This is a genomic window from Plantactinospora soyae (assembly GCF_014874095.1).
Lineage (GTDB): Bacteria > Actinomycetota > Actinomycetes > Mycobacteriales > Micromonosporaceae > Plantactinospora > Plantactinospora soyae.
Window position 1 is genome coordinate 7,802,448 of record NZ_JADBEB010000001.1, and the last position, 57,671, is coordinate 7,860,118.

Sequence of the window (57,671 nt, forward strand, 5' to 3'; positions counted from 1 at the left end):
GGTTCCGGATCCGCTCGGGCATCAGCTCGGGCAGCCGCCGGACGAGCGGGGCGAAGTCCGCCGGATCCAACGAGTCGACCAGGAAGCCGGTCTCCCCGTCGGTCACCGTCTCCAACAGGCCGCCCCGGCGCAGTCCCAGCACCGGGGTACCGCACGCCTGGGCCTCGACCGGGATGATGCCGAAGTCCTCGTGCACCGGAAACAGCAACGCCCGCGCCCCCCAGTAGAGCTGCCGCAACCTCTCCTTGCCGGGCATGACCTCGAACGTGACGGGTACGCCGACCCGGTCCGCCAGCCGCCGCAGGTTCGTCTCCTCCGGTCCGGAGCCGGCGAGCACGAGCGGCAGCCCGGCCGCTTCCGCGATCCCGATGACGAGGTCGAAGTTCTTGTACGGGATCCATCGGCCCACCCCGAGCAGATAGTCCCGGGACTGGCTCCGGTCGACCGCTGGCGCGGCGGCGAAGTAGTCCGTGTCGACCGGCGGATTGATCACCGTCGCGTCGCGTCGCCAGTAGCGCCGGATCCGGTTCTGCACCTCGCGCGAGTTCGCCGCGTAACTGTGCACATGCCGGCTGAGCCGTACGTCCGCGGCCCGCAAGACCCGTCGGGGTGGGGCCAGCAGCGGACTCGCGCCGCGGCCGTCGAACGTCGGGCTCCAGAGATAGCGCGCCGGGGCGTGTACGTAGCTGAGGTACCGGGTCTGCTCCGGTGAGCCCAGCCGGACCGTGTGCGCGAACGCGTGACTGGAGGAGATGACGACGTCGTAGCGTTCCCGGGTGAGCGTCCGCCAGACGAGCGGCATCAGCGGCAGCGCCAGCGCCTTGCTGCGGGTCAGTGGGGTCCGGGCCAGCCAGGACTCGCGGAGGCCGGGCTCGGTGACGTCGCGGTCCTTCCACAGCACGAAGCGCTCGGCGTGCGGCACCAGGTCGGCGATGCGCCGGAACACCTCCTCCGACCCGCCCGTCGCGCCGAACCACTCGTGGACCAGTGCGACCGAACGACCGCGGAGCGGACGAAACTCGCAGGACCTGCCGAGGTCCGACTGCCGCCCGGTCGGGATCACGTCGCCGGGAGTTTCGCCGGAGACCGACCAATGCGGGCGCGGTTCGCGGGCCGGACGCCATGACATGCCAACTTGGACTCTCCCGCAGGTACCGAACCAGCCAGTTCCAGGCCGGGATGATACAGCAGCACCAGGACCCCGACCATCAGCGGCGTCGGTTCGGGCCCGAGTGCCGATCGACGTGCTCGCCACCTATGGTTGCAGGATGACCGACGACGTCGCGTTGCTGCTGCGTCGGGCCGGCTTCGGTCCGACCGCCGCGGAACTGGCCGCGGCGCGGCAGGCCGGTTACGAGGCGACCGTGTCGACCCTCGTCGCCCCGTTCGGGCCCGACATCGGGGCGAGCAGCGCGCCGATGCCGGACCTCGGGCTGGACCCGTACGCCGAGAACCCGAACCCGACCAGCCGGCAACGCGCCGAGGCCGACCGGATCCGGAAGACGCAGACGGATCTGATCACCCGGTGGTGGCTGGAGCGGATGGTGGTGGCCAACCACCAGGCCGTCGAGAAGCTGCTGTTCTTCTGGCACGGGCACTGGGCAACCTCGGTGACGAAGGTCAAGAGCCCGCAGCTCATGCTGGCGCAGCACCGCAGCCTCCGGGAGTCACGCGACATCGCGGACACCGCACGGCGGATGATCGTCGACCCCGCCCTGGTCTACTGGCTGGACGGGCACCTCAACACCAAGCGGGCGCCGAACGAGAACCTCGGCCGTGAGCTGCTCGAACTGTTCCTGCTGGGGCACGGACAGTACACCGAACGGGACGTCAAGGAGGTGGGTCGGGCGCTCACCGGCTGGCGGATCAACCTGCGCGCCGCGACCTCGGTCCTCGACCCCCGGGAGCACGACAACGGACGGAAGACGATCCTCGGCTCGACCGAGAAGTTCACCGCCACCAGCGTGGTGAACCTGCTGTTGGGCCGGATCGAGTGCGTACGGTTCATCGCCTCCAGGTTGTGGTTCCGCTACGCCTCGTCGACAACGCCCGTTCCGGATCGGACCAGTGCCCGGATGGCCGGCGCGTTTCCGGCCCCGATGTCGATGCTCCGCGCCCTCTACACGGACGAGGCGTTCGCCACCACCCGGGACACGATGGTGAAGCAACCCATCGAGTGGCTGGTCGGCGCCATGCGGCAACTGGAGCTGCGTCCGACGAGGATCCCCGCCGAGACCCTGACCCAGCTCATCGACGGACTCGGTGGACTCGGACAACGACCGTTCGCACCGCCCAGCGTCGGCGGCTGGCCGGCCGGGGCCACCTGGTTGACCTCGGCCGGTGCGCAGGTGCGGCTGAGCCTGGCCGGCAAGCTCGCCAGCCAGCTCACGCCGGGTCGGCTGACTCCGGAGGACGTGGCGTACATTCTCTGCATCGACAAGTGGACCGACAGGACCTACGCCGTGCTGCGCGACGTACGAAACGCACGTCTGCTGCTGACGCTCGGACTCGTCAGCCCCGAATACCTGGTGACCTGAGATGGACGCGCTCACCCGACGTCGGTTTCTCGTCGCCTCCGGGGTGCTGAGCGGCGGCGCGGTGGCGGCCGGTGCCGGCGCGATCGGCCTGGCCCGGCTGTTGGGCACCTCGTCGAAGGCGGCTCCCCCGGACCCGACCCGGCAGACCAGCAAGGTGGTGCTGGTCACCCTCTACGGCGGCAACGACGGGCTGAACACCGTCATCCCGTACGCGGACCGGGCCTACCACTCGGCCCGGCCGGAGTTGGCGTACGCCTCCCGCGAGGTGCTGCGGCTGGACGACAAGCTCGGGCTCAACCCCAGGCTGCGTGGCCTGAAGGGACTCTGGGACGCCAAACGGCTCGGCATCGTGCTCGGGGTGGGGTACCCGAAACCGGACCGGAGCCACTTCCGGTCGATGGACATCTGGCAGACCGCGTCGCCGGGCAGCCCCGCGCCGACAGGTTGGGTGGGACGGTGGCTCGACGGCGTGAACGCACCCGTCGAGGCGGCCGTGAGCTTCGAGCCGGTGCTTCCGCCCCTGCTGGTGGGCAGGTCCCGGATCGGCGCCTGCGTCAGCTACCGAGGCCTCACCCTGCCCGACTGGATCAGTCCCGACCTGGTCGCGGCCCTGGGCCGCAGTCAGCCGAACGAGCCGGAGATGCAGGCCCGCGCCGCGGCCTCGTTCGCGGACCTGCTCACCATGGGCGACGTGGTCCGGGCGGCCGGGCAGCCGACCCAAACGCCGGATGCGGGCGACGAACCCGCCGTGCCGGCCACGAGCACCGGTGGGGAGAACGCCCTCACCGCCCAGCTCGCGCTCGTGGCCCGCTGCGTCGAGGTCGGTGTGCCGACCCAGGTCTACTCGGTGAGCCTGGGCGGATTCGACACCCACGCCGAGGAGCGGGCCGGACACGAGGTGTTGCTGAAGCAGCTCGACGAGGCCCTGACGAGCTTCGTGGCCAGGATGGCCGAGACCGATGCCGGACGGCAGGTGGTGGTGGTCGTCTACAGCGAGTTCGGCCGGCGGGTCCGGGCGAACGCCTCCGACGGCACCGACCACGGGACTGCCGGGCCCGTCTTCGTCCTGGGGCCCCGGGTGGTCGGCGGGTTCTACGGCGAGCAGCCCAGCCTGACCGATCTGGACGACGGCGACCTCAAGGCCACCGTGGACTTCCGGGACGTCTTCGGTACGGTCCTCGGCTCCGTGCTGGGCGCGGACCCGGCCCGCTACCTGGAGGGCTACCAGGGAAAACTGCTGCCCTTCGTACCCTCCGACTGACCGTTACCGGGGCGGATCGGCGGATCGCCCCGGGCCCGGCGCCCGCCCGGTCATCGGCCACCGCCCCGGAACACCTCGGCGACCGTCCGGAGCAGTACCTTCGTGTCCAGCCAGAGCGACCAGTTCTCGATGTAGTAGTTGTCGAACCGGGCCCGGTCGGAGATCGGGGTGTCGCCACGTAGTCCGCTCACCTGGGCCAGGCCGGTGAGCCCCACCGGGACCCGGTGCCGCATCGCGTAGTCCGGGTGCTCGGCGGAGAACTTCTCTACGAAGTACGGGCGCTCCGGCCGGGGGCCGACCACCGTCATGTCGCCCCGGAGGATGTTCCAGAGCTGCGGCAGCTCGTCCAGCGACGTACGGCGCATGAACCGGCCGATCGGCCCGACCCGTAGGTCGCCCGCTATCGACCATCTCGTCTGCGACTCGTGGTCGTCCCGGGGTCGCATCGTACGGAACTTGATGACGTCGAACGGCTCGCCGTACCTGCCGATGCGCTGCTGCCGGAAGAAGATGCCCCGGCCCCCTTCGCAGAGGGTCAGCAGCGCGCAGATCGCGATGACCGGGCTGAGCAGCACCAACGCGATCGACGCCAGCACGATGTCGGACGCCCGTTTGGCCATCCACCGCGGGCCGGACAGGGTGGTGTGGCGGATCTGCACGACGGGGATCGCACCGATGTGGTCGGGCAGTCCGCCGGGAGAGCGGGATCCCCACAGCCTCGGCACGGTCCACAGGTCGCAGCGGGCGTACGCCGGGTGGGCCAGGATCTCCATCAACCGGGGTTCCAGGCAGTGCGGGTCGGCGACGATGAGGACGTCACACTCGACCATCGCGACCCGTTGTTCGAGGTTGTCGAGGGTACCGATCAGCGGCGGGCGCCCCGGAGCCTGCTCGTCGTCGACGTCGACGCAGCCGACGAACCGGAGGCCGTACTGGGGATACCGGCGCAGTAGCCGGGCCAGTTCGGCGGCGATCGGACCGCTGCCGATGATGATGGCGTTGTGCTCCACCCAGCGTCGCCGTCGGGCCAGCAGGACCATGCTCCGGGTGATCGCCCGGCCCAGGATGACCAGGCCGGCGGAGAGGGCGACCCCCCGCATGAAGCCGGCGACGTACTCCACCGATCCGTGCCGCATCGCGGCGATGATCGCCACGATGGCCGCGGTGGCGAGCAGTCGGCCGCCGAGATTGGGCAGCTCGTCGAGGATGCTCATGTGCCGGCGTCCACGGTAGAGCCCGCCGGTCGCGAAGATGGCGACGGTGAGCCCGGCCGCGAACAGGGTGCCGCGCCAGTAGCGGTCGGAGAGCATCAGCGGTGCCAGCAGGGCGGCGAGGTCGACGGGAGCGGTCACCATCCAGGCGCGGAGCCGGCGGGTACGCCCCGACGCGACCGACCCGGCATAGGGCAGTACGGCGGTGGTGTCGAGTCCGGATCGGGTCCGGACCGGGGCGGCCGGCTCGATCGGCGTACGTGGGCGGGGAATGCTCCGCGCCTCGTCAGCCTCGTCCGCCGTCCCGACCTCCGTCCCGGAGCCCGGTGCCAGTCGGCCGGCCGGATCGCTGTCGGACAGGTCCGCCGCCGGACCATGGTGGACCGCCCCCCAGCTCGACATCTCCATGACCTCCCCCGTGCCCTCGGCGCAGCACCTCACGCCGCGAGCGGTCGCCAGCAGAATACGGCCGGCTCAGCCGCTCCACCAGACGGTAACCTGGCGGCTCACGACGGTCGCTGGTGCGGGTGGCGGAACGCGGCTACGGGCTACTTCGCGGCGCGAAGGATCTCCGGGACCGCGTCACGGCGGACGGCGTCGTAGAACTTCTTGGCCTCGTCGGTCCTGGCGAACACCACACTCTCGTCGCCGACCTGACCGGTTCCCTGGGTCGGGCTGGTGACGAAGGTCAGGTTGTTGCTACGCAGGTGGCGCAGCTCCATCGCCAGGTCGAGCATGGACATGGTCTTGTCCACCGAGACGGCATCGGCGGAGGCCTTGACGAACGAGTTCAGTCGCGCCGGGTTGGCGAGCGTGCCACCGGAGGCGGCCTTGTCCAGGATCGCCCTGATGACCTGCTGCTGGTGCCGGATCCGGGCGAAGTCCCCGTCCTTGAAGGCGAAGCGTTCCCGGGCGTAGTCCAGCGCCTTCGCACCGTCCATCGTCTGCCTGCCCTTGGTGAACTCCCGTCGTCCACCCGGCAGCAGGGAGTGGGTCGAGGTGAAGCTCTCCTCGACGGTGATCTGTACGCCGCCCAGCGCGTCCACGATCTCCTTGAAGCCGGCGAAGTCGACGATCGCGACGTGGTCGATCCGGACCCCGGTGAACTTCTCGACCGTCTGCACCATCAGCGGAAGACCGCCCCAGGCGTACCCGGCGTTGATTTTGGCGTTCCGGCCGCCGTGCTTGCCGTCCTTGCTCTTGGGCACGTTCACCCAGGTGTCCCGGGGAATCGACACCAGTTGGGCGCTCGACCGGTCCTTGGGCAGGTGGGCGAGGATGATGGTGTCGCTGCGTGAACCGGAGGTGTTCGCCGGGTCACGGGTGTCGCTGCCGAGGACGAGGATGTTCTTGGCATCCTGCGCCACCTTGACCGGGCGCGACTCCGCGGGCACCTCGTCGAACGCCTCCACGCGTTCGATGCCGCCCTCCACCGAACGCACGTAGAGGCCCGCCGCGACCGCGCCACCGGCGCCGAGCAGTGCCAACACCAACAGCGTGATCAGGACTATCCGCCTGGTACGGCGCCGCTTCGTGGGCGCGGGTGCCTCGGTCGGCTGCCCCTCGGGGGTCACCTCGGTGGCCTCGGTGGCCTCGGTGGAGTCGGACTCCGCGAGTTGGGGTTGGTGTGGCATGGCTCGATGCTACTGATGGCCGCAACCTGCCTGCTGCCCCGGTTCAGGTGGTATCCGCCACCGTGCGCCGCAAACGGGGGCGGGCCGGCCCGGCGGGCCGCGCTGACAGCACCATCCGTCGGCCCCTTGCCGGCCACCGACGCAGGTCAGGGCGCCTCCGAGCAGTGTCCACAAGGGTCGTTGGGCAACTCGGACCGAGAACCTGACGAGCATTGTCAGGTATAGCTGAGAAGATCGACGGCATGAACGACTTCGATTTCCTTATCGGCTCCTGGAACATAGTCAACCGCCAGCTCAAGACGCTGCTCGTCGGCAGCGACGACTGGGAGACCTACTCCTCCACCAGCACCTGCTACCGAATCTTCGAAGGCGGCGGCAACACCGAGGAGATCGTCTTCACCGGCCGGGGCAATCGCGGCCTGACCCTCCGACTGTTCGACCTCGAACGCAAGGAGTGGTCGCTCTACTGGGCGAGCAGCCGTACCGGGCTGCTCTACCCGCCCGTCGTCGGCACCTTCACCGACGGCTGCGGGGACTTCTACGGCGACGACACGCACGAGGGCACCCCGATCCGGGCGCACTTCAGGTGGTCCGACATCACCCCGACCTCCGCGCGCTGGGAGCAGCGGTTCTCCGTCGACGCTGGACAGACCTGGGAGACCAACTGGGTCATGGAGTACAACCGGGTGTAGGCGTACGCCGTCTGCGGCCGACCGGCCCCGGAGATCCGGGCGGGTCGGCCGCCGTCGTACCGGGTCCGGTCGCCGGCTCCGGACGTCCGGCTTCGCTATTGTTCTGCACCGTGGTCAGCGCCCCTCGACTCGCGATCGACTTCGGCACCTCACACACCGTCGCGGTGTGTCGGTGGCGCGACGACGAGGGCCGGCCGCTGCTCTTCGACACCTCTCCGCTGCTTCCCTCGGCGGTACTCGCCGACGCCACCGGCCGGCTGCTCGTCGGTCGGGACGCGGTACGCGCCGGCCGGACGGATCCGGGCAGCCTGGAGCCGTACCCGAAACGGCGGATCGACGAGGGCAGCATCCTGCTGGGCCGCACGGAGGTGGCCGTCGTCGACGTGGTCGCCGCCGTGTTGCGGCGCTGTGCGGACGAGGCGGTCCGGGTCGCGGGGCGCCCGATCGGCGAACTCGTGCTGACCCATCCGGCGGCCTGGGGACCCCGGCGCCGCGAGATCCTCGTCCACGCGGCCGGCCGGGCCGGGCTGCCCCGACCCGCGCTGCTGGCCGAACCGGTCGCCGCCGCCACCTACTTCACCACGGTCCTGGCCAGATCCGTCCGGACCGGCGCCGCCGTCGTCGTCTACGACTTCGGCGCCGGCACCTTCGACGTGGCGGTCCTGCGGCGCCGGCCCGACGGCGGCTGGGACGTCGCCGACAGTCAGGGCCTTGCCGACCTCGGCGGCATCGACCTGGACGGCATCGTCGTCGAGCGGGTACGCGCCGCAGCCGCCGCAACCGACGAGGAGCGCTGGCACCGGCTGACCCGACCCGGCACCGAGCCGGACCTACGGCATCGGCAGGCGCTCTGGGAGGAGGCCCGCGCGGCCAAGGAGCAACTGTCCCGACGCAGTACCGCCGGGGTGCACCTGCCGATCTTCGAGCGGGACGTGCACGTGACCCGGGAGGAGTTCGAGAGCGCCGCGAACGCCACGATCGAGCGGACCGTGGCGTTGACCGCCGCGACGATGTCCGCCAGCGGACTCGATCCGGCACAGGTGGCCGGGCTGTTCCTGGTCGGCGGCGCCAGCCGGGTCCCCCTGGTGGCCACCAGCCTGCACCGCCGGCTCGGTCTGGCACCCACCATCATCGAACAGCCCGAACTGGTCGTCGCCCAGGGTGCGCTGCTCGCGACCGTGCTCGGCACGGGCCAGCCCCCGCCCGCACCGCCGGACGCCGGACCGATCTCCGCACACCCCACTCCGACGGACGGCGCCCCGTCACCCGGGCGGCCGGTGGCCCCGGTCGGCCCGGTCGGCCCGGTCGGCACGCCCCGCACGCCACGCACGCCCGGCCCGCCCGCCGTCGCCTGGCAGCGGCGCCGGAGCACCTGGATCGGTGCCGCCGCCGTGCTCCTCGTACTCGTCGTCGCCGGGGTGGTGGCGGTGGTACAGGCGAACCGACAACCCCCGCTCGGCGCGACGGGACGGGCCAACGAGCAGGTGATCGAGTCCCCGGCGCTCCGCGCGTTCGCCCGTCCGTGGCTCGATCACGTCACCGACTGCCAGCAGCGCATTCCGGACACGTACGGCGGGCGGGCCACCGAGTACGTCGCGTGTGCCGGCGACGGCTGGGAGGTCCAGTTCCGGGCCCTGGCCGACCGGGAGGGGCGGAACCTGTCCCGGGACCAGCGCGCGACCGTGTACAACGGCACTCGCGAGGGGTTCTCCGGTGACCAGCCGCGTTCCGGCACCCGGGTCCGGTACAGCTACGGTGCCGGACAGCAGGTGATCTACTGGGACGACGACGACTCGGCGATGGTCGGCGACCTGACCACGGTCGCCGGCAGCACCCTCGACGTCACGGCCCTGCTCCGGATCTGGGAAGAGCACATCCAGTAGCCGGTCGTGGTCTCCTCGGCCCCGCGGTCGGGGTCCGGCCGGCGCCGACGCTCCTCCCCGGCCCGCTGCTCCGCCCTCCCCGGCCCGCTCCCCCGGCCTTTTCCGGCCGGAAATCGCCATTCGCGTGCCGCCGGTCGCCCGGATCGGTGACAGTGCGAGGCGGGAGAGGCCGAGGACGGGGCGGAGCATGGGCGCGGGGCGGCGGGAGCGGGACGGGGACGGTTCGACGCCGCCGGAGCACCCGACGATCACCTTCAGCCCGTCGGCCGAGTTTCCCCCGCTGAGCGAGACCGAACTGGGCGCACTGCACGACGTCGGCCAGCGGTGGCGGGCCGACCTGGGCGGGCATCGGCCCCGGGACGCCGTACTTCCGCTGGACCCCAGCCTCGAGCAGTACCGGCGTCCACCGGCTCCGGGCCGCTTCGGCCGGCTGGGCCGGATCGAGATGTTCCGGACCGAGCGGCGTGGCCAGTTGACCGCGACCGGGTCGGCGGACGCCTCCGGCACCCGGTTGCGCCGGACCCTGGCCCGGCTCCGGCGCGTCCTGCTCGGGCCACCGCTGGCCAGCGCCGCCGTGTTGCAGGAACGGATGCGCAAGCTGGTCGCCCTGCCGGTGCTCTCCTCGGACCTGCTCTCCTCGGTGGCCTACGGACCCGAGGCGATGCTGGCCATCCTGGTACTGGCCGGCAGTGGCGCGCTCGGGCTCTCCCTGCCGATCGCCGCCGGACTGGTGGTGCTGATGATCACGGTCGGTACGTCGTACCGACAGACCATCTACGCCTATCCGCACGGCGCCGGCTCCTACCTGGTGGCCAGCGACAGCCTCGGTCCCCGGTTCGGTCTGACCGCCGCGGCCGGCCTGATCCTCGACTACGTCCTGACCGTCTCGGTGTCGGTGGCGGCCGGGATCGGCGCGATCACCTCGGCGCTGCCCGGACTGACCCCGTTCACCGTGCCCCTCGGCCTGCTGGTGATCGCCGGACTGCTCGCCGGCAACCTGCGCGGCGTACGGGCGGCCGGCAAGATCTTCGCCGCGCCGACGTACCTCTTCATCGCCGCCGTACTGCTGCTCTTCGCCGCCGGCCTGGCCCAGGCGGCGGCGCGCGGGTTCACCCCGGTCCCACCGCCGCCGGTCGGCGCCGTCGAGGGTCTCGGCCTGCTGGTCGTACTCCGGGCCTTCGCCTCCGGCGCGTCCTCGATGACCGGCATCGAGGCGGTCGCGGACGCCGTGCCGGCCTTCCGCCCGGTCGAGTGGCGGCAGGCCCGTACGACGCTCACCTGGATGGTCGGCATCCTGGTGGTGCTCTTCGCCGGGCTGACCATCCTGATCGACTTCAACGGTCTGGTCCCCCGGGGCGACGAGACGCTGCTCTCCCAACTCGCCCGCCGGACGTTCCCCACCGGCCCGTGGTACGCCCTGATCCAGGCGGCGACCACGATGGTGCTGCTGCTGGCCGCGAACACGGCGTTCAACGATTTTCCCCGGCTGCTGTTCTTCATGGCCCGGGACAGCTACGCCCCCCGGCGCTTCCTGCACATGGGCGACCGGCTCGCGTTCAGCAACGGCATCGTCGCGCTGGCCGTCGCGGCGGCGCTCGTCTTCGTCGCGTTCGGCGGCTACACCCAGTCGCTGATCCCGCTCTACGCCGTCGGAGTCTTCCTCGCCTTCACCCTCTCCCAGGCCGGCATGGTGGCGCACTGGCGACGTCACCGGGGCCGCAACTGGCGTCGACGGGCGGCGCTGAACGCCACCGGCGCACTTCTCTGTGGGTTGGTCCTGGTCACCGCGGCGATCACCAAGTTCGTCGAGGGCGCCTGGGTGGTGGTGCTGGCCGTACCGCTGCTGGTGCTGCTCTGCCTGCACATCAGGTGGCACTACGACGCCATGCGACAGGCGCTCGCGTTGCCCCCGCCGGACACGCCCGACCCAGATCAGGGCGGCCGACCGGATCCGATGGGCCGGCCGAACCGGGTGGCGGAGTCGACCGGGCCGGATGACCTGCTGGTGGACCAGACACCACGGGAGGTACGACACCTGGTGGTCGTACCGGTCGCCCGGCTCAACCTGGCCGCAATGCGGGCGCTGGCGTACGCGACCTCACTCGGGCAGCCGGTCTTCGCCGTACACCTCAGTCCCGAGCAGGAGGAGGCCGACCGGTTCCGGCGGCAGTGGGAGACCTGGGGCGACCACCTCCGGCTGGAGACGATCATCTCGCCGTACCGGACCGTCATCGCGCCGCTGGCCCAGTACGTCGAGGCACTGCACACGGTACGGCCGGAGGTCACCCTCACCGTGGTGGTGCCGGAGATCGTGGTCCGCCACCTGTGGCACAAGCTCCTGCACACCAGGACCGAGCTGCGGCTCCGCCGGGCCCTGCGTGACCTGCCCGGCGTGGTGGTCACCAGTGTGCCGATCCACCTGCCCGAATAGGGGCCGACGGCACCGCGCCGGACGGCGGAATGCCACCTTTCGGCCCGGCGTGTGCGACGGCGCGTCGATGTCGTTCCGGAGGAAACTGTCAGGGTGGACTCCCAGCAGGTGCTCGGCGGTCGCTACCGGCTGGAGGACCAGCTCGGTCAGGGCGGCATGGCGGTGGTGTGGCGGGCCCGCGACGAGGTGCTGGGACGTTCCGTCGCGGTCAAGCTACTGGCCGGTCCGCACGCCCAGGACCCGTCGTCTAGGCGGCGGATCCGTCACGAGGCCCGGGCCGCCGCCCTGCTCTCGCACCCCAACATCGCCCAGGTGTACGACTACGGCGAGTCCGTCGACGGCCTGACCTGCGTCCCGTACGTCGTGATGGAACTCGTCTCGGGAAGCACCCTGGAGCAGCGTCTCGCCGCCGGGCCGCTGCCGCCGAAGGTCGCCTTCCGGATCTGTGCCGAGGTGGCCGCGGCGCTGGCCGCCGCCCACGACCAGGGCCTCGTGCACCGGGACATCAAGCCTGGCAACGTGATGGTGACCTCGGCCGGAGCGAAGGTCGTCGACTTCGGTATCGCCGCGGCGGTGGGCCGTAACGACGGGGACGAGTGGGGTGACGAGTTACTGGGCACTCCGGGCTATCTGGCTCCGGAGCGGATCAGCGGCGACGCGGTCGAACCGGCCTCCGACGTGTACGGCGTGGGCGTACTCCTCTACCGGCTGCTGGCCGGTGGTGCCCCGTGGAGCGCGGAGACCGTGACCGGGATGCTCAGGGCGCACGTGTACGTCGAGCCTGCACCGCTGCCGTCGCTGCCCGACGTTCCGGCCAAGGTCAGCGACCTGTGCCGGCGGTGTCTACGGAAGGATCCGGCGCAGCGACCGACCGCCCGGGAGGTGGCCGCCGTCCTCGCCCGGGCTGCCGGGGTGCGGATCGTCGACGACGAACTCTCCCACTCGGTGGCCCCGGCGGTGGTCGACGGCGAACCGTCGATCGTGCTGGTGTCCCGGCCGGCGAACGGGGCCGGTCGGCCGGCGCGGCGGCACTCGCTCACCCTGGCCGGCGCTGTGGCGACGGTAGCCGTGGTCGGCACGCTGGTCTGGCTCGCCGACCCGACCGGCTCGGGGCAGAATCGGTGGCCCGGAGCGGGGCGACCGGGTCAGAGCGGGCAGCCCGTTGTCGACGCCAGTACGCCCGGAACAGCCCCCGGTGCACCGACGGCTCCCGTCGGCGGCGGCACCCCGGTCGTCGGCGTACCGCCGGCCCGCTCGGGCTCGCCCGGTTCCGATGCCGGCACGGTGCAGTCCGGCCAACCCGATCCGACCTCGGACGGCGGCACACCGGCGCCGACGACCGGGACCCCACCGGCCTCTCCCGAGGAGCCTCCGGTGGACGAGCGGACCCTGTCGTCGGAAGGCGGCTCGGTCCGGGCGACCTGCACCCCGGACGGGGACGCGCGGCTGCTGTCCTGGGCGGCGACCCGGCCGTACAAGGTGGAGCAGGTCGACGCCGGCCCGGCGACAGCGGCCACCGCCGCGTTCCGGCACGGGAACCGGGTCGTGCAGATGACCATCACCTGCACCGACGGCGTGCCCTCGACGGAGAACACCGTCTCCGAATGAGTTTCGCGGGCCGTCCGCTATCTGAGGTGTCGTCCGACGTCCTTGCAGGCCGGCGCCACCGCCCCGGAGAACGTGAGCTCCCCCAGCCGGACGGTCCCACCCGGCCCGGCGGGTAGCTCGCGCATCGCGTCGGCGACCGCCGCCCCGGTATGAGGGAGGCGCCTCCCCCGCGCGAGGGAGGCGGCGCCGTTCCGGCAGGTGGATCATGCCAGGGGTGAGCCGCCCGAGATCGTGGACGGAGGTGCCAGGATGGCCGACGGTACGACCGGCGCAGCTGAGCTAGACCGGGGCATCGCCCTGGTGCCACCGGGGTCGACGGAGGCCCGCCACCTGCTCCGGTGTTACTTCGACGAGATAGTCAGCCGCTACGACGGGCGGCCGGTGTCACCGGAGCGAATCGACACGCTGCTGCGGGACAACCCGGCCGACGACCTGGCGCCGCCACACGGCTGGTTCCTGGTGGCCCGGCTGGATGCCGTGGCGGTCGGCTGCGCCGGTCTACGGCTGCTACCGGCGTACGGCGCCGAGGTGCACCGGGTCTTCGTCGCGCCCGCAGCACGCGGTCACGGGATCGCCTCCCGCCTGCTGCGCCGCCTGGAGGGGCTGGCCCGCGCGCACGGAGTCACCCGACTGCGGCTGACTACCCGGCACGACCTCGTCGAGGCCCGCCGGCTCTACGCCCGACACGGTTATCGGGAGACACCGGCGTACAACGAAGACCCCTATGTCGACCACTGGTTCGCCAAGGAGCTGCGCTGAGCACCTGTCGCCGCGACCTCAGTTCGCCGGCAGGGTGTCCATGAACGAGCTGACCGAGAAGACCGCGTTGCCGGCCCCGGGCGGGCCGTAGCCGGGCGGGCTGCTCAGCCCGTTGGCCTCCATCGTCGCCCGGTACGCCTCCAGCAGCCGGATGTGGTACTCCAGCGGTGCGCCGGCGGGATTCATCTTGCCGAGCGGGGTGGTCGGTTCCGGGCACCAGGTGGTGAAGCGTGGCGTGATCCCCCGGGACATGAAGTACTGCAGCCCCTCGGTGGTGGACTGGATCGCCTCGTCGACCGTGCGGAAGCCGTACGGCTCGGCCATCTCGATCCCGGCGACGAAGTTCGGGATGACGTTACGTGGACCGAAGACCTCGGCGGAGTCGAGGATCCGGCGGTGCCACTCCTCGCGACCGACGTACCGCTCCTTGCCCGGGCAGTGCAGCTCGAACAGCCGCTTGTCCCAGACCTCGTAGTTCGGGTGGTAGATCCGGATGCCGTAGTCGTGGAACCGCTGCACGTCGGCCTTGGGCAGCGCCTGCGCGACGACCTTGCCGATCCACCGGCCGGGGAAGCGCTCCTCGATCGCCTTGGCGTACCGGCCGTAGAAGTCGGCCTCGGCCAGCCCGTCGACCTTGGAGGTGATGCTGCCGCCGGTGAGGGTGTACGCGTGCGAGGCGCCGGCGGTGTCGTACCGGTCGATGATCTCCATCGCCTCCAGCACCTCGTCCACCGGCTTCACTCCGGTGTACGGCCGACCCGCCGCCTTGTGCTGCCGCCAGTTGTGGTTGATGTCGCAGTACTGGCACTCCTCCTTGGCGCCGAAGTACTGGCAGACCCGGAAGACCGTCAGGTAGATCAGGTAGCCCCACTGGATGGTGGGCGCGACCTCCATCACCGACTTGCCGTTGCCGAGGGTGTGCCGGTAGTACTCCGGCATCGGCGGCAGCCCGACGTCGGCGATCGGGCGGTCGTCCAGGTAGAGCCGGAGCACGCCGTCGCCGCCGTCCTTCACCCGGTACGGCGAGTCCGGGTTGACCCGGACCGAGACGACGGTACGGCGCAGCTCGTACGGGCCGCCGGTCAGGACGATCTCCTCGGGCGGCCGGCGCAGTGCCGCCGAACCCAGCTCCGGCAGGGTGCGGTGGTCGAACGAGAAGATGAAGTACGACTTCGGCTTGACCTCGCCGCCCTCGTTGTCGGTCAGCGCCGAGTCGTCGAATGCCATCCCGCCGCGCAGCAGGTCTTCCTTGATGACCGCCTCGCGGGGAATGTGCGGAAAGCGCCCCATGAGGTCCTCGATGAGATCAGTGCGGGTCTGCACGCGCGCTCCTCCGGTCCGCTGTGACGCTGTCGGGTCTCTCGACGAACTCGACGAGGCCTCCGTCACCATGGCATCTCGCGCCGGTGCGGTGGCGACCGCCGGTCGTCGGTGTGCCCCCGAACACGCTACCCGCGCCCCGGTCGGGACCGGCCGGGTGGATCAAGGATCGACGCCGAGCGTCGCCTTGCGTTCGGCCAGGATGACCACTGTCAGGACGCTGACCAGCGATCCGAGCAGTACCGTGCCGAATGTGCCGTACGCGTGGACGGCGAAGGTCTGTCCCTGTGGCGCCCACCGGTCACCGGACAGGATCGTCGGCATGGCGAGAAAGCCCGCACCGACCATGCCGCCGCCACCGAGCCAGACCGCAACCAGCGGTACGACGAACCGGCCCCGGGCCGGCCACCGGTGGACCATGCCGAGGAGTCCTGCCGCGGCGAGCGCCACCTGGAACGCCGTGACGGTGTCCCCGAAGCGGAGCCAGCCGGCCCGGGGCTCCACCACCAGTCCGGCGGTGCCGCCGAGGGCCCAGTACAGCCGCAAGATGACCAGGCCGGCCGCCAACACCCCGGCGAGCCAGGCCAGCGGCACCTGTACGCCGTGCGTGGCGCCGACCTCGCCCTCCGCCACGGTCCCGCGCACCAGTACGGCGAACCGGTCGCGGGCGTACAACGCCAGGGCGATGGCGAGTGCGACGCCGAGCACGAGGAAGCTGCCGTACACGATCAGGAAGATCCACGGCTGCAACAGCGGCTGTGTGCTGTCGGCGGCCGGCGACGTCGGCGCCCACCAGCCGAGCGCGAAGAAGATCCCGCTCGCCGGGAGGACGACGACGAACGGGGCCAGCAGGCCGGCGCCGACCCACATCGGCACGCCGAGCAGCCACACCGGCAGCCGGGTTCCCCACGGGCGCACCGTCGCCAGGCCGACGATCATGCCGATCACTCCGAGCGTTCCGGTGAGCGCGTTGTCCAGCACCCACCGGGTTCGGGAGATGTCACCGAGGTCATCGATCCCGATGCCGCTGCCGCAGATCCACAGCACCTTGAGGGCGACGTAGATCCCCGAGGCCGCTACCGCGGTCCAGCCGGCGACCTGTCGCGTCCGCCCGACGCCGGTCGTCCCGGACGCCCGCCCGGTGCCATCGGTCGCCGACGCGGCACCGGCCGGCGCCGGTCTGCTGGTCACCGGCCGGCGCCGGAGACCCGTCCTGTGCTCCACCGTCATTCCGTCACCCTCGCCGGACCGGTCCCCTCGGCGGCTCACGCCGTGGCGGGAGCCGGCTACCTCGCAGGTGGGAGCGGCCGGCCGGGGCGTTCGCGATCGCGATGCTGGTGTAGAGCAGCGCGCCGGCTGCCGGCGGCGTCGGTCACGGCAGCAGTTGCCGCTTCTGCACCTTTCCCATCGCGTTGCGCGGCAGCGCGTCGACCAGGTGCACCTGGCGTGGCCGTTTGTGCCAGGAAAGCCGGCCGGCGACGAAGTCGATCAGCGCCTGCGCCGCGACGCCGTCGCCGACCACGTACGCCACGATCTCCTGGCCGAGTTCCGGATGTGGCACCCCGACCACCGCCGCCTCCCGGACCCCGGGATGCGCCAGCAGCATGTTCTCCACCTCGCCGGCCCCGATCCGGTATCCCCCGCTCTTGATCAGGTCGATGCTGGCCCGGCCGACGATCCGGTGCTGCCCGTCGGGTCCCACCGTCGCCACGTCACCGGTGCGGAACCAGCCACCGGGGGCGTGGCTCGCCTCGGTGGCCTCCGGCATCCCGAGGTAGCCCGCGAAGAGGGTCGGTCCCCGGACCTGCAACTCACCGATGCTCTCGCCGTCCTCCGGCACCGGCTGGCCGGCGTCGTCGACCAGCCGGGTGGCGATCCCCCGCAACGGCAGCCCGACGTGTCCGGGCCGGCGCTCGCCGTCGACCCGGGTGCTGACCGTGATCAGGGTCTCGGTCATCCCGTACCGCTCGACGGGCCGGTGTCCGGTCAGTTCGCGCAGCCGGTCGAAGACCGGGACCGGCAGCGGCGCGCTGCCGGAGACCAACAGCCGCGCCGGGGCCAGCGCCCGCGCCGACACCGGGTCGGCGGCGATCCGTGACCAGACCGTCGGTACGCCGAACAGCAGGGTGCCGCCGGCCGTGGCGTACCGGTCGGGGTGGGGCCGGCCGGTGTGTACCAGTCGGCAGCCGACCCGCAGCGCGCCCAGCACACCGAGGACCAGCCCGTGCACGTGGTACAGGGGCAGGCCGTGCGCGAGCGTGTCGTCGGGCGTCCAGGCCCACGCCTCGGCGAGGGCGTCCAGGCCGTACCCGATCGCGTCGCGGGTGAGCAGGACGCCCTTGGGCGCGCCGGTGGTGCCACTGGTGTAGAGGATCAGCGCGGTCGCCGTACCCGGAGGTTCGGCGATGGGGGTGGACGGCCCCGGCCGCGCCCGGTCGACCGGCTCGACCGGAATCGGCAGCGGGACCGGCGGCGGTGTCTGCGCCAACAGCAGCGCGGCGCCGGAGTCGGTGAGGATGTGCGCCAGTTCGACCGGACCGGCGTCGGCCGGTACGGGCACCACCGGTACGCCCGCCATCAGCCCGCCGACGATCGCGACCACGGTGTCCAGCGAGGCGGTGGCGTGTACGGCGACCGCCGGCGCCCCGGCGATCCGGCCGGCGATCCCGGCGGCGGCGTCGCGGATCTGCTCCCAGGAGGCGGTCTGGTCCCCGACCCGGATCGCCTCCCGCTGGTCGGGCAGTGCTCCGCCCAGTGCCGGCAACAGCATCGGATCCTCCGTCCGTCGGATGACGTCGTACGATCCTGCCAGCTTCCGACCCGTTCCGGCCCGGCCGGTGACCCGGGCGTGCTCAGACGGGTGGATTCGGCTCTATCGCCAGCTCCCCCGGATTGCGCAGTACGTCGGCGACGACGATCCCGGCCAGCACGGCGGTGGCGAGAAACGGCGCCACCAGCAGGGGCAGGAAGGCGGCGACCGGCGTGAGGAGGGCGAGCGCGAGGATGCCGTACCACCGGGTCGAGGCGACCTTCGCGGACATCTCCTGCTCACACCAGGCCCGGCCGGCGAGGAAGAGCGCGGGGCCGCCGAAGATGATCGAGATCCAGGTCAGGTCGTGCGACGGGTACGGGTCGGCGATGAGCAGGCCGTACCCGACGGCGGTGGAGACGATCCCGCAGACCATGACCAGGTGGGTGTAGCCGGAGGAGCGGCTGAACCGCAGATGGTCGCGGGACGAGTCGAACGCCGAGGCCAGTGGATGACTGGCCTGGTAGAAGTAGACCCGCCAGAAGAAGACGGTGGTCAGGAAGGTCGCCACGAACGTCGCGGTTCGTTCGACGGCGAAGCCGACGGCGCTGAGCACGAATCCGCTGACCAGGATCGCCTCGCCGAGGGCGATGAGCAGGACCTGCTGGTACCGCTCGGCCAGGTGGGGCGCCCCGATCCGCCACTCGTCGCGGTCGGTCCGGCCGAGCCCGGGGGTGGGCCAGCGCAGGGCGGCGCCGATGAACTCCAGGGCCACCGCCGCGGTCCAGAGGATTCCGCGTCCGGCCCCGCCGTTCAGCGCCCCGGCGATCCAGCCGACCGAGGAGAACACCGACCAGAACAGGATCCGGGTCGAGGCCGGCTGGCGGGGATGGCCGCGTAACAGCAGTACCAGGAAGAGCGGGCGACCGATCTGGATCGCCACGAACGTGCTGGCGAAGATCACGCCGCGCTCGCCGAACGCCTGCGGCAACGACACCGCCATGATCAGGGCACCGAACATCGAGGCGATGACCAGGAGTTGGATCTCGATCCGGCGTGGGTCGAACCTGCTGGTCACCCAGGCGGTGAGCAGCCAGACCTGCCACAGGGCGAGCAGGACCAGCAGGGTCTGCCCCAGTTCGGAGAAGAGGGTCCGTCGGCTGACGGTGAAGTCGTCGGTCAGTCGCTGGGATAGCCGGGTGAGCGCGAAGACGTACACCAGATCGAGGAAGAGCTCCAGGTAGGTGGCCCGCCCTCGGCTGGTGGAGTCACCGATATGCCCGACCCGGTTATCCGCCGCCACGGACGGTCCGCCTTATCCCGATTTGCACCGTCACTCGGCAGTCATATCACGAGCGACGGGCCACGGAAGGAGGTTCACGGCCACCCCGGTCGGCCCGCTGCCGACCACGGGCGGGCGCGGCGGAACGGCCCCGTCGCCACGACGAAGCCCCGCGGGCGCCCGCCCGGTACGCCTCAGTCCAGCGCGGCCCGGGCCGCGACCGCGGTGTCCGGGTGATCGCTGAACACGCCGTCCAGGCCGAGGCCGAAGAAGAGCTCGTACTCCGCGATGATGTCGCCCCGGGCGTTCGGGTCGGCACCGATCCGGTAGTCGGTCGGCAGGAACTGGTTCTCCGCCCGGAAGGTCCAGGCGTGCACGACCAGGCCGGCCCGGTGCGCGTCCCGGACCACTGCGGTGGGCGGGAGCAGCTTGCCGGTCGCGTCCCGGGGAACGAGCAGGTTCTTGTTCGCCCCGATGCCGTCGGCGTAGGTGCTGATCCACTTCAGGTTCTCGGGCTTGACCAGGTCCGCGTACGTCCGCGCGTCCCCGGCCACCGTGAAGTCGTACGGCCGGCCGGCGGCGTCGAGCAGCTGGACCAGCCGTACGTCGGTCATCCTGCTCAACTTGCGCAGGTTGGCGGTCTCGAAGGACTGGATGATCACCCCGTCCCGCTTGCCGGTCAACCCGTTCTGCCGGAGTACCCGTACCAGCGGCTCCTCCAGCGGCAGGCCGATCGAGGCGAAGTAGCTCGGGTGCTTGGTCTCGGGGTAGATGCCGATCGTCCGGCCCAGTCGCCGGCTCTCGCTCCTGGCCAGGTCGATGACCTCCTGCAGGGTGGGCACCGGCAGCTTGCCGTCGAAGGCGGTGTTGGTCGTGCGTACCTGGGGCAGCCGCTCCTTGGCCCGCAGCGTACGCAGCTCGGCGAGGGTGAAGTCCTCGGTGAACCAACCCGTCACCGCGACCCCGTCGATGGTCTTGGTGGTCCGGCGGGCGGCGAACTCCGGATGGGCCGAGACGTCGGTGGTACCGGAGATCTCGTTCTCGTGCCGGGCCACCAGCACCCCGTCCCGGGTGGAGACCAGATCGGGTTCGATGAAGTCGACGCCCATCCGGATCGCCAGCCGGTAGGCCTCCAGGGTGTGCTCCGGACGGTAGCCGCTGGCGCCGCGGTGCGCGATCACCAGCGGCCGGTCAGCGGTCACCCGGGCCGGCCGGTCGTCGTGGTCGCGCGCGGCGGCCTGGGTGACCGGCAGCACCACGGCGGTGGCCAGCAGCAGGCCGGCCAGGCCGAGAACGGGAAGGGTACGGGACAACGTCGTCTCCTGTCGTCGGGGTGGTACAGGTCTCGGATCGACCTGGAATCCAACCCGTCGCGGGCGACCAGCAGTCGGGCGGCGGCTGTCCGTACGGTGAACCTCCGGGGTGCCGCAGATCGGCCAGAACTCCGGGCATCGGGCCGTCCCCCCGTTCGAATCCGCCCCTGCTCGAAGTGATTATTCCGACCGTCCACTGTCCTGACCTGGGATCGACCGAACTGCGCCGGCCCGTCGACGGAGACTCTTGACGCTCGATGCCTAGCCGCTAGACTCTAGCCGTTAGGCATAGGAGGGTGACCGATGAAACATGTGCTGCTCGGACTGCTCGCCGCCGGACCGGCGCACGGTTACGAGCTCCGCCGCCGGTACGACGAGCTGTTCGCCGACGCCGGTGCGGAGGTCAACATCGGTCAGATCTACGTGACCCTCGGCCGGCTGGAACGCGACGGACTCGTCGCGCACACCACGGAGTCGGCCGGGGACCGCCGGGACCGCAAGGTCTATCGGCTGACCGAGGCGGGCACGACGGTGCTCCGCGACTGGCTCGCCGCACCCTCGGAAACTCCGCTGGTGAAGCCGGACGTACTCCTGCGGCTGGTCACCGCCCGCCTCGCCGCCGGGCTGTTGCCGGACGTGGACCCGCGAACGGTCATCAACAGCCACCGGCAGCGCTGTCTGGAGGCGCTGCGCGATCTCGACCACCAGGCCGCCCGGACCACCACCGGCAGCGTCAGCGGCCTGCTGGTACAGGCGACCGCGCTGCACCTGCAGGCCGAACTCCGCTGGCTGGAGGCGTGTCAGCAGCAGCTCACCCGGATCGAACTCAAGACCTCCTGGAAGGGAGAAGGCGATGACTGACCCGCTGCTCCGCGCCCACGGACTGGAGCGGACCTACCAGGGGGCGGCGCGGACCCTCGCCGCCCTGCGGAACGTCTCGATCGAGGTGGCCCGGGGCGACTGGATCGCCATCACCGGACCGAGCGGCTGCGGCAAGTCCACCCTGCTGCACCTGCTCGGCGGCCTGGACCGGCCGGACCGCGGCGAGGTGTGGCTGGCCGGCAACCGGCTGGACAACCGCTCCGAGAGCGAGCGCGCACTGCTCCGGCGCCGACACGTGGGCTTCGTCTTCCAGTTCCTCAACCTGGTGCCGACGATGACCGCCGTCGGCAACGTGGAGCTGCCGCTCGTACTCCAGGGCGCCGGCCGCCGGGAGGCCCGCAGCCGGGCGCTGGAGGCCCTCGACGAGTTGGGCGTGGCCGACGTCGCCGACGCCGCTCCGACCGAGCTCTCCGGCGGGCAGCAGCAACGGGTGGCCCTGGCCCGGGCCGTGGTGCACCGCCCCGACGTACTGCTCGCCGACGAGCCGACCGGCGCGCTCGACTCGGCCGCCGCCGAGAACGTCGTCGACCTGCTGCGCCGACGGCACGAGGACGGCCAGAGCATCGTGCTGGTCACCCACGACCACCGGTTCGCGGCGGCCGCCGACCGGGTGGTCACGATGCTCGACGGGCAGCTCGTCGACGAGCGCGACCTGACCGCGTCGGGCCCCCGGCCCGCGTTCACCAACCTGATCAACCTGGAGGGCTGAGCCGTGTCGGCCATCCTCCGGCTCGCCCGGTCCGGCCTACGCGGCGGCAACCGGGCCAGCGCGATCGCCACCGTACTGGTCGCCGCCCTGGCCACCGTCGGTGTCGTCGCCGGATTCTCGGTACGAGGCCAGGGCGGGCCGGAGGTCGACCGGATCTACCAGCAGGCCGGCCGGCCCGACCTGGTCGTCTACGGCACGCCACAGACCCTGGAAGGGCTGCGCCGGGACGAGGCGTTCGCCGAGACCTCGCCGGTGACCCCGTTCGTCGACGCGGCGGTCACGTTCGGCCCGGACTCGGTCGACGCGCGGATCGCCGCACTTCCCGCCGACCCGGCCGGGGTGGGCCGCCCGCTGCTGCGTTCGGGTGCCTGGCCGGGCCCGGGCGCCACCGGCGAGGTCGTCCTCGACCAGGCCGCCGCGACCGAGGAGGGTGTTCGGCCCGGCGACCAGGTACGAATCACCATCGACGGCCGGCCCGCCACGATGACCGTGGTCGGCACGGCGGTCGACCTGACCGACTGCTTCTATCCCGACTGCGACCCGATCCGGCTGTTCGTCGATCCGGCCGCGCTGGCCGCCCTCGCCCCCGCTCCGGGCTCGGTGACCGTTGCTCCAGGTCCGGCCACCGGCCCCGGCCCGACCACACAGACCGCGCTGCTGATCGCCCGGCTGACCGAGCCCGACCGGGCCGACGCGGTGGCTGCCCGGCTCGGCACCCGGAACGGTGTCGTGGGCGTCCAGCCGTGGCCGGACACCCGGGACGACATCCTGGTCCGGGACCGGATCTTCGGGGCGTCGCTGGCCGGGTTCGGCGTCTTCGTACTCCTCGCCGCCGCGTTCGTGGTCGCCGGCACCGCCACCGCCCGACTGCTGGCCCGGCGGCGGGAGATCGCGCTGCTCCAGACGGTCGGCTACACCACCCGGCAGATCATCACCGGCCTCGTCGGCGAGTCCCTGCTGCTGGGCGCGGTCGGCGTACTCGTCGGCTGGGTGATCGGCACCCTGCTCGCCCCGTTCCTACAGGTCGGCCTCGGCGGTGCCCTGGGCCGTCCCGGTCTCCGGATCGAGCCGCTCTCGCTCCTCGGCTCTGCCGCGCTCGTCGGGGCGATCCTCGGCGCGGCCACCCTGATCCCCGCCCGGCGAGCCGCCCGGCAACCGGTCTCCGATGTGCTGCGTGACGCCCCGCCGCGGACCGCCGCCCCGGCCCGGGTCGCCCGGCTGCTCGACCGCCTCCGGCTGGGCCCCGCCTACCGGTACGGCCTCGGCACGGTACTCACCCGGCCCGGACGCTCGGCGCTGACCGCCGCCGCGCTCGCGGTCGCCGTCGCGGCGATCGTCGTCGGCGGCGGGTTCACCGCCACGATGGACCGACTGGTCGCCGAGCCGGCCCGGGTCGGCGACCCCTACGACGCCCTCGTGGTGGTGGACCACGGCACCGACCCCGCCGCGCTGGCCGGACGACTCGCCGGCACGCCCGGTGCCAGCGGCTGGTACAGCCAGACCGACCGCCGCACCACCCTCGGGGACCAGACGTTCCTGTCCCGCGCGATCGGTGGCGACCCGGCCGACGCCGGGTTCATCGTCCGCGAGGGCCGCCCGCTGCGTGCGGCCGGCGAGGCGATCGTCGGGTACGGCCTGCTGCGCCGATTCAACCTCCAGGTCGGTGACACCGTCACGGTACGGGCCGGCGACACCCCGCTCACCCTGACCATCGTCGGCTGGTACAGCGAAACCGAGGACGGCGGCGAACTGCTGATGTACCGGGCGGAGATGCTGCCGGGAGTGCCGCCCGACGCCTACCTCGTCTCGACCGGTCCGGGCGGTACGCCGGAGGCGCTGGCCGCCGCCCTGCGGGACCGGCTCGGGCCGGACGTCACCGTGCACGCCCGGGAGTCCGACCCGGACGGTCTCGGCATGTTCACCGTGGCGATGCGGCTGCTGGCCGTGCTCGTCCTCGCCGTCAGCCTCGCCAACCTCGCCGCCACGCTGCTGACCGGCTCCCGCGAGCGTTCCCGCACGCTCGGCGTGCTCCGGACCGTCGGCTTCACCGTCCGGCAGACCCTGGCCCAGTCCGCCACCGGCGGCGCCGCGCTCGGTCTCGCCGCCGGGATCGTCGGACTGCCGATCGGCCTGCTGCTCCTGCACGTGCTGGCCAACCAGGTCACCATCGGCATCGGCGCCGGTCCGGGGCTCACCGAACAGCCCGCCTGGTCGCTGCTGGCCGCCACCGTGCCGGCGACCGTGCTGGCCGGCGCGCTCGCCGGGGTCCTGGCCACCCACCGGCTGTCCCGGACGTCCGCGTCCGCCCTCGTTCGGTGGGAGTGACGGCGTCAGGCGTACCTCCAGTGGATGCCGGGCGGGCGCCTCTTCGGGTTGCCCGCCCGGTCCAGCGGCCGGTCGTTCGCCTTCCGCACCAGCTCCTCGCGGTCCGGGCCGAGTAGCAGGGGCATCAGCCGGCGCAGCCACATCGCATTGTGCTCCAGCGTGCGCCGGACCACCTCGGCGCCGTAGGACTCCCAGGGCACCTTGTGCCGGGGCGCGAACACCGCCGCCTCGACCAGATCGGGCAGGTCGGCTCGGCAGTGCCGGTCCGGAATCAGCAGGTCGGCGCTCACCACGATCCCCGCGCTGTCGCGCGGAACCTGTTCCCAGGACACCGAGACCAACAGGTCCGGCCGCTCGTACCAGACAACCGGAAAGAGATCCTCGGTGTACGTCGGTTCGGGCATGCCGTAGTCGTCGACGAGGAACTGGAAGCACTGCCGGACCTCGGTTTCGAAGACGACCGGCTTCTGTCGGCTCTTCTTCATCCGCTACCTCCCCACCACCTCGGCATCCACGCTAACGCCGGATCGGGTCCGTCGCTGGAACGCTCGGGTGGCCGGCGGAACGGCGCCAGGGGCTGTGCAGACACGGCCGCACCGACCGCTTCAGTTACCAACTCGTCGAAGAGAGCAAACGCAGTACCGCGACCGTCACCATCCAACTCCCCGCCTGAACAGGCACCCGGCGCACTCTTCTGGCGCGAGCCACGCGTGCCGGCCGTTGCCGAGTAGCTGCTCCGGAACGGAGTCATGCGTACGTTCTTGGCTCCTCGACAGGGGCTGAGCGGGTACGCAGGTCGTCGTCAGTGATGTGTCGGACGACTCGGCAGGGTACTCCGACGGCGACGGTCATGGCCGGGATGTCGGACGTGACGACACTGCCCGCGCCGATGACGGCGCCGTACCCGATGCGTACGCCGGGGAGTACGACGGCGTTGCTGCCGATCCAGACCTTGTCCTCGATGACGATGGGTTCGGAGAACCGCCGGAAGTCCACTCGCAGCTCCGGGTGGACCGGGTGCCCGGTCGTGGTCAGAGTGACGCTTGGCGCGATCATGACGCCGTCGCCGATCCGGATCTCCACGTCGTCGACGAACGTCAGGTTGACGTTGCCGAAGAAGTCGTCGCCGATGTGCACGTTGCTGCCGAAACCCGCGTGGAACGGCGGCAGGAGCACAGTACGCTCTCCGACCGACCCGAGGATCGCCTCCAAGAGAGACCGGCGTCGTGCGGTGTCGCTCGGCCGTGTCTGGTTGTACTCGAAGATCAGGTCCGAACGGCGTTGAGAGTCCCGGAAGGACGCTTCCGACTCCGTGTAGAGAAGTCCTCGCCGGATCTTTTCCAGCACTTCCTCATCACGATCGGCCACGAGCACCACCCTCTCATGCGCTGGGCGTCGTTCGTGGTGGCGGGATGATCCATGTGCTGGGGTTGGACGGAAACCGGCGCGCTGAGCAGCCGCGAAACTCAGATCATGCGTCGTAGCGCGGTCTCCACGGCATCGACCAGCGGATCACCTGTGGTCCGTGGGTGCCGTGCGAGACCGAGCTCGACGTCCGGCAGGGTGGGCAGGGCGTCCGCGTCGTGGCAGGCCATCGCCGGTTCGAGGTTCGCGGGCATGAGTGCCGCGACGCCGAGTCCGGCCCGTACGGCGGCGAGCACACCGACCAGGGTGTTGCTCTCGAACGCCATCCGCCAGCGCCGATCGGAACGTTCCAGCGTCTCCAGTACCGACGTACGCCAGAAGCACGGGTTCGAGAAGAGCACCACCGGCAGCGGATCGGCGGCCACGTCCACACCCTGGCCGATCGCCCAGACCAACGGGCGGCGTACCGTCCAGCGCGGCGGCCCGGGTACCTCCGGCACCTCGTTGAGCACGAGTTGGACGCGGCCCGCGTCGTACGCCTCCCGCATCGCGGCGCCGGACAGGCTGAGCACCTCCAGCGTCGCGCCGGGGTGCAGCCGGGCGAGGTCGGCGAGGGCCTGCGGCAGCTGGGACGCGGCGAGGTCTTCGAGCAACCCGACGCCGCAGTGGCCGGTAAGCGCGCGTCCGGTCTCGGTGAGTGCCTGTGCGGAGAGCGAGAGGATGCGTTCGGCGTACGGCAGGAGTTCCTCACCCGCCCGGGTCGGCGAGACACCAGAGGGCGACCGGTAGAGCAGCGGACGGCCGACAACGCTCTCGAGCCTGCGCACCTGCTGGCTGAGCGCGGGCTGGGTATGTCCGAGCGCGGTCGCGGCGCGGCTGATGCTGCCCGCCCGCACGGCGGTGACGAACGACCGCAACAACCCGGTCTCAAGGTCCTTGGCCATAAGTATTCATGATACCGACTCCAACAAATTAGCCACTTCCTATGGCCTGTTGGACGATCTAGCGTCAGTCAGGTGACCGGATACCGAGAGGTGCTCGCCGTGCCAGGGATGGCACCGCTGCTGGGCGTTGCGCTGCTCGCTCGTGCCGCGATCACGGGCAGCGTGATGGCGCTGACGATGTACGTGGTGCTGGGTCTGGACATGAGCTACGCGGCAGCGGGTGGCGTCGTGGCGGCGATGACCGTGGGGATGGCGCTGGGCGGGCCGCTGCTCGGCCGCATGATCGACCGGCGGGGCCCGCGCGTCGTACTGCTGGTCACCGTCGTACTGCAGGTCGTGTTCTGGCTGAGCGTGCCGATCCTGCCGTACGGGACCCTGCTCGGCGCCGCCTTCGTGGCGGGTCTGCTGATGGTGCCGGCCCAGCCGTTGACCAGGCAGGCGATCGCCGCGATGACGACGGCGGGACAGCGCCGGGCCGCGTTCGCGCTGGAATCGGTGCAGGGCGAACTGTCGTACGTGGTGGGTCCGCCGATCGTGATCCTCTTCGCGACGAAGGTCTCCCCTGGCGTGGTGGCCTGGGTCATCGGCGCCGCGATCGTGGCGGGTGGAGCGGGGATCGCCCTGCTCAACCCGCCGCTGCGTGCCGAGGGCGAGGCGGATGCCGATCCGCTCGGCCGCCCCCGCCGCCGGGAGTGGCTGAGCCCGGGCATGATCGCCGTGCTGGTGATGGCGTTCGGCACCACGATGCTGCTCAGCGGTACCGACCTGGCCATCGTCGCCACCCTCGAGGAAGCCGGCCAGATCTCCTGGGCCGCCGTGGTCGTGGCGGTGTACGGCGTGGCCTCCATCGTCGGCGGGCTGGTGTACGGCGTGCTCCCCCGGCCGCTGCCCACGTGGCTGCTGCTCGGGCTGCTCGGGCTGGCGACGATTCCCGCCGGGCTGGCCCACGACTGGCCCTGGTTGTGCGTGGCCGCTGCCGGTGCGGGGCTGCTCGCCGCGCCGACCCTTTCCGCGGTGGCCGACGCGGTGAGCCGGCTGGCACCGGCCAGCGTGCGGGGTGAGGCGACCGGTCTGCAATCCTCGGCGCAGAGTGCGGGCTTTGCGCTCGGATCCCCGGTCGTCGGGGTGGCGATCGGCGTCTCTGTCCCAGCGGGCGGCTTCGCGGCGGCCGGGCTGGCCGGCCTTGCCGCCGCGCTGATTGGATGCCTGCTGGAGCGTGCGCCGGCCGCTCCGGGGCGACGACGACGGTCAGCGGGTGGACGGTCTTCTCAGCGGTGCGGGATCTCGTGGTTGGCCTGGAAGAGCCCGGCGGGGTCCGCGTTCTTCCGGAGCCTCAGCAGGGCGTCCCAGGTCGAGGCGTCGTACCCGGTCGACGGGTCCACGGCCTCCTCCTGGAAGTTCAGGTACTGCCGCCCGCGTGAGTAGGGTGCCATCGCGTCGACCACCCGCTCGCAGTCGGCGACGGTCTGCTTGGCGAACTCGCCCACCATCATCCCGCCGGTGATCAGCTGGAACTGGCCGTCCAATCTCGCCACCGCACCGGCGCCGGGCTGCGAGCGCCCGAGCGCCCCACCGAGCTGGCGCAGCTCCGCCGCCAGGAAGAGCGAGCTGCCGGAGTCCGCGCCGGCGACCTCGACCAGTCGGTCCACGGCGGCCGGCGGCAGCTCGTCGAGCAACGCCGACTGCCCGCCACCTGGCGTGGGCTGCTCCGGATCCATGTGCAGCCGCGCCAGTGTCGCCGCTGGTACCCGCCCGAAGGTGTCCAGCTCGGGTCCGAGGTCCCGCAGCGGCGCCAGGATCCGCTCCGCCTCGGCGTCGTCCGCCAGCACGGCGCCGTCGACGATCACCAACTGTCGACCCCGGAACGGCTCCGGGATCTCGGGGATCGGCGGGTACTGGAGGTGCCGGTACGACGTGGTGACCGCATCGGGCGCGTCGGCGGCCCAGCGCGCCCACCGGCTCAGCACCCGGTGCGCGTCCCGCAGGTCCCAGACGAGCATGCCGGCGTACGCGGTCTCGATCGGGTAGAGCGTGAACTCGATCGTGGTCACCACGCCGAAGTTGGCGCCGCCTCCGCCGCGTACCGCCCAGAACAGCTCCGGCTCGTGCTCGGCGTCGACCCGGGTCAGCGAGCCGTCCGCGGTGACCAGTTCGACCGCAGTCACGCTGTTGGCGGCCAGTCCCAGGGCCCGGCCGTACCAGCCCACTCCCCCGCCGAGCGAGTAGCCCACCACGCCGGTGTCCGGTGACGAGCCGTGCAGGGCGGACAGGCCGTGCGCCGCCGCCGCTTCGATCACCGGCAGCCACAGGGCACCGGCCTCGACCCGGGCCCGGCGGGCGTCGGGGTCAATGTCGATTCGGCTCATCCCGGACATCCGCAGCAGCACGCTGTCGGTCAGGTCGCCGAGCGGGTGGGCGTTGTGCCCCGTACCGACCGGCGCGACGCGCAGCCCGGCGGAGGCGGCGGCCCGGACCACGGCCGCGACCTCCGCCGCACTGGTCGGGAAGGCCACTGCGGCGGGACGTAGATCGACGGCGAGCGCCCAGGTCGTCCGGGCACGGTCGTACTCCTCGTCGCCGGGCAGGAAGACGCCCCCGCCCGCCAGCCCGCGCAACGACGACACGCCCCCGGCCCTCTCCGACCGCGCGCTTTCGGTAGCCACTTGCTATTCCCCCCGGAAGTATTCAGGTCACACCAGACAGGCTGGTAACGGACAGACGTCCATCGGTCGTGCCGGCCAACTGTCGCCGAGCCGCGCTGCCGCTACCAGGGGAAAGCCTTGCCCTGGTTATTCCCGGTCGCCGACTGGTAAACGGCACGTCGACCCGACTTGGGGTCGGCGATTCTCGCGGGAACAATAGTGCGGTGAGTTCCGATAAACTGGCCTATTTCCTACGTGCCCGCCGCGCCGCGCTCCAACCCGACGAGATCGGCTTGGGCGCCCGGTCGCGCCGACGTACCGAGGGACTGCGACGTGAGGACGTCGCAGCGCTGGCCACCATGTCGACGGACTACTACCGCCGCCTGGAGCAGGCCCGTACCGGACCGCCCTCGCCGCAGATCCTGGACTCCATCGCGCGGGCCCTGCGGCTGACCGCCGACGAACGTGACTACCTGTACCGGGTCGCCGATCAGGAGCCGCCCGCACGACCCACGGTCAGCCGGGAGGTCGCGCCGGCGCTGCAACAGCTCGTCGACGGGCTCGGCGACGCCCCGGCCCAGGTCATGACGATCCTCGGCGAGACGATCGCCCAGAATCCGATGGCCGTCGCACTGCTCGGCGACCACTCGATCTACACCGGCGACGCCCGCTACACCACCTACCGCTGGTTCACCGACCCGGCCTCCCGGTCGATGCACCCGCCGGAGGACCACGAGGAGGAGAGCCGCGCCCGGGTGGCCGACCTGCGGGCGAGATCGGTGGACGGCGGCGACCCGGAGACCGACCGACTTATCGGCACACTCCACGCCCGCAGCGCCGAATTCGCCCAGATGTGGCAGGAACAGAAGGTGGCGATCTGCCGGTCCGGCACCAAGACCCTGGTACACCCCGACACCGGGATGCTCGACCTGGAATGCCAGATCCTCAGAGCCGAGGGGCTCGGGCAGTTGCTCGTCACCTTCACGGCGGCACCGGGCAGCCGCGCGGCGGCACAGCTGCGCGAACTCTCCAGACCGAGCGGGGCGGAGCCGGTCAGAAGGTGACCGGCAGGCTGCTCAGGCCCCGGGTCCGGAACGACGGCCGCCAGGCCAGCTCGGCCGGGTCGACCGCGAGCGCCAACCCGGGGAACCGACGCAGTACGGCGCCGATCGCGATCTGTGCCTCCAGCCGGGCCAGCGGCGCGCCGACGCAGTAGTGGATGCCGTGCCCCAGGCTGAGGTGCCCGTTGTCCGGCCGGCGTACGTCCAGCAGGTCCGGTTCGGCGAACCGCTCCGGGTCCCGGTTGGCGGTGGCGACGCAGAGCAGCACTGTCGCACCGGCCGGGATGGTGACCCCGCCGATGGAAAGATCGGTGAGCGGGAACCGGCGGAGCGCCACCGTTCCCGGCGGCTCGTAGCGGAGCAGTTCCTCGATCGCGGCCGGCGACGGCTCGGCGCCCTCCCTTACCGCGGCGAGCTGTTCCGGGTTGCGCAGCAGCGCGAGCAGGCCGGTACCGATCACGTGCACGGAGTTCTCGTAGCCGGCGAAGAGCACGAGGAAGGCGAGCGAGGTCAACTCCTCCTCGCTGAGCCGGTCGCCGTCCGATCCGTCGCCCGTGTCGGTGCCGGTGCCGGGGTCGTCCGACCCGTCGTCGCGGGCCGCGATCATGGCGGTGAGCAGGTCGTCGCCCGGATTCCGCCGCTTCTCGGCGATCAGCCGGACCAGGAAGTCCTGTAGTTCCATGATCGCCCGCCCCCCGGCCCGGGGGTCGTCGGCGGGCGGCGCGATCATCACGTCGGTCCAGCCGCGCATCGCGGCCCGGTCGGCCTCCGGCACGCCGAGCAGGTCGGAGATGACCCTGACGGGTAACGGACCCGCGTACTCGGCGATCAGGTCCGCCTCGCCGTTCGGGGCGATCCGGTCGAGCAGTTCGGCCGCCGCAACCTCGATCTTGGGGCGCAACCGGGAGATCCGCTGCGGTCCGAACGCGTGCCGGACGAGCCGGCGGATCCGGCTGTGGTCCGGCGGGTCCATGTTCAGCAGGTTCGCGTCCAGGGCCGGCGGCAGCGAGAAGCCCTTCCAGCTACCGTCGCCGTTCGCCTTGTTCAGCGACAGCCTCGGATCGGCCAGCCCGGCGCGTACGTCGGCGTACCGGGTGACCAGCCACACCTTCGCGCCGTCCGGCAGGGTGATCTGGTGCACCGGCCCGGCCTCGCGCAGGGCGGCGAAGCCCGGATAGGGGTTCGCGATGAAGGCGGCGTCGAAGAGCGCGCCGGCGCTGGACGGGCGGGGCGGCGCGGCGGTATCCGGCTGTCCGGTCATTCCGCCAGATTACGCGCCGGTTGCCATCCGATCCGCCCCGGTCACGTCGCCGAGATGGGACCGGCGCGACCACTCGGGCCGCGCCGGTCCCACCCGGTCAGGTGCTCGGCTGACCAGCTGCTCAGCCAATCAGCTGCTCAGCTGATCAGGTGCTCAGCCGAGCAGAGGTGCTCAGCCGATCAGGTCGAACCGTTCCCAGAGCCCGACCGAGGCGCGGTTGGCGATCAGTGGCGCCGCGCCACCGTTCTCCGCCGACACCAACTGGTTGTTGACCAGGGCGCGCAGGCTCACGCTCCCGTCGGAGTTGGCCACGAGCCGGAAGGTCTGCGCCGTCCCGATGCTGGTGCCGTTGGCGATCAGCGGGGACGTCGCGTTGGGCGCGGTCACCAGCAACCCGTTGGCCCTCGCCCGCAGCGCGATGTTGCCGCCGCCCGCGTCGAGCCGCTCGAACTGCTCCCAGGGCCCGATCGCGGCCCGGTTGGCGATCAGCGGCGCGGCACCCGCGTTGTCGGCCGCGACGTACTGGCCGTTGGCGTGGGCCCGCAGGCTGATCACCGGGCCGGGACCGGGGCCGCCGGCCGTACCGGTGGTGAAGGTGAAGGCGTCGACGTCGAACAGGTTGCCGGCACCGCCCTTGAACACCAGGAACAGGCTGGTCGAGGCGGCCGGCTGGTTGCTCAGCGCCGTGGAGACGTTGGCGAAGGTGTCCCAGCTACCGGTGTTCGGTACGGCGACGGTGCCGAGCAGGGTGCCGGTGGCCGAGCCGGCCCGTACCTCGATGGTGCCGCCGGGGCCGCCCGAGGAGACCCGGGCCTCGAACCGGGTCGCGTTCGCCAGCAGGTACGGCTGGTACGCAATCCAGTCGTTGTTGTCGATGAATCCGGCGGTCCGGCCACCCTCGGCCGCAGCGTGCTCGGCGACCTGCACCCCGCCGGACTGGCTGCCGAAGTGCTCGCCCTGACGGTGCTTCGGTTGCAGCGTACGGCTGCTGTTCGAGGTGAGCCCGCCGTTGTCGGTGTACGAGGCGTTGAAGACCCCGTAGATGTTCGCCGCCACGTCGTGTTCACCGTCGAGCGGTACGGCGATGGAGCCGCTGCACCCGTTGACGGAGGTGATCTCGTGGGCGTGGCTGTCGTGCCCGAGCGCGTACGCGACGCGTACCCGGGAGCAGTTGATCGTGCCGTCCTCCGGGTCGCTCACCGTGACCTGGAACGGGATGGTGTCACCGAAGTTGAACAGTTGCCCGTTGGCCGGCAGGTTCAGCGTCACCGTCGGCGCGGCGTTGCCGACCGTCACCACCAGGCTTGCCGTCGCCGACAGCCCGGTCGGGTCGGTGACCCGCAGCGTCGGGGTGTACCTCCCGTTCGTGGTGTACGTCTTCGTCGGGTTGGCCGCCGTCGAGGTGGTGCCGTCGCCGAAGGTCCACAGGTAGCTCAACGCCCCACCCTCGGGGTCCGAGCTGCCCGCCGAGGAGAAGTTCACGGTCAGCGGGCTCGGTCCGGAGGTGCGGTTGGCCGTGGCGACCGCAATCGGGCTGCGGTTCCCGCCGCCGATGTACTCGATCCGGAACAGCGCCTGGTTGTTGTTGTTCGTGCCGTAGTCGAGCACGTAGAGGGCGCCGTCCGGGCCGAACGCCATGTCCATCACCTGGGTGCCGGTCCACGGGAACGCGGAGATCTCCCCGGGCGAGCCGTCGGAGTTGACCGCGATCGCCTTGATCCAGCGCCGGCCGTACTCGCCGGCGAAGTAGCGGCCGTTCATCGAGGCCGGGAACTTGACGCCGGAGTTCAGGTTGGCGTCGTACCGGTAGACCGGGCCGCCCATCGGGGACTCGGAGCCGCCGCCGAACTCTGGAGGCGAGCCCGCGTCGCCGTACTTGATCCAGCTCGCCCTGGCCGGCGGCAGCGTGGTCAGACCGGTGTTCCGGAACGAGTTGTTGGTCGGGCCGCCCGCGCAGTTGTACTTGCCCGCCGAAGGGCCGGACGGGAACGTGTACTCGTTGTACGTCTCGGCGGTGGTGTTCGTCCCGGTGCAGTACGGCCAGCCGTAGTTGCCCGGCCCGGTGATCCGGTTGAACTCCACCTGGCCGCCCGGTCCCCGGTTGGCGTCGCCGACTCCGGCGTCCGGGCCGTAGTCGCCGAGGTAGACGATGCCGGTCGCCCGGTCGACGTTCATCCGGAACGGGTTGCGGAACCCCATGGCGTAGATCTCGGGCCGGGTTCCGGCGGTGCCGGGGGCGAACAGGTTGCCGGCCGGAACCGTGTAGCTGCCGTCCGGCTGCGGCTTGATCCGCAGCACCTTGCCCCGCAGGTCGTTGGTGTTGCCGGAGGACCGCTGGGCGTCGAACTGCGGGTTCCGGTTGGTCCGCTCGTCGATCGGGGTGTACGAGTTCGACTCGAACGGGTTCGTGTCGTCGCCGGTGGTCAGGTAGAGGTTGCCGGCCGCGTCGAAGTCGAGGTCGCCGCCGACGTGACAGCACTGGCCCCGGTCGTTCGGCACCTGGAGGACGATCCGCTCGCTGCCCAGGTTGAGGGTGTCGTCGGCGTTCATGGTGAACCGGGACAGCCGCAGGTGCCCCTTCCACCGCTCGAAGTCGGCTGCGGTACCGGTGGTCGGGGCGTCACCGGCCGGGGTGCTCAACGTCGGCGAGTAGTAGAGGTAGACGTACCGGTTGCTGGCGAAGTTCGGGTCGGCGGCGACGCCCTGCAACCCCTCCTCGTCGTGGGTGTAGACCGGGATGTTGCCGGCGACCTTGGTGTTGCCGGCGGCGTCGGTCACCCGGACCGTGCCGTTGCGGGCGGTGTGCACGACCGAGCGGTTCGGCAGCACGGCCAGCGACATCGCCTCGCCGAGTTCGGCCGAGCCGGTGGCCAGGGTGACCTGCTGGTAGTCGGCGGCGGGGATCGGGTCCGCGTGGGCGGCCGACGGCGCGACGGCCACCGCCAGGGCCACGCTCGCGGCCGTCGTGCCGACCGCGACGAGCAGCCGGGCGGGGCGCCGAGGTTGCGGGAACATGGTCGTCCTTTCTCGACGGTCGGCGGGCCGGCCCGCGATCGCGGGCCGGGACCGACCGTGGGGGGTGGCGGGGATGCGGGGGTACGCCGGGTCGGCCGACCGGTGGGCGGGGTCGGCCGACCCGGGCAGGTGTGCTGGGGCCGGCGGCTCGGCCGGGGGTGCCGAGGGGATTCGCCGGGGTGCGGGGATCAGCCGGTGACCAGGTCGAACTTCTCCCAGGGGCCGACCGTGGTCCGGTTGGCGATCAACGCGGCGGCGCCGCCGTTCTCCGCGACGACGTACCGGTTGTTGGCCAGGGAGCGCAGGCTGACCGTGCCATCGGAGTTGCGGAGCAGCGCGAACGTCTCCCAGCCGCCGGCCGCGCCCCGGTTGGCGATCAGCGGGGAGGCACCGGCCGCCTCGGCACAGACGTACGTGTTGCCGGCCCGGAACCGCAGTGCCACGTTGCCGCCGCCGAGGTCGACCAGGTCGAACCGGGTGGTGGCGCCGATCGCGGCCTGGTTGGCGATCAGCGGGGTGGTGGCGTTGGCCGCGCTGACGTACCGGTTGTTGGCCCGGGCACGCAGGTTGCTGGCGCCGGCCGGCGGCTCGACCACCCGGGGCGAGCAGTCCGCGGCCACCGCACCCGCCGCGATCTGGATCCCGCCGAGCAGCATCCGGGTGAAGTTCGAATCCGTGTACGTCGCCTCGGTGTGCCCGAGCCCGGTGTACCAGGCCCGGCCGCCGCCGTACGCCTGACACCAGGTGATCGGGTGGTCCCCGCCCATGCTGCCGCCGCTGTACGACGACTCGTCGAGATTCGCCAGCACCCGCACGTTGGGCCGGGGGTTGGTCCGGTAGTCGTACCACTCGTCGGTGCGGGGCCAGGTCGCCGGCAGGTGTGCCGTGGACGGATTCGTCCGGTCCTCGACCCGGATGGTGGCCTGCTGGGTCGCCGGATGCGAGCTGAAGTACGCCCCGACGAGCCCGCCGTACCAGGGCCAGTCGTACTCGGTGTCGGCGGCGGCGTGCACGCCGACGTACCCGCCGCCGGCGGCGACGTACGACTGGAATGCCGTCTGCTGGGTGGCGTTCAGTACGTCACCGGTGGTGGAGAGCCAGACGACCGCCTGGTACTGGGCGAGGTTGCCGGTGGTGAACGCCCCGGCGTCCTCGGTGGCGGTCACCGTGAACCCGTTGGCGGCGCCGAGCTGCCGGATCGCGGCGATGCCGTTCGGGATGGACGAGTGCCGGAAGCCGGCGGTCTTGCTGAACACCAGCACGTTGGTCAGCGGTGCGGCCGAGGCCGGGGTCGGGGCGACGCCCAGGGCGGCCAGCAGTACGGCCAGGACGACGAACAACGTCTGCGCACGGGTACGCATGATCTGCTCTCCTCGCGTCGAGCGGGTGGGGGTAGGGGTGGTGGCGGGGAGTGCGGGCCCACCCGCCGCCCGTTCGGGTCGGTCGGCGAGTGGGCCGGAACCGGTCAGCCGCCGGTGAGTTCGAACTTCTCCCAGGGGCCGACCGAGGGGCGGTTGGCGATCAGCGGCGCCGCTCCCCCGTTGTCGGCGACCACGTACTGGCTGTTCACCTGGGCCCGTAAGCTCACCGTGTTGTCGGAGTTACGGACCAGCGCGAAGGTCTCCCACGCCCCGGCCGAGTCCCGGTTGGCGACCAGTGCGGCAGCTCCGGCGTTCTCCGCACAGACGAACATCCCGTTCGCCCGGGACCGCAGCGCGACGTTGCCACCGCCCAGGTCGACGACGTCGAACTGGGTGGTGCCGCCGGTGCTGGCCTGATTGGCGATCAGCGGCGTGGTGGCGTTGGCGGCGCCGACGTACTGGCTGTTGGCCTGGGCCCGCAGGCTGGACCCGCCGCTGGGCGTCGTGCCGCCGGTCAGGATCCGCAACGCGTCGATCATGCCGACCGAGGTGGTCTTGTTGACGATCCGTATCGTGTGCGAGCCGTTGGCCAGCCCGGTACGTCGCCAGACCACCTGCTGGGCCTGGCGTGCGCCCGACGCGTTCAGGTTCACGTTGGCCTGGAACACGTTGTCGAGGTAGACGTCGACGTTGCCCATGTCGCTGAACCGCTCCGACAGGAACTCCACGCCGGTGCCGGTGAACGTGTACGACGCCGCCGCGTTGACCGTGGTGCTGTGGTGCGTGTCGTCGTTGTAGTCGCCGTAGCCACGGGCGGTGGTGAGGTGCCAGTTCGCGTCGTACGTCAGCATGGTGTTGTTGACCAGCTCGTTACCGCCACCGCCGCCACTGCTGCCCAGGCCGAGCGTTGACGCGGTGTTGCGCAGCGTCTTGACGCCCTGGTTGGCGGTGCCGGTCAGGGTGGTCGCCGAGTAGTTGGTCAGCGGCTTGGCGGTGCGCTCCAGGACGTAGTTCGTGTTCGCCGCGGTGGCGAAGGTGATCTCGCCCGCCGTGCTGGTCGCCAGGATGGCGTTGTCCGAGGTACGCCGGACCCGGATCTGCTGGGTGCCCCACGGGTTGACCACCCGGGCCTGCTTGCCGAACTGGCTGCGCAGGCCGACGTACTTGATCTCGCCCGCCTCGCGTTCCGAGCTGACCAGGAAGCCGTCCTTGGCCAGCAGGGTGAACTTGCCGACGAAGCTGGAGTCGTTCGGCACCGCCGGGAAGACCCGGATCTTGTCGTTGTACGACTGCATCAGCGACTCGTTCATCGCGGCCAGGTGGATACCGAGGTACTCGAAGACCCCGTTGGTGTTGTTGGTCATCCCGTTCGGGTAGTTCTGGTACTTCTGCAACATCGTCCGCATGCCCTGGAACGCCTGCTCGCCGAGGCCGAGCCGGGCGGCGTGCACGTGGTCGTTCGCCCAGACGTTGCCGTACGGGTGCGGCCGGACGTTGAAGGTGTTCACCGCGGTCTGGTAGTCCGGGTAGCCGATGCCGGTCAGGTCGTACGGCCAGACCAGTTCCAGCGACACGTTCTCGCCGTTACGGGTCGGCGACGACGGCGGGTCGTGCGGCAGGTACGCGCCATTGGAGATCTGGTACGGCGCGAGGTTGTTCACGATGTTCTGCCAGTTGGCCCGCAGGCCGGCGTCCAGCCCGAGCTGCGTGCTCACCTGGATGGCCAGCGGAAAGAGCAGCCGGACCGCCGCCAGGTCCGTGATGGCGTTCTTGACGTCCCAGTACGTCTCGTGCGCGTTCGAGTTGGCCATGAAGTACCGGCCAGCGGAGTCCCGGGACAAAATGTCCTCGTAGAACTTCACCGCCTCCCGCATGTGCGGGTACGCGGTGTTCCGCAGGTACGCCTCGTCGTTGCTGTACCGGTACTGCAGGTACATGTTGTACGCGGCCTCGGTGCCGGTCGAGTACAGATCGTTGACGTAGTCGCTGTTGATGGTGCCCCGGGCGTTGCCGTCCCAGCCCATCGTCTCCGGTACCCAGAGCCCGTCACTGCCGTACCGCGTGGTGGTGTACGACTTCAGCGCACCAAGATTGCGGCTGTAGAGCCGGTTGAACCCGGCCATCAGGTCGGTGTGGTTGGAGGCGTAGAACGAGTTGTAGACGTCCCGCTGATTCCAGTACCAGTAGCCGTTGCTCCACTTGGAGTTGTCCTGGGTCGCCCGGAACACTCCGTTGATGAAGTGCACCGGATAGTTACCGAAGCCGCCGGCCGCGATCATGTAGGTGGCCAGGTAGTAGACGTTCTCCAGGTAGTCAGCGTCACCGGCCGAGTTCGAGTACTGCACGAACGACTTGGCCCAGAAGTTGTGCCACCAGTTGCGGTAGTTGTTCAGTGTGCTGGCGTACCCGGTGCTCTTCACCGAGGCGAGCTGGTTCTTCGCCTGGGTGACCGAGTTCTGGCCGGGCGAGTTGATCCGGGACGCGGCGGTGAACCAGATGGTGTAGCTGCTGGTCGGGGTGATGTTCAGCCGGACCCGGGTGCCGTTGACCACCTGCGAGGTGTAGCCGGCGCCCTCGACGGTCGCGGCCAGGGTGTAGCCGAAGTTGTTCGGGTCGGCCTGCCCCCGGCTGATCCCGACCCCGGTCGAGTCCGCGAAGGTGCTCGCGGTGCGCCAGGTCGTCAGATTGGGTACGTCCGCGATGTTCTGGACGCTGTTCAAATCCCAGAGACTCAGGTCGAGCCCGATGCTGGTCACGCCCGGCCGGGAGTCCTCGACGTGGATGCCCATCACCTCGGAGTTGGGCGAGCCCATGATGGTGACGGTGCGGTTGTTGTCGTACTTCGTGGTGAGGGTGCCGTCGTAGAGCGACAACCGCTGCTGGAACGTGGTGTAGCCGGTGTCCATCTGCGGATTGCTGAACAGGTTGACGTTGCCGGCCGCGTACGTCGACTGTTGCGCCAGGTCCACCCCGGAGACCTGCATGTTCAGGCCGTTCTGGTTCCACACCATCGCGCCGGTCTTCCCGTTGCCGACGGTCAGTCCGTGGATCGGGTTGGTGTTGGGCCGGTTGTAGACGATGTCATGCTTCGACAGGTAGTTGGCGTAGTTGACGTTCAGTGCGCCGGTGCTCGAATTGAACGCTGCGTCCGTGGGCGCCGCTGCGGCCGGAGCGGCCGGGCTGACGGCGACGAGGCTGCCGCTGAGCAGGGCGGCAAGCATGACGCTGATCGGCGTCTTCACCTTCATCGACACGATTCCTTCTAGATCGTCCGGTGGGATGATGTCTCGCGCCCCGGAGGCCGGTGAAGCTCCCCATCCGCCGAAACGGGGAGCGACGTCGAGACGGACCGGGCCGGTCGCCACCGGAGAGGTCGTACTGACCTCCGGGTAACCATCGACCCATGTCTGTGATTTGCAGTTAACATTGGATGTCTTGCATCCGTCAATCCCCTCGCAGACTCTTTTCGGACCTTCTGGTGGCAGGCTGCCGGGTAGGATCGGCCGAATACATCGGAGGTATGGTGCCCAGCCCGGGGTGTGGCGGCACGGCGGAGCCGACAGGGTCACAGGGCAAGGAGGGCGCGGACCGGACCTGATAGTGTCCGCCGCCGTGACTCTGCCGAGCGACACGAACCTCGCCTGGTCCGACCCGGTGCTGCAACACGCGGTCGACGCCCTGGCCTCCCGCGACCCGAGTCCCGGGTACAAGGCGCTGGCCGACAGTGCCGGTGACTTCGACCGTCGTGAGTTGTACGTCGAGGTGCTGGGTGACGTTGGCGCCGTGCACCTCGGCGCCCTGCGGGCCGAGGCGGAACGGGCCGGCGACGACCCGCACTGGTGGCTGTTGTGCGGTTCCGCCGCGCGTGCCGCCGCGTGGGCCGCTCGCGGCGCCGCGCAGATGAAGTACACGTCGGAGCAGCAGGTACGCAGATTGCGCGAGCTGTCTCGCGAGTCCCGTGACATGTTGCGGCTGGCGGCGAACCTGGCGCCGGAGGATCCGGTGCCGTGGACGGTTCGGCAGAGTATTGCCAAGGCGGCCCCGATTCGCGCGGACGAGCCGCATACGGTGTGGAATCGGCTGCTCGCGCTCGCTCCGGACTCGTTCCTCGGCAACCACCAGCGGCTGAGCATCCTGTGCCGCAAGTGGTACGGCAGCACCGAGCAGATGCTCGGGTTCGCACGTGAACGCCGCACCACCCTGCCGGACGGACATCCGCTGTGGTCACTCGCGCCCCAGGCGTACATCGAGGTGTGGGTCGACGGCTGGATGGTCGGAAACCTGGCGACGCGGGTGTACCGGTTGATGACCAGCGGCCCATTGAAGAAGCGCACCGCGCGGGCCGAGGTCGACGCGGCGTCGGACCGGTTCCTGGCTGGTGCCGCCGCCTACGCCGACCACCCCTGGCTGATGGTGGCTCATCAGATGTTCGGCGCGTATTACCACAAGGCGGGAGTACGCGACCGGGCCCGGACCCACCTGGAGTGTGGCGGTGAGCGGGCGTCGTCCTGGCCGTGGGGGTACTTTCCCGGCGAGCAGCAGGCCGCGTTGACCGGTGCGAGGCGGTCGGTCGGGCTCGGGTAGCCATCGCCCCCCCCGAGCGGCCGCCCCGGGCGTCGCCACTGGGCGTACTGCCTGCGCTGTGGCGGCATGGGTTCGCCGAGTTGGGGCGGCCCGCCCCGGACCAGGGGGAGGCGGTCCAGGGCGGGCAGGGGTGAGAAGGCGGGTCAGCGGCGCCGGGGCACCCAGTAGAGAAGTTGACCGGCGATCAGCGCGGGGTGCGTGTCGGGCAGCGCTTGCATTGCGCGGGCGAGGTGAGCGGCGAGGTACATCATCAGCCCCACCCGGTCACCCTTGAAGCCGACCAGCAGGGCCAGCCGGGCCGGCGCGCACGGCCACGGGTCCTGGCAGGTCTGGCATCGGTACGACCACGCCGGGCCGTGCCCGCCGGCCGGGTAGCGCCGCTGCGCCGCCCTTCGCATCGCCCGGTACCAGCGTTCCTGCGGCCCGATCACGGGTCATGCCCGGGTGGTGGTCTGCCGCGACCGGTGCTGCTGAGCCGGAGTTGCGCCGCGTGCGCGGCCGTTGGCCGTACGGGCGTGTGCGGGGCCGTCCCAGCCATGGCGACGGTTGGTCGGCTTGGGGTGGGCCGGCTTGTCCGTCCGTCCGGGTGCGGAGGTCGCTGCGTGGACCGCGGCCCGGTACTCCGCACGGGAGAGTGGCGGCGGTGGCGGGGGTTGGTAGGGCATCTGCGGCAGCTCGACCGAGTCCGGGCAGCGCCACCGGTAACCGCATCGGCAGTAGCGCCAGAGCCGACGCCAGTACCGGCGGTGATAGGGCTTGCTTCTGCGCCAGAGTTTCATGATCGATGCCTCCCGTCGGCGGAATTGGACGGGGACGGCGCCCGGATTCCACATAGGCACCGCCCCCGTAGGCACCCGCCCGGATTGGATGGGGGCCGGGCGGGGACCCGAATTCCACCCTGGACTGTCCGCCCATTTCCCCGGAAGATGCTGGTCGGGCGTGGGAAGCCCGTCGGCAAGCCAATAGACATGACCTTGAAAGCCGGAGCGTATTGGGGGACGTGAAGTCCTATGTCTGCGAGTCAATATCTGGTAGAGGAGCTTCGCCGGACGCGGGAGCTTATCGGGCTGACCCAAGAGGCGTGGGGCGAGCGGATCCACTTCTCCGCAAAGCACGTCGGCGCGGTGGAGCGAGGCGAGCGGCCAGCCCTCCCGGACTACCTGGGAGCTGTCGATCGCGCCTTCGGGACCGCCTTCATGCAGTTCTACCGGATGTTCGTGAAGGAGGAACTCGTCCCTGTCTGGTATCGCCCCTTCGTTGAGCACGAGGGCCGTGCCAGCCTGCTCAGGGTCTATCACCCGCTGTTGGTCCCCGGTGTGCTTCAGACCGAGGCGTACGCGAGGGCTGTCCTGACGGGATACCGCTTCCAGCCGGAGACGGTGGACGGCATGCTGGCAACCCGGCTCGGTCGACAGGAGATCCTGCACCGCCGGCCCGACCCATGCCAGTTGGTCGCAGTGGTGGACGAGGGAGTCCTCCACCGCCGGGTGGGAGACGCGGCGGTCATGCGCGAGCAATTGGCAGCCCTGGTGACGGCGTGCGATTACCCCAACGTGCGGGTGCAGGTCGTTCCGTTCGACGCGGGCGCCTACGTAGGACTGGACGGCGCGCTGGCGATCGCGACCGTGGACGGCCGTTCGGTCGGCTACCTGGAAGGGCACCTGACGGGCCGCGTCGTCGAGAGCCCGGACGCCACGATGGACCTTGAGGGCGCTTGGGAGGCCATCCGGGACTACGCTCTACCCAGCCAGCAAAGCCTTGAACTGATCACGAGGACGGCCGAGAAGTGGACCTGAACCCCGCCCCGAACTGGCACAAGTCGTCGCGCAGCGACAGCGGATCCTGCGTCGAAGTAGCCGACAACCTCCCCGGCCGGGTCCTCGTACGGGACAGCAAGGAGCGGCAGGGACCGGTCCTGACGTTCAGCCTTCGACACTGGCGCGGGTTCGTGAACCTGACCAAGCGTCACTAGGCTTGATCATTCGCGGATCTGACGAATCGGCCTGATGTCGCCGGTCTGCATCGCCGCTGATCGAGGTCGTGTGACGGTGGGCATGCTGGCGAGTCATCTATCGCAGCGCGCGTCCTCTCCTGTAGTCCTGCGGCGCGGGTCGCGGGGGCTGGCTCGGGGGTCAGCCGGATGCGATGGTGCTGGGATCCGGGTGAACGCGGTGGTGATGTGGGCGGCCCATGGCCAAGGCTCGGCCAAGGCTCGGCCGCCAACGACAGTGCATGCGTGTTAGCCGTTCGTGGTACACGATTTGGGAAACCCTTATCAACTGTCGCCATCGGAAGGCCATTATCTCGCGGAGTGATCGTGCTATACCAAAATTTTCTCCAATGTGGCCTCTGGCTAGAGGTTTCAGCCCCGCTTGATGCGGCCCCTTATCGCCAGGGCACAGAGTCCTAAAAGCACTGGACCTACGAACCGCAATGCGAGAGAGATGTACTCACCCATCACATTGACTGCGGATGGCGACTGCCATCCCAAACAACTCTTCAGCGCTATTAGCGTCGCGTCCAGGAGCGAATATCGGGGGGCTCCCCGGGAATCTGGACTCAGGCCACAGAGTGCAATGATAGCAGTCCCGGCCGTTACTGCGATCAGGAAAGCGACGAAGGCGCGGCTTGCACGCAGTCCGAACCCGGAGATCAACCAGTAGGCGCCGATAATCACACGCTCAGCTCTCGACGTATGGGCTGCACGCATTCTCATCAGCATTTCTCCATAATAGAAATCTGCCGCTCCCGGCTCATCCTTGCGATCCTCCCTCCCCTTCCTCAATTGTCTGTATATTGACGCAACCTGCTCGTCCGTGACACCGCTCTGCCCTTCGGCCAAACCCTGCGGGTGAAGCGCCTTCCGAAGTTCCAACTCCTCTGCAATTACCATTCGTTTGACACCGAAACGCGTGGTGCTCATGAAGCTGAAGGGCCGCTCGGTTGCCTGAATCTGAAGCTTGTCGAGATTGTGCGAGCCGACAAACCTGCAGCCATTCAGGTCGACTTCCGACAAGGCGAGACCAGAAAGGTCGGCCCGTGCTACTGAACGAACGGTCGTGCCAAGCGCCACCTCAGAGGAGATCATGAATGGTTGCGGGAAGCTGGCGTCTTCGATATCCAGCTCCGAAGGACCATTCATGCGCACGTGCCCGCCATTGAGAAACCTCGTGCTTTTGAACGAAACGCTCCGCGCATCAACCGTAATATGAACAGCACGCGTGAACGTGATGCCCTCCAAGGAGAAATTTCGGCAAACGACGTCGGCGCCGACAAAGGTCACATCACCACCCTCGAAGCTCGCCTGCTCGAAAGACGTATCACCTCTGAACGCAGTCGAGCTGAATAACGCTCCTCGGGCGAAGATTCGGCGTCGGAACTTCGTGACGCCATTGAACTTGACGTTCGAGAACTGTGCGGCGACGCCAAAATAGCCAGCGGAGAAGTTGGCGAAGTCATGGAATTGCGTGCGCGAGAAGTCCGCACCATCGCCGAACCGCGCGGAAGAGAATGAGGCCTCGCTACGAAAATTGGCGAAGGTCCAATTTACCAGAGAGCCGAATCGCGCGTCTCCAAATGCTGCCGTATCACTGAAATCGGACTGCCAAAAGATTGCCCCATCACCAATTGTCGCTCCACCGAAGTTGATGGGGCCCGTAAACTTGCAATTGCCGAACTTCACGTGGTTACCGAACGTACAGTTCTCGAAACGAGTCGTGCCGACGAATTCGGCGCCCGTGAAATCAACCTCGTCGCCGAAGGAGGCGTTCCGGAAGTCAGGGCTATCGAAGCTCGCATGAATGAAGTTTGCTCCTCGGGGAAAGGAGCAGCCGCCGAACCTGCATCCGGCTAAAAATGTCGCTCCCTCGAAGGAACACCCAGACAGATCCCGGATTCCTTTCCTGTTGCGAGACGCAATCTCGACCACTTCGTCAAAAAATGCGGCGTCAACAGTGACATTATCCAGCGCCAGGTGCCTATTTCCCACTGCCCAAGATTCGAGGAAGCTAAGCTTATCTTCCTCCTTTAGGTGCTTCGCGCAACGTCGGTCCCCCGCCACGCTCGTCCCCCGGCACGCTTTCATCGAGCAGACTCCCAAGAGAACCCTCCTGCAAGATATTCAGCAACGCGTCGGAACTCCTAGAAACTTCCTAAGGGGAGAAATGAGCCAGAATTGCAGGCGACAAGGCTGCCGGCTGGCCGAGGGCTACGGGTCGTCGGGGTGACCGGCCAGGTCGTGACCATCGCCGAGGCGCTCGTGGCGGCGCCTGCGCCAACAGGACACACTGATTGACGTGTTAATCCTCGAAACTCAGATTTTGAGGACGCGCTTGCACTGGAGTTCCGTCAAGCATGTCGGTTACTGGCACGTCGTGCGTAACCTCGTCGAACTCTATGTCATCCACCCACATCTCGCCCACTTCAACCAACAGCGCGCCGAAGACTATCCGCTTAGCGCGTCTCGGAATATCAAGGATTATCTGACATTGCTGCCAATCCTGGGTGGCGGCGACGGAGCGGTTGTGCATGTTGTCGAATGCGAGCATCTCGTCGGCCGGGCCATCGACTCGCATCCAAAGAGCTGCATGAAGCGCTCGTCGCGTCTTAACGAATCCTGTCATCCGCAGTCGACGGTCCCGGTAAATAGATGCGTTGAACGACTGTTTGATGGCAGCGAAACCACACGATCCATCCCTGGCAGCGATGCGGACGCTCGCCGACCCTGTATGATAAACCGTTCTGTCGACAGTTATGTCATATTCGAACCATCGTGTGCCGGTGGCAACCCATGGACGGGGAAGGTTCGGAGTCGAGGCCAATCCCACACCCAAATTCGTTAGGATGCTCGTAGTCTCAGCCTGCGCTCTCTGCGCCTCGGCATCAAGCTTCCTCGCTTCGGCCGCGACGCGCTTTCGATTTCCGAGGTAGGTCACGACGGCCACCACGGTCCCACCGAACAGGGAGGACAGGATTCCAAGCGTGGCCTGGGTCAACATGTCTCATTGCCTCCACGGAGGGTGATGGATACATGTTCCCAGCGACCGAGGTAATTATCTCAGCTAACTGTCAAATAGTCGACTCGCGATTCTCTCGGTCCGCCTGCGGGCCAGCCACCTGTGGCCGGCGGGTATGAGGGGGTGTCAGCACCTCACACCTCGCCGGAGGTCTTCCTTTCGATCAAGCCGACATACCGGCTCACGCTGTGACAGCGGCTCCGAGGCCGGCTGCCGTATTTGTCCCATCAGCCGGGTCGCGACGGCGGGGGAAAGCACGGCCTGTCCCCGGGCGGCCGCCTCGACCGCGCGGAACAGTTCGTCCCTCGGCGCGTCCTTGAGCAGGTAGCCGGTGGCGCCGGCCTCGATGGCGGGCAGGACGTCGCTGTCGGTGTCGTACGTGGTGAGCACCAGGATCCGGGCCGGCACACCGCGTCTGGCCAGTTCCTTGATCGCGGTGACCCCGTCGGTCCTCGGCATCCGCAGGTCCATCAGGATCACGTCAGTTGCAGCCTCTCCCCGGCGGCGATCGCCTCGGCGCCGTCGCCGGCCTCGCCGGTCGCGTTGCTTGCTGCTCGTTCACTGACCCGCAGGACGCCGATGGGCCCGCCGGTGCCGGACGATGGCATCGGCGGGCCCACCCGGAGTGGCGGCGAGGTCCGGACCGGCCGGGCCCCGCTGATCTCGGCTCAGTCGGTCGGTCGGGAGACCACCTCCAGCGCCGGGACGCTACTGGTCGCCTGCTGGGTCACCACGAACAGGTATTTCAGGTCGCCGGACCAGGCCAGGCCCCGGGTGGCCACCACCTCGCCGCTGTCCAGGTCGACCTTCTTCTCCGGCAGGATGCCGCCCACCTCGTAGACCAGGACGTCCTCCCGGCCGCTGGTGTTGCGGCCGACGGCCAGGTAACGGCTGTCCGGTGAGGCGGTCACCGAGTTGGGCCGGAACCCGGTGGCGTACGCCCCACGGCGGGCGAGGTCGGCCGGAGCGAACGCCTCGGCGTGGTCCCGCGACCCGGAGGCGGTGAACAGCGTCGCCCCGTCCGGGCTCAACGCGAGGTCGGCGAGGCTGCTGCCGACCACGTCGCCCGTCGCACCCTCGGCCAGCTCGACGCCGGCCACCGAGAAGACCCGCACCGTCGACAGGCTGAGCGAGAGCTGCCCGGCGACCAGCGGTCCGGCGTCGGCGCTCACCGCACCGAGCAACGGGGCCCGCTGGAAGATCGCCTCGCCCTGCCGGTCGAGCGTGATGGCCGGCGGGGTCGCGGCGGTGTCCAGTGCGCCGATCTTTCCGGACCAGTCGCTCTCGCAGCCGTACCCGAACCAGATCGTGGTGCCGGTCCGGGCCAGGTGCGTCGGGCAGGTCTGCGAGCCGACCGGGTACCGGGCCGTCTCGGCGTACGTCGTGGTGTCGATCGCCGAGATGGCGTCGCCGCTGGCCAGCGCGGCGTAGAGCGTGGTGCTGTCGGCGCTGAGCGCCAGGCCGGTCGCCCCGGGCTGGCCGGTGATGCTCTTCTTCACCCGCCCGGAGAAGTCGGTCACCACGATGCCGTTGGTGGTCGGGCCGCCGCTGACGAACACCCGGTCGTGGACGTCGTCCACCACGATGTCCCCGTAGCTCGGCAGCGGCAGCCGGTCGTCGTTCGCCTGGGCCGGTGCACCGGTTGCGGCTATCACCATTGCCGCGACCGCCGACCCCGCTATGGCCCTGAGGGGGAATCTCCGCATTCCTTCGCTCCTCTTTCCGTCGTCGACAGATGTCCTTTGTGTCTCGTGCCTCATGTAGGTCCGGGTTCTCGCTCTGTCGGAACCAGACGACCGCACGCACGTGCGCGGCGCGTTGTGTGCCGAGTAGGCGCCCTCGACCTGAAGCGCGGCCGTGCGCAGCGTCCGCGGCGCGGGCGCCTACTTCGGAAAGGTCCTTTCAATCCAGGCGAATGAGCCTATGAAGACGTCCCGCGACCGCGTCCTCGAACGCGAATTCAGCAGTCGCACATGCGTAGCGCCCCGCCCCAAAGGACGGCAAGATCATTTCGTCGTCACCCAATGAGGTTCCTGTTGCAGCGGCATCGAATACGACTGCCCGCTCTGCGAGCTCGAAAGTCGGGCCTTCCTCCCAAACAAGACCCGACTTCGCCGAATTCCGAGCAGCATCCACCAGCTGATGGGCCGAGGGCGCGTAGTGCCATTGAAGAATGCACCGAAGATCCGGGACGAATGTTGTCCGAAGTGGCTCGTCTCCGATCACCAGGCCGATCCGCTGATGACCGGCCGAACCCCATTCAATCAATCCCAGGTAGCCTGCCACCTCGCATGCCCGGTCATAGTCCGGCCCCTCACTTCCTGTCCAGTCGGGCAGGTCCGGAGCGGCAAGGACCACCAGCGGCCCACCGGCCGACTCAATCCAATGCAAGTATTCTTCGTCCATCATCTTCCCAATCGGAGCGCCCAGGCCTGCGAGTATAGAGGTCTCATAATCGGCGCCAACTGACGAGCCCATCCCGCTTGGTTACGACTGCATGGCAGACACTGCGGGTAGAGTCGCTGCGGCATCCCATCGGGAATCCACGAGCTGATCGGCTGGTGATCGGGAACGAACCGCTCTCCTTTCGAGAATGGGTCGGTCGTGCCGCACGTGTGACAACCGAACGACCGGCCCAGCGCATCGATCTTTTGGCGCTCCTCCGAGGTGAAGTCGCGATCCTTGCTACGTGCCGGAATCGACTCGTTTGCATACCTACCTATGGGGCATACCTGCTCAGGATCACTACGGCCGTTGCTGTTGTGCACAAGGACGGCCGACTCGGCGGCGAGCACATAGTACGTGTGGATGTCGGCCACGGTCAGGTTGTGCACCCGTTGCTGCTGGCTCCAGGCCCGTACGGAAACCACCCGGACCAATTCCCGGTCCTCCGTACGGAGCCAGTCGCCGGCCGCTAGGTCGTCGGCGTCTGCCCAGCGCCCGTCGGTGTCCAGCCAGAAGGGGTGACCGGCGGTGGCGATGACCGTGCCGGTCGCGTCGCCCCGGGCCCCGTCGGTGTCGACGGTGACCTCGACCAGGTCCTTCGCACCTTCACCGACGATCAGTGCGACAACCGGCCGGGACTTGGTCAGCCCGTTGACGGGATCGGTCGCCAGCACCTGATCGCCGACCTGGACATCCTCGATCGGCTTACTGGTGCCGTCGGCCATCACCACGGCGGTGCCCGGCACGAAGCTGTTGGGACAGCCCGGCCGCTTCGGTGCGGCCGGCGGTGCCTGCGGCGGGGGCGCCGGTTTGGCCGGCCCGGCCGGTGCCGCTGGAGTGTTGCCGGCCGGCTGTGCCGGCGGAGCGTCCCCACCCTTGGCCGGTGGAGCGGGTGGAGCCTCCCCACCGGTCTTCGCCGGGGGTGCGCCCTTGGCACCGGCGGCCACCTCGTCGGCGCCCTTCGCGCCGGTCTGCATGGCGTCGATGCCTGCCTTGCCGTACTTGCCGGCCTTGACCGCGCTGGCGCCGTACCCGGCGAGCGGGATCGCCGAGGTGAACGAGAGCGCGGCGTCGACGTAGTTGCCCTCGGCGGCGTACCAGATGCCGTTGGCGACGTCCGCGACCTCACCGACCACCGGCACCAGGCCGACCACGTCCAGCGCGGCGTGGCCGATGTCGCTCCAGGACGGCCAGTGTCCGGTCAGGTCGACCATGCTGATCGGGTTGCCGCCGCCGAAGGAGTACCGGTTCATGGTGAACGGGTTCATCGACAGCGACAGGTCGGACAGGGCGCCGTTGTAGAGGTCGAGGGAGAGGAACCGGTTCTCCCCGGGGCTGTAGTCCCGCAGCCCCATGTCGTAGTTGCCGGAGGCCGAGTCCCAGCGGGCGGTGTTGAACCGGTAGACACCCTCCGGCTCGGCGTCCGGGTTGCCGGCGTCGGGCTTGTCGACGCCGGTGAAGGAGGCGGTGTCGTCACCGCCGTACGCGGTGTAGCCGTAGGTGGCCCGGTTGTTCCCGTCCTCGTCCGTCAGGCTCTCCACGTCGGCGTGCGCGTTGTAGCCGTGGTACGACTGCTCCCGCTCGCCGTCCTCCGGGACGCTGAGCTGCCCGAGCAACTCCCCGAACGGGGAGTACTGGTACGACTTGCGCAGCTCGCCGTCGACCCGCTCGGTGAGCACCTGCTGGGTCAGCCCCAGGTAGTCCAGGGTGGTGGTCTTGGCGTCGCCGCCGCCCGCCTTCGCGGTCCGGCTCACCGTCCGGTCCAGCGGGTCATACGCGTACCGGGTGGTGTTGGTGGCGGCCCCGGTGCCCTGCCGGTATTCGGCGGTGCGGTCGAAGCCGTCGTAGATATAGCGCTCGGTCTGCTCGCCGCCGGTGCTGATCCGGTTGAGCCGGCCGAACGGGTCGTAGCCGTAGACGAAGGTGGTGCCGGAGACGGTGGACGAGGCCAGCCGGTTCCGGTCGTACCGGAAGGTGGTGGTGTCGTCCTTGATCTTCTGCTCGATGATGTTGTTGTTCGCGTCGTGCCGGTAGGTTTCGGTGGACTTCTCGTCCCCGTCGGTGCCGGCCTTCGTCACGGTGCGGACCCGGTCGCGGGGGTCGTAGGCGTAGCTGACGACGTTGTCGAGGTAGTCGTCGTGGTCGTCGGCGTTCTGGAGCCGGGCGGTGTCCTTGATCCGGTGCGAGTTGGCGTTGTATTCGAGCGTGTGCTCGTTCACCACCGTGCCGCCGGACTTCTTCTCCACCTGGTGCCGCAGCAGCCCGTCGCGGAAGTATTCGAAGTCGACGGTGTTGCCGTTCGGCTTTACCTGCTGCCGCACGTGCGACCGGGCGGTGTAGCTGAACGTGGTGACCTTGTCCTCGGCGCCGGACCCGGTGGCCCGGTTGGTGATCCGCTCCACCAGGTCCCGCGCGTCGTAGCCGAAGGTGGCGGTCTGGTCGTCGTGCCGCCAGGCCGAGAGGTTGCCGTTCGGGTCGTACTCGTAGCCGGTGGTGTTCCGGAGCGTGCCGTCCTTGCGCTCCTCGATCGAGGTCGCCCGGTCCAGCACGTCGTAGCCGACCGTGTACTCGTCGATCCGGGCACCCGCACTGGCGTCGGTGACCGAGACCAGGTTGTCGTTGACGTCGTACCGGTGGTTGAAGGTCTTCCGCTCGGTGTCGACGTCGGCGCTGTTGTCCCGGACCAGCCGCAGCGCGTCGGCCACCACCGGGTTGTCGGCATCGCCGACCAGGGTGATGTTGCGCAGGTTGTCCTCGGTGAAGGCGAAGCGCCCGAGGCTGACCCACTCGCCGGCGTCCTGGGTCTGGTCGACCGTCCGGGTGGTGCTGCCGCCGTTGTGCTCGACGGTGTAGCGGGCGTTGGTCGCGGCGCCGCGCGGGAACCGGACCGCGACCTCGTAGTCGCCGCTGGCCGGGATATCCGCCTTCCAGGTGAAGCTGCCCTCGGTGGCGGTGGCGACCCGGTAGTCGTAACCCTCGTTCTCGGCGCCGCCCTCGACGGCCCGCCAGCCGCCGGTCAGCTCGGTGTGCTCGGCGTCGGAGTTGTCCACCAGCACCACGTGCTGGCCGACCGGCACCCCGTCGTCGGAGCGGGACTTGAGCTTGCCGTTGAGCTGGTATTCCCAGGACATGGTCCGGCTGGAGCCGCCACCCGCGCTGAGGAACGTACGGGAGGTCTGCGCGCCGACCGTGTTGTAGTCGTAGTTGGTCCGGATGCCGAACGGGTCGACGGAGCTACGCAGCCAGCCGTTGTCGTAGTAGGTCTGCCGGGTGACGTTGCGGACGCTCTGCCCATCCGACGGCGGGGCACTGACCTCGGTGAGCTGGCCGACCTGGTCGTACCCGTAGAAGATCTTGTCCGGGGCGTTGACCGTCTCGTCGCCCGGGTCGAACGGGAGGTGCTTCTCCCGGATCCGGTTCAGCTCGTCGTAGACGACGGTCTGCACGAAGTCGTTCGCGTCGTCGGTCTCCACCCCGCGTGGCGTGGTGGTCCGGGTCGGGTTGCCGACCTGGTCGTACTCGTAGCGGGTGGTGAAGTAGCGGATGTCGTCGCCGTCGCCCGAGTGCGGCGAACGGGTCTCGCGGACCATGCCCCGGGCGTCGAGGCTGACCAGGGTGGCATTGCCCTCCTGGTCGGTCGACTCGACGACGTTGCCGTCCCGGTCGTACCGGACGCTGGCCCGGTGCCCGGCCGCGTCCACCACGGCGGTAACCCGGTGGTTCAGGTCGTACTCGGTCTTCGTGGTGTAGTCGTTCGGGTCCGGGGTCTGGTTCTTCTTCGGGTCGACCTCGGTGACCAGGTTGCCGACCTCGTCGTAGGCCGCCGTGCTGCGCTGCCCGAGCGCGTCGGTCACGGTCAGCCGCCGGTTCAGCTCGTCATACGTGTACCGGGTGACGAAGTCGTCCGAGTCGTCGCGGGTCAGCGTCCCTTTCGGTCGGGTCTCCGCCAGCAGGTTCCCGACCGGGTCATAGCGCAGCGTGCTGGTCTTCGCCGGTTCACCGGCCGACTCCCGGGGCGCGGTCAGCGCCACCATCTGGTCGTTCTCGTCGTACGTCGCCGTGGTCACCGCCCGGTTGGCGGCGGTCAGCGTGATCATGTTGTCGTTCGCGTCGTACTTCGGGCCCGGCGTGACGATGTACTCGCCGGCCGCCGCGTCCTTCGGGATCCTGGTGGTCAGCGGGCGGTTGAGGATGTCGTACGTGAAGGTGCGGGTCTTCTGCCGGGCGTCGACCGTGGAGACCACGTTGCCGGTCGCGTCGTAGCTGAAGAAGCTGGAGCAGTCGAGCGCGTCGGTGATCCGCCGTGGATAGCCGTTCGCGTCGTAGTCGGCGTACGTGGTCGGGTTGCCGTTCGCGTCGGTGGTGGTGGTGAGGTGGCCGAACTCGTCATAGACGTACCGGCTGGTGTAGTCGCCGTCGGCGGCGCTCGCCGTACCCAGCGGGTCGGTGACCGCGACCAGGTTGCCCCGGTCGTCGTAGACGAACTTCCAGCGCCGGCCCTCCGGGGAGGTCTTCTCGGTCAGGTCGGCGACGTGCCCGTCCAGGTCGAACCGGTAGCCGAGCCGGGTCGGCGGGTGGTCGTGCGCGTTCGCCTCCGCGTCGCGGATCTCCAGCGGATAGCCGGTCTTGGGGTCGTAGACCCAGGTGGAGAGGGCGCCGTTGTGCTCCCGGAGCCGGACGACGTTGTTGTCCTCGTCCCAGACGAGCTGGGTGACCTCACCCTTGGCGTTGGTCAGCCGCTCGGTCCGGCCGTACCCGTCGAGCAGCAACTGCGTCGGGTTGCCGTTGGCGTCGGTCACCGTGGCCGTCAGCTTCGAGCCGTCGGATCCGTCGGCGTCGGCGTACCCGAAGTCGGTGCCGTGCCCACGGCGGTCGGTGAGTTCGGCGACCCGGCCGCGCAGCAGCGACCCGGCGCCGCTGTCGTGGTACCCGATGTCGGCGTTGTTGCCGTTCGGGTCGACCACCCGGACCAGCCGGCCGTCGTCGTAGTGGAAGCCGAGGGCCCGCGCCTGCGGCGTGCCGGTGCCGTCGACGATCTCCTGGAGCAGCCCGGACTCGGTGTAGGTGAAGGTGAGCGTCCGGCCGGAGACGTCGGTGATCGACCGGAGCTGGTACGCGATGTCCGCGTCGCTGAGGTTCTTCGCCGACCGCCTGGTCGTACCGACGAAGTAGGAGTAGTCGTCGCCGGGCTGGTAGTAGTCGAGGGTGAGGGTGCGTCGCCCGGTGGCGTCGGTCAGGTGGGTCAGCGTGCCGGTGTGCCGGTTGCCGACCTGGCCCTGCGCGTAGCCGAAGGTCAGCTCGTTGCCGTTTCGGTCAACCGTCGCGGTCTGGTAGCCGCGCTCGTCGAAGTACATCCGGGTCCGGTCCGGCCCGGTCATCGACCAGCGCCGGCCGTCGTCGTCCAGCCCGGTCCGTTGCAGCAGCAGGTGCACCCCGGCCGGGCTGTCGTACGTCCACTTCGACCGGTCGTTGCTGTCGTTGCGGTTCAGCTCGAACCGGTGCCCGGTGCCGTCCCCGTCGACGAGCGTGACCCGCTGCGGATGGTCCGACCCGCCCTGGAACTCCAGCGGGGAGCCGAGCCGGGTCAGCGTCGAGGTGGCCAGCGACCAGCCCGGGCCGAGCGAGGAGGAGGAGCCGTCCTGGCTGTTGTAGGCGAGCCGGACGAAGGTGACCGGCCCCCGGCTGGGGTTGGCCACCGGCGCGTAGTCGAAGACGGCGTTGCCGGAGAAGGCGTTCACCGCGATGCCGGAACCGACGCCGGTCCCGGTGCCGGCGTACTGGTAGAAGCTCTCCATGCCGAGCTGGTCGGAGGTGGGGTGCTCGACGGTCACGTCCTGGCGCAGCGCGGGCACGCCGGCGGTCTCGGAAAGCCAGGTCCGGCGCTGCCGGTCCCGCAGGTCCCAGGCGAGCACGTAGCGCTCGCGGCTCCGCTCGAGGAGGCCGTCCTCCGGTGCCTTGGCCCGGGCCTCCAGCACGACCGAGGCGCCGGGCGCGAGGTCCGCCGGCAGCGCGGTCTCCAGCCGGTTGGTACCGGTGGTCCGGTCGCGCCCGTCCGCCGAGAACCAGCGGTACGACAGCACGTACGTGCTCGCCGGCAGGGTGGCCCCGGTGGTGTTCCGGACGGTCACCTGGACCGGGTACTCGTCGGAGGGGATCATCCGGCGCGGCGCGTCGGGTGCCGAGTAGGCGCCCTCGACCTGGAGCGCGGCCGTGCGCAGCGGCCGGGGAGCGGGCGCCTGCCGGCTTGCGGTGGTCGCCGGGGAGCGGGTCGGCGTCGGACACGACGCGACCGCTGGCCGGGGACCGTCGGAGCGGGGTTGCCCGTCCGGCCGGACCCTGGCGGCGGCGGGCGCCGCCGTGGCAGCCGGTGTCGGTGTGACAGCCGCCAGGGTCAGCACCAAGGTGGGCAACAATCCGAAGCTGATGAATCGTCTGAAACGTGCCACGCCACCCGTACCCTTCGTCTGAATGTCCTGGCCCTATCGACCGGCCACATCGGTCGCCGGGAACCGATCAGGGCATGACGAGTTCAGTGCACGAAGAACTCGGCGCACTACGAATGCAGGGCATGCCAAATCGGCGCATGGCGAAGAATGCGCAGGTGAATAGCAGTGATTGCGGCCGAACGCTGTGGCCGCGAGACCGGAATGATCGTGCTATCAGGACTGAACCGCCCGATCCACAATGGTCGGAGTGGAACTCTCAACCATCGGCCCTCAGGTCGACCGGGCCCCCCGTGTGCCCCCTTCCATCGCTATCCCTGACAGCTGCGAGAAAGACTATCGATGGAAGCGACGCTTTTCGACCCTGTTTACTGTCGGGTATTCGCACCTTCTGACGCGCCACCGGGAGGGCGGGGCCAGTTCACGGTCGGCCTCGGGACAGTGCTGTCGACGCTCGCGGTCGTCAGGGAAGGACCATCGGGTATCGACGGGAGATGCGCTGCTGTCGGACCGAACGAGAACGCGGCGCGGCCCGGCGGGCGACCGGGGAGGTCAACCCGCCGGGCCGCGGTGGCATGCCGTGCTCCACCCCGAACCGCCGTCGCCGGGATCAGAAGTCGTCGTCGAACCGGACCGTGCCACCAACCCCGACCTGGTACGCCGACACCCGCCGCTCGAAGAAGTTCGACAGCTCCTGTACGTCCTGCAACTCCATGAAGGCGAACGGGTTGCTCGACCCGTACAGCGGGGCGATGTCGAGCTGGGCCAGCCGGCGGTCCGCCACGTACTGGAGGTACTCCCGCATGTCCGGCAGGGACAACCCGGAGACCCCCTGTTCGAGCAGGTCCTCGGCGAACTGCACCTCGCACTCGACCGCCTCGGCCAGCATCTCCCGGACCTGCTGCCGCAACTCGTCGTCGAACAGCTCGGGCTCCTCCTGACGTACCGTGTCGACCACGTCGAAGGCGAACGCCATGTGCATCGACTCGTCCCGGAACACCCAGTTGGTGCCGGAGGCTAGCCCGTGCAGCAATCCCCGTGAGCGGAGGAAGTAGACGTACGCGAAGGCGCCGTAGAAGAACAGCCCCTCGATGCAGGCGGCGAAGCAGATCACGTTGAGCAGGAACGCCCGCCGGTCGTCCCGGGTCTTCAGCTCACGCAGCTCGAAGACCGAGTCGATCCAGCGGAAGCAGAACTCGGCCTTCCGACGGATCGACGGGATGGTCTCGATCGCGGCGAACGCGGCGAACCGCTCCTCCTCGTCCGGCACGTACGTGTCGAGGAGGTTCAGGTAGAACTGGACGTGCACCGCCTCCTCGAAGAGCTGGCGGGACAGGTACAGCCGCCCCTCCGGCGAGTTGACGTGCTGGTAGAGGTTGAGCACCAGGTTGTTGGCGACGATCGTGTCGCCGGTGGCGAAGAACGCCACCAGCCGGCCGACCAGATGCCGCTCCGCCGCCGAGAGCCGGTCCAGGTCGGCCAGGTCGGAGTGCAGGTCGACCTCCTCGACCGTCCAGGTGTTCTTGATCGCGTCCCGGAACCGGTCGAAGAAGTGCGGGTACCGCATCGGGCGCAGCGTCAGATCCATCCCGGGGTCGAGCAGCATCGGCGTCGCACGCCCGGCGGTGCTGCTGACAGTCGTACTCTCGTCGACCGCGCTCACTGGCAGGCCTCGCATGCCTCGGGGTTCTCCAACGAACAGGCCAGCGCCTCGTCGTCCGAGGTGTTAGGAAGGGGCCCTTCTACAACGGAAAGCGATAACAAGGGGCCCTTCCTTACACCTACCGTGGCTTGTTGGATTCGGGTGGCGGGGCGGGAGCGGAGGTAGTACGTGGTCTTCAGGCCGGACTTCCAGGCGTGCAGGTACATCGAGCTGAGCCGGCCGATGTCGGGCGCCGCCATGAAGAGGTTGAGCGACTGGGACTGGTCGACGTAGGGGCCGCGCGCGGCGGCCAGGTCGATCAGCGCCCGCTGCGGCAGTTCCCACGCGGTACGGAACAGCTCACGCAGCTCCGCCGGAAGCTCCTCGATGCCCTGTACCGAGCCTTCGGCCCGCTTGATCGCGGTACGGATCTGCTCGGTCCAGAGCCCACGTGCCTTCAATTCCGCCACCAGGGCGGCGTTGATCTGGAGGAACTCGCCGCTGAGCGTCTCCCGCTTGAACAGGTTGGACACCTGCGGCTCGATGCACTCGTAGCAGCCGGCGATCGAGGCGATGGTGGCCGTCGGTGCGATCGCCACCAGCAGGGAGTTGCGCAGCCCGTGCGCCGCGATCCGCGTCCGCAGTGCGGCCCAGCGCTCCGGCTGGTTGCCGGAGACACCCCACAGGTCCGGTTGGAGCTGACCGGCCGCCGCCCGGGTCGACGGGTACGCCGGATGCGCACCGAACCGCTCGGCCAGCTCGGCCGAGGTCTCCAACGCGGTCAGGTAGATCTCCTCGGCGATCCTGGTGGAGAGTTCCACCGCCGGTGCCGAGTCGAAGGGCAGCCGGAGCGCGAAGAAGACGTCCTGGAGCCCCATCACACCGAGCCCGACGGGGCGCCAGCGCGGGTTGCTCGCCGCTGCCTCCGTACTCGGGTAGTAGTTGATGTCGATCACCCGGTCGAGGAAGGTCACGGCGGTCCGGACCGTGCCGCGCAGCCGTTCCCAGTCGATCCCCTCGCCTGTCCTGATGCCCTCGCCGTTCGGGTCGGTGGCGAGGTGGGCGGCCAGGTTGATCGAGCCCAGGTTGCAGACGGCGGTCTCGGTGTCGCTGGACACCTCGAGGATCTCCGTGCAGAGGTTGGACAGGTGCACGACGTTGCCCGGCTCGGCGCTCTGGTTGCACAGCCGGTTGGCGGTGTCCTTGAAGGTCATCCAGCCGTTGCCGGTCTGGGCGAGCGTGCGCATCATCCGGCCGTACAGGTCCCGGGCCTTCACCTGGCGCACGAACCGGCCCT

38 protein-coding genes and 2 pseudogenes (2 of these 40 cut by a window edge) are annotated in these 57,671 nt (G+C 69.8%); 15 read left to right on the top strand and 25 right to left on the bottom strand.

Annotation, left to right across the window (positions count from 1 at the left end; translation table 11 throughout):
- A protein-coding gene (locus H4W31_RS34290; RefSeq protein ID WP_318783564.1) for a glycosyltransferase crosses the window boundary here: on the bottom strand, positions 1–946 show its 5' portion. 71 nt of this gene lie to the left of the window's left edge; 946 of the gene's 1,017 nt are visible here — the first part of the coding sequence; it begins with the start codon at positions 944–946; its stop codon lies off the left edge, out of view.
- A 322-nt stretch (positions 947–1,268) separates the two neighbouring features.
- On the opposite strand from H4W31_RS34290, the gene H4W31_RS34295 reads away from it, so the two are divergent.
- Both H4W31_RS34295 and H4W31_RS34300 read left to right on the top strand, forming a co-directional pair.
- Positions 1,269–2,537, top strand: coding sequence for a DUF1800 domain-containing protein (locus tag H4W31_RS34295; RefSeq protein ID WP_192770400.1), 1,269 nt, complete (start codon positions 1,269–1,271; stop codon positions 2,535–2,537).
- A gap of 1 nt (position 2,538) precedes the next feature.
- Positions 2,539–3,798, top strand: a complete 1,260-nt coding sequence (locus H4W31_RS34300; protein ID WP_192770401.1) for a DUF1501 domain-containing protein — start codon at positions 2,539–2,541, stop codon at positions 3,796–3,798.
- A 50-nt stretch (positions 3,799–3,848) separates the two neighbouring features.
- Here the strand turns inward: H4W31_RS34300 and H4W31_RS34305 are convergent, their stop codons facing one another.
- Both H4W31_RS34305 and H4W31_RS34310 read right to left on the bottom strand, forming a co-directional pair.
- Positions 3,849–5,411 carry a sugar transferase gene (locus tag H4W31_RS34305; RefSeq protein WP_225945826.1) on the bottom strand — a complete coding sequence of 521 codons (1,563 nt, stop codon included), beginning with the start codon at positions 5,409–5,411 and terminating at the stop codon, positions 3,849–3,851.
- Positions 5,412–5,557: 146 nt separating this feature from the next.
- Positions 5,558–6,643 carry an LCP family protein gene (locus H4W31_RS34310; protein ID WP_192770402.1) on the bottom strand — a complete coding sequence of 362 codons (1,086 nt, stop codon included), beginning with the start codon at positions 6,641–6,643 and terminating at the stop codon, positions 5,558–5,560.
- 242 nt (positions 6,644–6,885) lie between these two features.
- Here H4W31_RS34310 and H4W31_RS34315 point away from each other — a divergent pair, with 242 nt between their 5' ends.
- From H4W31_RS34315 to H4W31_RS34335, 5 genes are all read left to right on the top strand, one after another.
- Positions 6,886–7,335, top strand: a complete 450-nt coding sequence (locus tag H4W31_RS34315; RefSeq protein ID WP_192770403.1) for a hypothetical protein — start codon at positions 6,886–6,888, stop codon at positions 7,333–7,335.
- Between the two features lie 110 nt (positions 7,336–7,445).
- Positions 7,446–9,218, top strand: a complete 1,773-nt coding sequence (locus tag H4W31_RS34320) for an Hsp70 family protein (protein WP_192770404.1) — start codon at positions 7,446–7,448, stop codon at positions 9,216–9,218.
- 187 nt (positions 9,219–9,405) lie between these two features.
- Positions 9,406–11,649, top strand: coding sequence for an APC family permease (locus H4W31_RS34325; protein ID WP_192770405.1), 2,244 nt, complete (start codon positions 9,406–9,408; stop codon positions 11,647–11,649).
- A gap of 93 nt (positions 11,650–11,742) precedes the next feature.
- Positions 11,743–13,257, top strand: coding sequence for a serine/threonine-protein kinase (locus tag H4W31_RS34330; RefSeq protein ID WP_318783565.1), 1,515 nt, complete (start codon positions 11,743–11,745; stop codon positions 13,255–13,257).
- A 249-nt stretch (positions 13,258–13,506) separates the two neighbouring features.
- Positions 13,507–14,016 carry a GNAT family N-acetyltransferase gene (locus tag H4W31_RS34335; RefSeq protein ID WP_192770406.1) on the top strand — a complete coding sequence of 170 codons (510 nt, stop codon included), beginning with the start codon at positions 13,507–13,509 and terminating at the stop codon, positions 14,014–14,016.
- Positions 14,017–14,034: 18 nt separating this feature from the next.
- On the opposite strand, the gene H4W31_RS34340 is transcribed toward H4W31_RS34335, so the two are convergent.
- From H4W31_RS34340 to H4W31_RS34360, 5 genes are all read right to left on the bottom strand, one after another.
- On the bottom strand, positions 14,035–15,339 hold the full coding sequence (locus tag H4W31_RS34340; RefSeq protein WP_192770407.1) for a radical SAM protein: 1,305 nt from the start codon (positions 15,337–15,339) through the stop codon (positions 14,035–14,037).
- Between the two features lie 159 nt (positions 15,340–15,498).
- Positions 15,499–16,527: a hypothetical protein gene (locus H4W31_RS34345; RefSeq protein ID WP_192770408.1), complete on the bottom strand. Its 1,029-nt coding sequence runs from the start codon at positions 16,525–16,527 to the stop codon at positions 15,499–15,501.
- Positions 16,528–16,708: 181 nt separating this feature from the next.
- Positions 16,709–18,106 (bottom strand): acyl-CoA synthetase, encoded by a 1,398-nt coding sequence (locus H4W31_RS34350; protein ID WP_192770409.1) that lies wholly within the window; start codon positions 18,104–18,106, stop codon positions 16,709–16,711.
- Between the two features lie 82 nt (positions 18,107–18,188).
- A complete protein-coding gene (locus tag H4W31_RS34355; RefSeq protein WP_192770410.1) occupies positions 18,189–19,388 on the bottom strand; it encodes a low temperature requirement protein A in 1,200 nt (399 codons plus the stop codon).
- Positions 19,389–19,561: 173 nt separating this feature from the next.
- Positions 19,562–20,680: a glycerophosphodiester phosphodiesterase gene (locus tag H4W31_RS34360; RefSeq protein ID WP_192770411.1), complete on the bottom strand. Its 1,119-nt coding sequence runs from the start codon at positions 20,678–20,680 to the stop codon at positions 19,562–19,564.
- A 303-nt stretch (positions 20,681–20,983) separates the two neighbouring features.
- Here H4W31_RS34360 and H4W31_RS34365 point away from each other — a divergent pair, with 303 nt between their 5' ends.
- The 3 genes from H4W31_RS34365 to H4W31_RS34375 are packed head-to-tail and all read left to right on the top strand — an operon-like array spanning position 20,984 to position 24,596.
- The gene (locus H4W31_RS34365; RefSeq protein ID WP_225945828.1) at positions 20,984–21,541 is read left to right on the top strand and encodes a PadR family transcriptional regulator; all 558 of its coding nucleotides are present in this window, start codon (positions 20,984–20,986) and stop codon (positions 21,539–21,541) included.
- Positions 21,534–22,271: an ABC transporter ATP-binding protein gene (locus H4W31_RS34370; protein WP_192770412.1), complete on the top strand. Its 738-nt coding sequence runs from the start codon at positions 21,534–21,536 to the stop codon at positions 22,269–22,271. Before H4W31_RS34365 ends, H4W31_RS34370 begins: the two co-directional genes overlap by 8 nt.
- Positions 22,272–22,274: 3 nt before the next feature.
- Entirely contained in the window at positions 22,275–24,596 is a 2,322-nt protein-coding gene (locus H4W31_RS34375; RefSeq protein ID WP_192770413.1) for an ABC transporter permease, read from the top strand.
- 5 nt (positions 24,597–24,601) lie between these two features.
- On the opposite strand, the gene H4W31_RS34380 is transcribed toward H4W31_RS34375, so the two are convergent.
- The 3 genes from H4W31_RS34380 to H4W31_RS34390 form a co-directional block, all read right to left on the bottom strand.
- Positions 24,602–25,081 carry a hypothetical protein gene (locus tag H4W31_RS34380; protein WP_192770414.1) on the bottom strand — a complete coding sequence of 160 codons (480 nt, stop codon included), beginning with the start codon at positions 25,079–25,081 and terminating at the stop codon, positions 24,602–24,604.
- Positions 25,082–25,343: 262 nt separating this feature from the next.
- Positions 25,344–25,973, bottom strand: coding sequence for a sugar O-acetyltransferase (locus tag H4W31_RS34385; RefSeq protein WP_318783566.1), 630 nt, complete (start codon positions 25,971–25,973; stop codon positions 25,344–25,346).
- 89 nt (positions 25,974–26,062) lie between these two features.
- Positions 26,063–26,905, bottom strand: coding sequence for a LysR family transcriptional regulator (locus tag H4W31_RS34390; protein ID WP_192770415.1), 843 nt, complete (start codon positions 26,903–26,905; stop codon positions 26,063–26,065).
- A 72-nt stretch (positions 26,906–26,977) separates the two neighbouring features.
- On the opposite strand from H4W31_RS34390, the gene H4W31_RS34395 reads away from it, so the two are divergent.
- The gene (locus H4W31_RS34395; RefSeq protein ID WP_404825648.1) at positions 26,978–28,330 is read left to right on the top strand and encodes an MFS transporter; all 1,353 of its coding nucleotides are present in this window, start codon (positions 26,978–26,980) and stop codon (positions 28,328–28,330) included.
- A 704-nt stretch (positions 28,331–29,034) separates the two neighbouring features.
- Here H4W31_RS34395 and H4W31_RS44945 read toward each other — a convergent pair.
- A pseudogene (locus H4W31_RS44945) lies at positions 29,035–29,568 on the bottom strand (FAD-binding oxidoreductase); the annotation flags it as partial.
- 203 nt (positions 29,569–29,771) lie between these two features.
- On the opposite strand from H4W31_RS44945, the gene H4W31_RS34405 reads away from it, so the two are divergent.
- The gene (locus H4W31_RS34405; RefSeq protein WP_318783567.1) at positions 29,772–30,611 is read left to right on the top strand and encodes a helix-turn-helix transcriptional regulator; all 840 of its coding nucleotides are present in this window, start codon (positions 29,772–29,774) and stop codon (positions 30,609–30,611) included.
- Here the strand turns inward: H4W31_RS34405 and H4W31_RS34410 are convergent.
- The 4 genes from H4W31_RS34410 to H4W31_RS34425 all read right to left on the bottom strand — a co-directional run bounded on the left by H4W31_RS34410 (position 30,601) and on the right by H4W31_RS34425 (position 39,493).
- Positions 30,601–31,869: a cytochrome P450 family protein gene (locus H4W31_RS34410; protein ID WP_192770417.1), complete on the bottom strand. Its 1,269-nt coding sequence runs from the start codon at positions 31,867–31,869 to the stop codon at positions 30,601–30,603. The two genes, H4W31_RS34405 and H4W31_RS34410, sit on opposite strands and share 11 nt — an antisense overlap.
- Before the next feature lie 171 nt (positions 31,870–32,040).
- Complete coding sequence (locus H4W31_RS34415; protein WP_192770418.1) at positions 32,041–34,884, bottom strand: PQQ-dependent sugar dehydrogenase; 2,844 nt, start codon at positions 34,882–34,884, stop codon at positions 32,041–32,043.
- 188 nt (positions 34,885–35,072) lie between these two features.
- Positions 35,073–36,245 (bottom strand): ThuA domain-containing protein, encoded by a 1,173-nt coding sequence (locus H4W31_RS44950; RefSeq protein WP_192770419.1) that lies wholly within the window; start codon positions 36,243–36,245, stop codon positions 35,073–35,075.
- 104 nt (positions 36,246–36,349) lie between these two features.
- Complete coding sequence (locus H4W31_RS34425) at positions 36,350–39,493, bottom strand: fascin domain-containing protein (protein ID WP_225945829.1); 3,144 nt, start codon at positions 39,491–39,493, stop codon at positions 36,350–36,352.
- A gap of 364 nt (positions 39,494–39,857) precedes the next feature.
- Here H4W31_RS34425 and H4W31_RS34430 point away from each other — a divergent pair, with 364 nt between their 5' ends.
- Complete coding sequence (locus H4W31_RS34430) at positions 39,858–40,829, top strand: hypothetical protein (RefSeq protein ID WP_192770420.1); 972 nt, start codon at positions 39,858–39,860, stop codon at positions 40,827–40,829.
- Positions 40,830–40,972: 143 nt separating this feature from the next.
- Here the strand turns inward: H4W31_RS34430 and H4W31_RS34435 are convergent, their stop codons facing one another.
- Positions 40,973–41,260: a hypothetical protein gene (locus H4W31_RS34435; RefSeq protein WP_192770421.1), complete on the bottom strand. Its 288-nt coding sequence runs from the start codon at positions 41,258–41,260 to the stop codon at positions 40,973–40,975.
- A gap of 579 nt (positions 41,261–41,839) precedes the next feature.
- On the opposite strand from H4W31_RS34435, the gene H4W31_RS34440 reads away from it, so the two are divergent.
- Both H4W31_RS34440 and H4W31_RS34445 read left to right on the top strand, forming a co-directional pair.
- Positions 41,840–42,625, top strand: a complete 786-nt coding sequence (locus H4W31_RS34440; protein WP_192770422.1) for a helix-turn-helix domain-containing protein — start codon at positions 41,840–41,842, stop codon at positions 42,623–42,625.
- Entirely contained in the window at positions 42,616–42,801 is a 186-nt protein-coding gene (locus H4W31_RS34445; RefSeq protein ID WP_192770423.1) for a DUF397 domain-containing protein, read from the top strand. Before H4W31_RS34440 ends, H4W31_RS34445 begins: the two co-directional genes overlap by 10 nt.
- Before the next feature lie 390 nt (positions 42,802–43,191).
- Here H4W31_RS34445 and H4W31_RS34450 read toward each other — a convergent pair whose 3' ends face one another.
- The 8 genes and pseudogenes from H4W31_RS34450 to H4W31_RS34485 all read right to left on the bottom strand — a co-directional run.
- A complete protein-coding gene (locus H4W31_RS34450; RefSeq protein ID WP_192770424.1) occupies positions 43,192–44,817 on the bottom strand; it encodes a pentapeptide repeat-containing protein in 1,626 nt (541 codons plus the stop codon).
- A gap of 310 nt (positions 44,818–45,127) precedes the next feature.
- Complete coding sequence (locus tag H4W31_RS34455) at positions 45,128–45,826, bottom strand: hypothetical protein (RefSeq protein WP_192770425.1); 699 nt, start codon at positions 45,824–45,826, stop codon at positions 45,128–45,130.
- A gap of 198 nt (positions 45,827–46,024) precedes the next feature.
- Positions 46,025–46,380: pseudogene (locus H4W31_RS34460) on the bottom strand (response regulator); the annotation flags it as partial.
- A gap of 132 nt (positions 46,381–46,512) precedes the next feature.
- Positions 46,513–47,550 carry a YncE family protein gene (locus H4W31_RS34465; protein ID WP_192770426.1) on the bottom strand — a complete coding sequence of 346 codons (1,038 nt, stop codon included), beginning with the start codon at positions 47,548–47,550 and terminating at the stop codon, positions 46,513–46,515.
- A 196-nt stretch (positions 47,551–47,746) separates the two neighbouring features.
- Complete coding sequence (locus tag H4W31_RS34470; protein WP_192770427.1) at positions 47,747–48,253, bottom strand: Imm21 family immunity protein; 507 nt, start codon at positions 48,251–48,253, stop codon at positions 47,747–47,749.
- Positions 48,250–54,699: a golvesin C-terminal-like domain-containing protein gene (locus tag H4W31_RS34475; protein WP_192770428.1), complete on the bottom strand. Its 6,450-nt coding sequence runs from the start codon at positions 54,697–54,699 to the stop codon at positions 48,250–48,252. The genes H4W31_RS34470 and H4W31_RS34475 overlap by 4 nt, the downstream gene beginning before the upstream one ends.
- 643 nt (positions 54,700–55,342) lie before the next feature.
- Positions 55,343–56,338, bottom strand: a complete 996-nt coding sequence (locus tag H4W31_RS34480) for a ribonucleotide-diphosphate reductase subunit beta (protein ID WP_192772624.1) — start codon at positions 56,336–56,338, stop codon at positions 55,343–55,345.
- A 53-nt stretch (positions 56,339–56,391) separates the two neighbouring features.
- A protein-coding gene (locus tag H4W31_RS34485; RefSeq protein WP_404825743.1) for a ribonucleoside-diphosphate reductase subunit alpha crosses the window boundary here: on the bottom strand, positions 56,392–57,671 show its 3' portion. Its footprint extends 1,165 nt past the window's final position; the window shows 1,280 of its 2,445 coding nt (coding positions 1,166–2,445); the start codon falls outside the window, past its right edge — the gene reads right to left on this strand; the stop codon is at positions 56,392–56,394.

Excerpts from the sequence above, each read along its gene's own strand:
- H4W31_RS34295 (WP_192770400.1), top strand. The coding sequence starts at position 1,269 with ATGACCGACGACGTCGCGTTGCTGCTGCGTCGGGCCGGCTTCGGTCCG.
- H4W31_RS34300 (WP_192770401.1), top strand. The coding sequence starts at position 2,539 with ATGGACGCGCTCACCCGACGTCGGTTTCTCGTCGCCTCCGGGGTGCTG.
- H4W31_RS34305 (WP_225945826.1), bottom strand. The coding sequence starts at position 5,411 with ATGTCGAGCTGGGGGGCGGTCCACCATGGTCCGGCGGCGGACCTGTCC.
- H4W31_RS34310 (WP_192770402.1), bottom strand. The coding sequence starts at position 6,643 with ATGCCACACCAACCCCAACTCGCGGAGTCCGACTCCACCGAGGCCACC.
- H4W31_RS34315 (WP_192770403.1), top strand. The coding sequence starts at position 6,886 with ATGAACGACTTCGATTTCCTTATCGGCTCCTGGAACATAGTCAACCGC.
- H4W31_RS34325 (WP_192770405.1), top strand. The coding sequence starts at position 9,406 with ATGGGCGCGGGGCGGCGGGAGCGGGACGGGGACGGTTCGACGCCGCCG.
- H4W31_RS34335 (WP_192770406.1), top strand. The coding sequence starts at position 13,507 with ATGGCCGACGGTACGACCGGCGCAGCTGAGCTAGACCGGGGCATCGCC.
- H4W31_RS34350 (WP_192770409.1), bottom strand. The coding sequence starts at position 18,106 with ATGCTGTTGCCGGCACTGGGCGGAGCACTGCCCGACCAGCGGGAGGCG.
- H4W31_RS34365 (WP_225945828.1), top strand. The coding sequence starts at position 20,984 with ATGAAACATGTGCTGCTCGGACTGCTCGCCGCCGGACCGGCGCACGGT.
- H4W31_RS34370 (WP_192770412.1), top strand. The coding sequence starts at position 21,534 with ATGACTGACCCGCTGCTCCGCGCCCACGGACTGGAGCGGACCTACCAG.
- H4W31_RS34380 (WP_192770414.1), bottom strand. The coding sequence starts at position 25,081 with ATGAAGAAGAGCCGACAGAAGCCGGTCGTCTTCGAAACCGAGGTCCGG.
- H4W31_RS34390 (WP_192770415.1), bottom strand. The coding sequence starts at position 26,905 with ATGGCCAAGGACCTTGAGACCGGGTTGTTGCGGTCGTTCGTCACCGCC.
- H4W31_RS34410 (WP_192770417.1), bottom strand. The coding sequence starts at position 31,869 with ATGACCGGACAGCCGGATACCGCCGCGCCGCCCCGCCCGTCCAGCGCC.
- H4W31_RS34415 (WP_192770418.1), bottom strand. The coding sequence starts at position 34,884 with ATGTTCCCGCAACCTCGGCGCCCCGCCCGGCTGCTCGTCGCGGTCGGC.
- H4W31_RS44950 (WP_192770419.1), bottom strand. The coding sequence starts at position 36,245 with ATGCGTACCCGTGCGCAGACGTTGTTCGTCGTCCTGGCCGTACTGCTG.
- H4W31_RS34425 (WP_225945829.1), bottom strand. The coding sequence starts at position 39,493 with ATGAAGGTGAAGACGCCGATCAGCGTCATGCTTGCCGCCCTGCTCAGC.
- H4W31_RS34440 (WP_192770422.1), top strand. The coding sequence starts at position 41,840 with ATGTCTGCGAGTCAATATCTGGTAGAGGAGCTTCGCCGGACGCGGGAG.
- H4W31_RS34455 (WP_192770425.1), bottom strand. The coding sequence starts at position 45,826 with ATGTTGACCCAGGCCACGCTTGGAATCCTGTCCTCCCTGTTCGGTGGG.
- H4W31_RS34465 (WP_192770426.1), bottom strand. The coding sequence starts at position 47,550 with ATGCGGAGATTCCCCCTCAGGGCCATAGCGGGGTCGGCGGTCGCGGCA.
- H4W31_RS34470 (WP_192770427.1), bottom strand. The coding sequence starts at position 48,253 with ATGATGGACGAAGAATACTTGCATTGGATTGAGTCGGCCGGTGGGCCG.
- H4W31_RS34480 (WP_192772624.1), bottom strand. The coding sequence starts at position 56,338 with ATGCTGCTCGACCCCGGGATGGATCTGACGCTGCGCCCGATGCGGTAC.